Source organism: Rhizobium sp. P1_B8 (assembly GCF_056406515.1).
Genome location: NZ_JBFTZZ010000029.1, coordinates 1 through 56,174, shown reverse-complemented (window position 1 = coordinate 56,174; position 56,174 = coordinate 1). Strand labels below are relative to the sequence as shown.

52 protein-coding genes, 10 pseudogenes and 1 other annotated feature (1 of these 63 running past the window's edge) are annotated in these 56,174 nt (G+C 58.9%); of the genes and pseudogenes, 30 read left to right on the top strand and 32 right to left on the bottom strand.

Annotation, left to right across the window (positions count from 1 at the left end):
• From AC1D2N_RS28140 to AC1D2N_RS28080, 13 genes are all read left to right on the top strand, one after another.
• Nucleotides 1–1,999: the 3' portion of a carbohydrate-binding protein gene (locus tag AC1D2N_RS28140; RefSeq protein ID WP_130729685.1), read on the top strand. Its footprint begins 686 nt before the window's first position; the window shows 1,999 of its 2,685 coding nt (coding positions 687–2,685); its start codon lies off the left edge, out of view; it ends in the stop codon at nt 1,997–1,999.
• A 17-nt stretch (nt 2,000–2,016) separates the two neighbouring features.
• On the top strand, nt 2,017–4,254 hold the full coding sequence (locus AC1D2N_RS28135; protein WP_477982420.1) for an MGH1-like glycoside hydrolase domain-containing protein: 2,238 nt from the start codon (nt 2,017–2,019) through the stop codon (nt 4,252–4,254).
• Between the two features lie 364 nt (nt 4,255–4,618).
• The gene (locus AC1D2N_RS28130; RefSeq protein WP_032981498.1) at nt 4,619–5,695 is read left to right on the top strand and encodes an ABC transporter substrate-binding protein; all 1,077 of its coding nucleotides are present in this window, start codon (nt 4,619–4,621) and stop codon (nt 5,693–5,695) included.
• Nucleotides 5,685–6,599 (top strand): ABC transporter permease, encoded by a 915-nt coding sequence (locus AC1D2N_RS28125; protein WP_018245253.1) that lies wholly within the window; start codon nt 5,685–5,687, stop codon nt 6,597–6,599. The genes AC1D2N_RS28130 and AC1D2N_RS28125 overlap by 11 nt, the downstream gene beginning before the upstream one ends.
• Nucleotides 6,600–6,609: 10 nt before the next feature.
• Entirely contained in the window at nt 6,610–7,389 is a 780-nt protein-coding gene (locus tag AC1D2N_RS28120; RefSeq protein ID WP_007813634.1) for an ABC transporter permease, read from the top strand.
• Nucleotides 7,376–8,425 carry an ABC transporter ATP-binding protein gene (locus AC1D2N_RS28115; RefSeq protein ID WP_018245251.1) on the top strand — a complete coding sequence of 350 codons (1,050 nt, stop codon included), beginning with the start codon at nt 7,376–7,378 and terminating at the stop codon, nt 8,423–8,425. The genes AC1D2N_RS28120 and AC1D2N_RS28115 overlap by 14 nt, the downstream gene beginning before the upstream one ends.
• Nucleotides 8,426–8,427: 2 nt before the next feature.
• The gene (locus AC1D2N_RS28110) at nt 8,428–9,024 is read left to right on the top strand and encodes a cysteine hydrolase family protein (protein WP_047620181.1); all 597 of its coding nucleotides are present in this window, start codon (nt 8,428–8,430) and stop codon (nt 9,022–9,024) included.
• A gap of 53 nt (nt 9,025–9,077) precedes the next feature.
• Nucleotides 9,078–9,557: a MarR family winged helix-turn-helix transcriptional regulator gene (locus AC1D2N_RS28105; protein WP_018444488.1), complete on the top strand. Its 480-nt coding sequence runs from the start codon at nt 9,078–9,080 to the stop codon at nt 9,555–9,557.
• Between the two features lie 32 nt (nt 9,558–9,589).
• Nucleotides 9,590–11,932 carry a beta-glucosidase gene (locus tag AC1D2N_RS28100; RefSeq protein WP_477982417.1) on the top strand — a complete coding sequence of 781 codons (2,343 nt, stop codon included), beginning with the start codon at nt 9,590–9,592 and terminating at the stop codon, nt 11,930–11,932.
• A gap of 13 nt (nt 11,933–11,945) precedes the next feature.
• A complete protein-coding gene (locus tag AC1D2N_RS28095; protein WP_018245247.1) occupies nt 11,946–12,275 on the top strand; it encodes an XdhC family protein in 330 nt (109 codons plus the stop codon).
• Nucleotides 12,275–12,982: an XdhC family protein gene (locus AC1D2N_RS28090; protein ID WP_018245246.1), complete on the top strand. Its 708-nt coding sequence runs from the start codon at nt 12,275–12,277 to the stop codon at nt 12,980–12,982. Before AC1D2N_RS28095 ends, AC1D2N_RS28090 begins: the two co-directional genes overlap by 1 nt.
• A complete protein-coding gene (locus tag AC1D2N_RS28085) occupies nt 12,979–13,176 on the top strand; it encodes a hypothetical protein (RefSeq protein ID WP_018245245.1) in 198 nt (65 codons plus the stop codon). The genes AC1D2N_RS28090 and AC1D2N_RS28085 overlap by 4 nt, the downstream gene beginning before the upstream one ends.
• Before the next feature lie 300 nt (nt 13,177–13,476).
• Nucleotides 13,477–14,094 carry a nucleotidyltransferase family protein gene (locus AC1D2N_RS28080; RefSeq protein ID WP_026242397.1) on the top strand — a complete coding sequence of 206 codons (618 nt, stop codon included), beginning with the start codon at nt 13,477–13,479 and terminating at the stop codon, nt 14,092–14,094.
• Between the two features lie 163 nt (nt 14,095–14,257).
• On the opposite strand, the pseudogene AC1D2N_RS28075 reads toward AC1D2N_RS28080, so the two are convergent.
• Nucleotides 14,258–14,473, bottom strand: a pseudogene (locus AC1D2N_RS28075) (IS6 family transposase); the annotation flags it as partial.
• A 51-nt stretch (nt 14,474–14,524) separates the two neighbouring features.
• Nucleotides 14,525–14,815: pseudogene (locus tag AC1D2N_RS28070) on the bottom strand (class I tRNA ligase family protein); the annotation flags it as partial.
• A gap of 41 nt (nt 14,816–14,856) precedes the next feature.
• Between AC1D2N_RS28070 and AC1D2N_RS28065 the strand changes: the two are divergent.
• Nucleotides 14,857–15,209, top strand: a pseudogene (locus AC1D2N_RS28065) (HipA domain-containing protein); the annotation flags it as partial.
• A gap of 78 nt (nt 15,210–15,287) precedes the next feature.
• On the opposite strand, the gene AC1D2N_RS28060 reads toward AC1D2N_RS28065, so the two are convergent.
• A complete protein-coding gene (locus AC1D2N_RS28060) occupies nt 15,288–15,761 on the bottom strand; it encodes a VOC family protein (RefSeq protein ID WP_018245242.1) in 474 nt (157 codons plus the stop codon).
• A gap of 564 nt (nt 15,762–16,325) precedes the next feature.
• Nucleotides 16,326–16,544 carry a helix-turn-helix domain-containing protein gene (locus AC1D2N_RS28055; protein WP_018245240.1) on the bottom strand — a complete coding sequence of 73 codons (219 nt, stop codon included), beginning with the start codon at nt 16,542–16,544 and terminating at the stop codon, nt 16,326–16,328.
• 330 nt (nt 16,545–16,874) lie between these two features.
• Here AC1D2N_RS28055 and AC1D2N_RS28050 point away from each other — a divergent pair, with 330 nt between their 5' ends.
• Complete coding sequence (locus AC1D2N_RS28050; protein ID WP_018245239.1) at nt 16,875–17,081, top strand: hypothetical protein; 207 nt, start codon at nt 16,875–16,877, stop codon at nt 17,079–17,081.
• Nucleotides 17,082–17,127: 46 nt separating this feature from the next.
• Here AC1D2N_RS28050 and AC1D2N_RS28045 read toward each other — a convergent pair whose 3' ends face one another.
• Nucleotides 17,128–17,418, bottom strand: coding sequence for an AraC family ligand binding domain-containing protein (locus AC1D2N_RS28045; RefSeq protein ID WP_280806753.1), 291 nt, complete (start codon nt 17,416–17,418; stop codon nt 17,128–17,130).
• Nucleotides 17,419–17,568: 150 nt separating this feature from the next.
• Between AC1D2N_RS28045 and AC1D2N_RS28040 the strand changes: the two genes are divergently transcribed.
• Complete coding sequence (locus tag AC1D2N_RS28040) at nt 17,569–17,865, top strand: hypothetical protein (protein ID WP_018245238.1); 297 nt, start codon at nt 17,569–17,571, stop codon at nt 17,863–17,865.
• Nucleotides 17,855–18,122, top strand: a pseudogene (locus tag AC1D2N_RS28035) (hypothetical protein); the annotation flags it as partial. The gene AC1D2N_RS28040 and the pseudogene AC1D2N_RS28035, both read left to right, overlap by 11 nt.
• A gap of 177 nt (nt 18,123–18,299) precedes the next feature.
• Here the strand turns inward: AC1D2N_RS28035 and AC1D2N_RS28030 are convergent.
• Nucleotides 18,300–19,229, bottom strand: a complete 930-nt coding sequence (locus AC1D2N_RS28030; RefSeq protein ID WP_477982413.1) for a sugar ABC transporter substrate-binding protein — start codon at nt 19,227–19,229, stop codon at nt 18,300–18,302.
• A gap of 714 nt (nt 19,230–19,943) precedes the next feature.
• Between AC1D2N_RS28030 and AC1D2N_RS28025 the strand changes: the two are divergent.
• Nucleotides 19,944–20,153, top strand: a pseudogene (locus tag AC1D2N_RS28025) (ISL3 family transposase); the annotation flags it as partial.
• 122 nt (nt 20,154–20,275) lie between these two features.
• Here the strand turns inward: AC1D2N_RS28025 and AC1D2N_RS28020 are convergent.
• From AC1D2N_RS28020 to AC1D2N_RS27970, 11 genes are all read right to left on the bottom strand, one after another.
• Entirely contained in the window at nt 20,276–21,457 is a 1,182-nt protein-coding gene (locus tag AC1D2N_RS28020; RefSeq protein ID WP_131705718.1) for an amino acid aminotransferase, read from the bottom strand.
• A gap of 55 nt (nt 21,458–21,512) precedes the next feature.
• Complete coding sequence (locus AC1D2N_RS28015; protein ID WP_018245235.1) at nt 21,513–22,295, bottom strand: ABC transporter ATP-binding protein; 783 nt, start codon at nt 22,293–22,295, stop codon at nt 21,513–21,515.
• 1 nt (nt 22,296) lies between these two features.
• Nucleotides 22,297–23,157, bottom strand: a complete 861-nt coding sequence (locus AC1D2N_RS28010; RefSeq protein ID WP_477982411.1) for an ABC transporter permease — start codon at nt 23,155–23,157, stop codon at nt 22,297–22,299.
• Between the two features lie 24 nt (nt 23,158–23,181).
• On the bottom strand, nt 23,182–24,198 hold the full coding sequence (locus AC1D2N_RS28005) for an ABC transporter substrate-binding protein (RefSeq protein ID WP_018245233.1): 1,017 nt from the start codon (nt 24,196–24,198) through the stop codon (nt 23,182–23,184).
• 125 nt (nt 24,199–24,323) lie between these two features.
• On the bottom strand, nt 24,324–25,469 hold the full coding sequence (locus tag AC1D2N_RS28000) for an alpha-hydroxy acid oxidase (protein WP_131705717.1): 1,146 nt from the start codon (nt 25,467–25,469) through the stop codon (nt 24,324–24,326).
• 3 nt (nt 25,470–25,472) lie between these two features.
• Nucleotides 25,473–26,762 carry a hypothetical protein gene (locus AC1D2N_RS27995; protein ID WP_018245231.1) on the bottom strand — a complete coding sequence of 430 codons (1,290 nt, stop codon included), beginning with the start codon at nt 26,760–26,762 and terminating at the stop codon, nt 25,473–25,475.
• 32 nt (nt 26,763–26,794) lie between these two features.
• On the bottom strand, nt 26,795–27,526 hold the full coding sequence (hutC, locus tag AC1D2N_RS27990) for a histidine utilization repressor (protein ID WP_018245230.1): 732 nt from the start codon (nt 27,524–27,526) through the stop codon (nt 26,795–26,797).
• Between the two features lie 36 nt (nt 27,527–27,562).
• A complete protein-coding gene (locus tag AC1D2N_RS27985) occupies nt 27,563–28,576 on the bottom strand; it encodes a zinc-dependent alcohol dehydrogenase (RefSeq protein ID WP_018245229.1) in 1,014 nt (337 codons plus the stop codon).
• A 4-nt stretch (nt 28,577–28,580) separates the two neighbouring features.
• A complete protein-coding gene (hisD, locus tag AC1D2N_RS27980) occupies nt 28,581–29,909 on the bottom strand; it encodes a histidinol dehydrogenase (protein ID WP_018245228.1) in 1,329 nt (442 codons plus the stop codon).
• Nucleotides 29,910–30,190: 281 nt separating this feature from the next.
• Entirely contained in the window at nt 30,191–30,961 is a 771-nt protein-coding gene (locus tag AC1D2N_RS27975; RefSeq protein ID WP_018245227.1) for an SDR family NAD(P)-dependent oxidoreductase, read from the bottom strand.
• A gap of 145 nt (nt 30,962–31,106) precedes the next feature.
• The gene (locus AC1D2N_RS27970) at nt 31,107–31,481 is read right to left on the bottom strand and encodes a winged helix-turn-helix transcriptional regulator (protein WP_018517409.1); all 375 of its coding nucleotides are present in this window, start codon (nt 31,479–31,481) and stop codon (nt 31,107–31,109) included.
• 94 nt (nt 31,482–31,575) lie between these two features.
• Between AC1D2N_RS27970 and AC1D2N_RS27965 the strand changes: the two genes are divergently transcribed.
• Nucleotides 31,576–32,322, top strand: a complete 747-nt coding sequence (locus tag AC1D2N_RS27965) for an NADPH-dependent F420 reductase (protein ID WP_018245225.1) — start codon at nt 31,576–31,578, stop codon at nt 32,320–32,322.
• Between the two features lie 74 nt (nt 32,323–32,396).
• Here AC1D2N_RS27965 and AC1D2N_RS27960 read toward each other — a convergent pair.
• A pseudogene (locus AC1D2N_RS27960) lies at nt 32,397–32,665 on the bottom strand (transposase domain-containing protein); the annotation flags it as partial.
• A gap of 56 nt (nt 32,666–32,721) precedes the next feature.
• Nucleotides 32,722–33,309: a TetR/AcrR family transcriptional regulator gene (locus AC1D2N_RS27955; RefSeq protein WP_018245223.1), complete on the bottom strand. Its 588-nt coding sequence runs from the start codon at nt 33,307–33,309 to the stop codon at nt 32,722–32,724.
• A gap of 98 nt (nt 33,310–33,407) precedes the next feature.
• Here AC1D2N_RS27955 and AC1D2N_RS27950 point away from each other — a divergent pair, with 98 nt between their 5' ends.
• The 5 genes from AC1D2N_RS27950 to AC1D2N_RS27930 all read left to right on the top strand — a co-directional run bounded on the left by AC1D2N_RS27950 (nt 33,408) and on the right by AC1D2N_RS27930 (nt 41,275).
• Entirely contained in the window at nt 33,408–34,520 is a 1,113-nt protein-coding gene (locus AC1D2N_RS27950) for an efflux RND transporter periplasmic adaptor subunit (protein WP_018245222.1), read from the top strand.
• A complete protein-coding gene (locus tag AC1D2N_RS27945) occupies nt 34,520–37,630 on the top strand; it encodes an efflux RND transporter permease subunit (RefSeq protein WP_018245221.1) in 3,111 nt (1,036 codons plus the stop codon). Before AC1D2N_RS27950 ends, AC1D2N_RS27945 begins: the two co-directional genes overlap by 1 nt.
• Before the next feature lie 2 nt (nt 37,631–37,632).
• Nucleotides 37,633–38,256: a TetR/AcrR family transcriptional regulator gene (locus AC1D2N_RS27940; protein WP_018245220.1), complete on the top strand. Its 624-nt coding sequence runs from the start codon at nt 37,633–37,635 to the stop codon at nt 38,254–38,256.
• Between the two features lie 83 nt (nt 38,257–38,339).
• Nucleotides 38,340–39,173 carry an SDR family NAD(P)-dependent oxidoreductase gene (locus AC1D2N_RS27935; protein ID WP_018245219.1) on the top strand — a complete coding sequence of 278 codons (834 nt, stop codon included), beginning with the start codon at nt 38,340–38,342 and terminating at the stop codon, nt 39,171–39,173.
• Between the two features lie 395 nt (nt 39,174–39,568).
• Nucleotides 39,569–41,275, top strand: a complete 1,707-nt coding sequence (locus tag AC1D2N_RS27930) for a SulP family inorganic anion transporter (protein WP_018245218.1) — start codon at nt 39,569–39,571, stop codon at nt 41,273–41,275.
• Between the two features lie 290 nt (nt 41,276–41,565).
• Here AC1D2N_RS27930 and AC1D2N_RS27925 read toward each other — a convergent pair.
• Nucleotides 41,566–41,840: pseudogene (locus AC1D2N_RS27925) on the bottom strand (IS5/IS1182 family transposase); the annotation flags it as partial.
• Nucleotides 41,841–42,075: 235 nt separating this feature from the next.
• On the opposite strand from AC1D2N_RS27925, the gene AC1D2N_RS27920 reads away from it, so the two are divergent.
• The 3 genes and pseudogenes from AC1D2N_RS27920 to AC1D2N_RS27910 all read left to right on the top strand — a co-directional run.
• Nucleotides 42,076–42,780, top strand: coding sequence for a carbonic anhydrase (locus AC1D2N_RS27920; protein ID WP_026188655.1), 705 nt, complete (start codon nt 42,076–42,078; stop codon nt 42,778–42,780).
• Between the two features lie 7 nt (nt 42,781–42,787).
• Nucleotides 42,788–44,314 carry a SulP family inorganic anion transporter gene (locus tag AC1D2N_RS27915; RefSeq protein ID WP_018245215.1) on the top strand — a complete coding sequence of 509 codons (1,527 nt, stop codon included), beginning with the start codon at nt 42,788–42,790 and terminating at the stop codon, nt 44,312–44,314.
• A gap of 26 nt (nt 44,315–44,340) precedes the next feature.
• Nucleotides 44,341–44,556, top strand: a pseudogene (locus tag AC1D2N_RS27910) (IS3 family transposase); the annotation flags it as partial.
• Nucleotides 44,440–44,547, top strand: a sequence feature (AL1L pseudoknot). Its footprint overlaps the pseudogene before it by 108 nt.
• A 400-nt stretch (nt 44,557–44,956) precedes the next feature.
• On the opposite strand, the gene AC1D2N_RS27905 reads toward AC1D2N_RS27910, so the two are convergent.
• The 3 genes from AC1D2N_RS27905 to AC1D2N_RS27895 form a co-directional block, all read right to left on the bottom strand.
• Nucleotides 44,957–45,481: a metallophosphoesterase family protein gene (locus AC1D2N_RS27905; protein WP_018245214.1), complete on the bottom strand. Its 525-nt coding sequence runs from the start codon at nt 45,479–45,481 to the stop codon at nt 44,957–44,959.
• 66 nt (nt 45,482–45,547) lie between these two features.
• On the bottom strand, nt 45,548–46,093 hold the full coding sequence (locus AC1D2N_RS27900) for an MOSC domain-containing protein (RefSeq protein ID WP_018245213.1): 546 nt from the start codon (nt 46,091–46,093) through the stop codon (nt 45,548–45,550).
• A 247-nt stretch (nt 46,094–46,340) separates the two neighbouring features.
• Entirely contained in the window at nt 46,341–46,970 is a 630-nt protein-coding gene (locus AC1D2N_RS27895) for a hypothetical protein (protein ID WP_018245212.1), read from the bottom strand.
• Nucleotides 46,971–47,032: 62 nt separating this feature from the next.
• Between AC1D2N_RS27895 and AC1D2N_RS27890 the strand changes: the two are divergent.
• A pseudogene (locus AC1D2N_RS27890) lies at nt 47,033–47,156 on the top strand (VOC family protein); the annotation flags it as partial.
• 71 nt (nt 47,157–47,227) lie between these two features.
• On the opposite strand, the gene AC1D2N_RS27885 reads toward AC1D2N_RS27890, so the two are convergent.
• The 5 genes from AC1D2N_RS27885 to ku (AC1D2N_RS27865) form a co-directional block, all read right to left on the bottom strand.
• Nucleotides 47,228–48,019 carry an SDR family NAD(P)-dependent oxidoreductase gene (locus tag AC1D2N_RS27885; RefSeq protein WP_018245211.1) on the bottom strand — a complete coding sequence of 264 codons (792 nt, stop codon included), beginning with the start codon at nt 48,017–48,019 and terminating at the stop codon, nt 47,228–47,230.
• A gap of 1,523 nt (nt 48,020–49,542) precedes the next feature.
• Entirely contained in the window at nt 49,543–49,767 is a 225-nt protein-coding gene (locus AC1D2N_RS27880; RefSeq protein WP_018245210.1) for a hypothetical protein, read from the bottom strand.
• 91 nt (nt 49,768–49,858) lie between these two features.
• The gene (locus AC1D2N_RS27875; RefSeq protein WP_370091266.1) at nt 49,859–50,107 is read right to left on the bottom strand and encodes a DUF982 domain-containing protein; all 249 of its coding nucleotides are present in this window, start codon (nt 50,105–50,107) and stop codon (nt 49,859–49,861) included.
• 109 nt (nt 50,108–50,216) lie between these two features.
• Nucleotides 50,217–51,026, bottom strand: coding sequence for a non-homologous end joining protein Ku (gene ku, locus AC1D2N_RS27870; protein ID WP_018245209.1), 810 nt, complete (start codon nt 51,024–51,026; stop codon nt 50,217–50,219).
• Between the two features lie 11 nt (nt 51,027–51,037).
• Nucleotides 51,038–51,940, bottom strand: a complete 903-nt coding sequence (gene ku, locus AC1D2N_RS27865; protein WP_018245208.1) for a non-homologous end joining protein Ku — start codon at nt 51,938–51,940, stop codon at nt 51,038–51,040.
• A gap of 183 nt (nt 51,941–52,123) precedes the next feature.
• Here ku (AC1D2N_RS27865) and AC1D2N_RS27860 point away from each other — a divergent pair, with 183 nt between their 5' ends.
• Nucleotides 52,124–52,339, top strand: coding sequence for a DUF3606 domain-containing protein (locus tag AC1D2N_RS27860; protein WP_077988346.1), 216 nt, complete (start codon nt 52,124–52,126; stop codon nt 52,337–52,339).
• Nucleotides 52,340–52,429: 90 nt separating this feature from the next.
• On the opposite strand, the gene AC1D2N_RS27855 is transcribed toward AC1D2N_RS27860, so the two are convergent.
• Nucleotides 52,430–52,885: an NUDIX hydrolase gene (locus AC1D2N_RS27855; protein WP_018245206.1), complete on the bottom strand. Its 456-nt coding sequence runs from the start codon at nt 52,883–52,885 to the stop codon at nt 52,430–52,432.
• 83 nt (nt 52,886–52,968) lie between these two features.
• On the bottom strand, nt 52,969–54,417 hold the full coding sequence (locus AC1D2N_RS27850) for a CYTH and CHAD domain-containing protein (protein ID WP_245268265.1): 1,449 nt from the start codon (nt 54,415–54,417) through the stop codon (nt 52,969–52,971).
• Between the two features lie 140 nt (nt 54,418–54,557).
• On the opposite strand from AC1D2N_RS27850, the gene AC1D2N_RS27845 reads away from it, so the two are divergent.
• Nucleotides 54,558–55,013 carry an NUDIX hydrolase gene (locus AC1D2N_RS27845; protein WP_018245204.1) on the top strand — a complete coding sequence of 152 codons (456 nt, stop codon included), beginning with the start codon at nt 54,558–54,560 and terminating at the stop codon, nt 55,011–55,013.
• 123 nt (nt 55,014–55,136) lie between these two features.
• Here the strand turns inward: AC1D2N_RS27845 and AC1D2N_RS27840 are convergent, their stop codons facing one another.
• On the bottom strand, nt 55,137–55,805 hold the full coding sequence (locus tag AC1D2N_RS27840; protein WP_018245203.1) for a hypothetical protein: 669 nt from the start codon (nt 55,803–55,805) through the stop codon (nt 55,137–55,139).
• Nucleotides 55,806–55,949: 144 nt separating this feature from the next.
• Nucleotides 55,950–56,174, bottom strand: a pseudogene (locus AC1D2N_RS27835) (hypothetical protein); the annotation flags it as partial.

The window sequence follows — 56,174 nt, the reverse complement described above, 5'->3', positions numbered from 1 at the left end:
CCTGCCGGAAGCCGCGGAGCGGTTTATCGACGTCGGGCTCGATCCGCTCGTCGAAGCGCTTGGTGATCTCGTGCCTGATCCCGTCGGTTTGGTCTTCTATGACCAGCCGGCGGCCGGCTTTTACAAATGGGATCAGATTTCGGGCAGTCTTGGCAACAGTCTGCTATTTGCTTCGACGCTGCCGGATGCCGTTTTGCAAAACACGGGCCAGCCGTTCGCCAAGACGCTGCTGGCGCTGCTGCGCAATGTCGGGCCTGACACCTTGCGGCTGCGCGCGCAATTTTATGCCGCTTATTCAGCCCTGATGAACGATGCCTTCTCGGGCACGCTGCGTCGATGGGCCGAACGCAAGGGCATCGCACTCACGGGGCACGAAATCCTGCCGCATATCAGTTCGTGGGCCTTGAACGGGGGCTTCACCAGCATTGACCCCAGGGTCGCGCTTGCCGTGGATTTCTTCGGCATCGATGCCTACAGGCATGAGACGACGGTCGACTCCAACAATTTCGTCGCACAGCTGGCGCCCAAGCTCGGCGATTCCGTTGCCCGCTCGAATGGCCGCAGCCGCTGTGTCGTCGAAACCTATGCCAGTGCCGAGCGAACGCCGGTGCGCGCCGCCGGGCAATGGGAACTGACGCTGGAGACGATGCGGGCGCAGGCAATCCGGCTTTATTGCCTCGGCACTCGCCAGTTTCTATGGCACGGCGTCTACCAGACGGATGGGCGCGACAACGATCCGACGCCCTTTACCAATCCGCGTTTCGATTTCGCGCCGGGCATCAACTTTGAGCCCTGGTGGGGCTATCATGACCTGTTTTCGCAGGAGACCGCGCGTATCTCAGCCTTCATCGAGCCGGCCACACCCCGCACCCCGGTCGCAATCCTCTATCCACTTCATACCGCCTTCGCAGAAGGCCCACGCCACGGCCATGCCACTCACATCGGTGCATGGTGCGAAGGGCTTCTGGCCAGGCGCTGCGACTTCATGTTCGTCAGCGAGGCCGATCTGGCCAAGGCGAGGATCGAGGACGGCCAGATGCTGGTCTCGGGGCTGGTCTTCGATGCCCTGATCCTGCCATCGGTGACCGTGCTGGAGACGAAAAAAACGGTGCAGCCACTGGAGACCTTCCGCGCCGCTGGCGGGGTCGTGTGGTCCTCCGGAGATCGCCTGTCGACCGTTTGCGATGCCACGGATCCTGTGGCTGCGGTGGCGTCGACGCATATCGATCGGATGCCCGGCGGCAGCGATATCGACGCGCTGCTGGCAGGGCTTCCGCCGTCCGGTCCTGTCATCACCGGCCATCCCGCGGACCGGCTCTGGCAATGGGCCGGATACGAGGACAATGGCTGGTGGCGGATCGTTCTCTTCAACGATGGGGCAGCCGCGCTGGAAAGTGAGATTTTCTTCAATGACGGTTTCGACTGCGAAGTCTGGTCCGCCACGACAGGCAAGATCGAGGAGGCCGCTGCCTTCAGTCAATTGACCGTCACGCTCGAAGCGCAGGAAGCGCGCTGCCTCCGCCTGCGTCAGACAACGCATGGGGGCGCAGGCGATGGCCATCTCTTGAACCAGCCAGCGCTTGACCTCGCGCGCGCCGTCTCACTTGTCGATGGTTGGAGTTTTGCGCCGGCGGCCAATGCAGCATTCGTGCCGATTTCGGTCGAGACCGGATGGGAGACGCAGGGATTTGCCGATTTGTCCGGCACCGGGATCTACCGGCTGGCGCTGGAGATCGGCGACGAGGCCGACTGGTTTCTCGAGTTGCCTGACGTCGCGACCGTGGTCGCCGCCAGCCTGGACGGCCGGCAGATCGATCGGCGGGGCTGGCGGCCCTATCGTTTTGCGCTCGGCCGGTTGCGTCCTGGCGTCCATTCGCTCGAGTTGCGCGTCGCCAACACGGCGGCAAACCGATATTACGCCAACACGCCTTATCTCGGCGATACGGCCGACAAGAGCGGCCTGTCCGCAGTACCGAAACTTATTCCGCTGACACACTGACCGGAAGTTACAGAGCCATGCTACAACATTCGACAATCCCCCTGATGCGTGCCTGGAACAGCTGGTCAAGCCGGCCGGCCGAAATGGTCTTCCTGCCGCTCGGCGTGCGGATCACGCCGGTTCTGTATTCAACGCGTAGCAGGACGACCTCCGCGATAGAGCCGCGGCGCGACGCCGTTCGCCTCGGCCGTCACACCATTGACGGCTCGTTGATCGAGCTGGAGACAGACCTCAGCGGTACGACGGTCTCGTTTTCGACGACCAAGACCGACCCCTTCGCCGTACGCGGCAGGTGGACCGGCAAGGTGTCGGCCGAATGGGGGCTGCGATTTTGGGTGACGCTGGCGATCTCCTCCGATGGCGGTGAGGTGGCGGTCCATGATGCGGCACGCAACATTACGCTGCTGAAGGTAGGCACGCGATTCGTGGCGGTCGCGACCGCCGAGGCGCCGGTGCACGTCACCGGCCACGACACGATCGACGCGCTGCGGGCGGACTTCGAGGAGAACGGCTATTTCTACACCGCCACGCGCAAAAACGAAGCGCCGGTGATCGCCCTGCGCTTCAATCTTGAGATGATGCGCCAGGGCGCCTATGCGGCGGGCGTCGCCGACAGCGCCGAGCTCGCGATCGCAAAGGCGAAGGCCTGCCTTGCGGCCGGGGCGCCGGCTGAGCTCGCCGTGGCGCAGACCGGCCTGTTCGAGGGCGCCCTCGACGCAATGCGCGACGTGGTCGCCTGGAACACCATCTGGGACGAGACCAACGCGCGGCCCTATACGGCGGTGACGCGGATTTGGAATCTCGGGAAATTTGCCGTCTGGTTCAACGACCAGATTTTCGCGGCCCTTCTCGCCGGCGTGTTCGACGCCGATCTGGCGCGCGAAAACATGGCGACCGCCATGGCCGGCGCAACGCCGCAGGGCAATATCGCCTGCATCGTCACCTCCAACGATGTCTGGGTCGATCGCACCCAGCTGCCGTTCGGCGCGCTCGTCGTCTGGCAGCTCTACCAGCGGACCGGCGAACGGTCGATGATCCAGGCAAGCTACGACGCGCTGGCGCGCAATAGGCGCTGGTGGCAGGACAATCGCGATCCCGATGGTTTCGGCCTGCTGTCCTGCGGCACCTCTGATGTGGGTGAGGGCCTGTACAAGGGCACTGCCTTCGGCGCGCGCAACGAGACCGGCATGGACAACTCCGCGACGCATGACGAAGCGATCTACGATCCCGTCACCCGGACGCTCTCGACCTTCGACCTCGGCCTCAACTGCGCGGCCGCTCTCGATGCCGAAATGCTCTCAAATATGGCAGTCGTGCTCGGCAAGCATGATGATGCCCGCCAATTCGCCGCATTGGCCGAACGCCACCGGACGCTGATCTCGGAAACGCTCTGGGATGAAAGTCGCGGCATCTTTGCCAATCGACAGCGGCGCGGTGGTTTTGTCCGATCACTGTCTCCGACCAGCTTCTATCCGCTGCTTTGCGGCGCCGCGACGCCGGCTCAGGCGGCGCGTCTGCTTAAACATCTGAGCGACGAGACCACTTTCGGCGGGGACTTCGTGCTGCCGAACGCGACGCGTGACGATCCGGCCTTCGCCGACAACGTCTACTGGCGCGGCCGCATCTGGCCGAATGTCAACTACATGGTCTGGCTCGGCCTGCGTCGCTACGGCTTCACGGCCGAAGCGAGCAAGCTCGCCGGCCAGAGCTACGACCTGTTCATGAAGAACTGGCGCGAGGATCGCATCGCCTCCGAAAACTACAACGCCGTGACGGGCGAGGCACTGGACCAGGGTGACACCGACCCGTTCTACATCTGGGCCGCCATGCTGCCATTGATGGCAACCGGCGAAATCGTCGAATTTGATCCGTGGACGGGCTGGACAGTGCGCAACACCGGCCGCGACCTGGCGCTCGGGCCAATGTTGTCGCCATCGGGGACTTTGCATCTGCAGGTCGAGGCCGCTGTTTTGTCGATGACGCTCAATGGCCGCGTAATATTGCGGACGGACCTGCAAACGACGCTTTCGCGCATCGTCATGAGCGATGGACGACTGGCCTGCACCATTGCGCCTGTTGCCGCAGCTGGCTACATCGATCTGCCTCGGTTGGATATCGGCGATGTCCTTGCTGTTCGTCTTGATGGGCGGGGGATCGGCTATGTTGCAAGCGCCGACGGCATACGCCTCACGATTGCTGAAAGCGCGCAGGACCGCCGACTCGACATCTATTTTTCCGCTGCAGACGCAAGGTAGCGCTTGACACCTGTCAATTCGTCATTAATAGTTTGTATGCAAATAAAAAAACAAAAAGACTGATTTCAAAGATCAGAGGGTTTGAACTAAAGGTCTACCGACAATCGAATGATTTAGGTGGGTCATTATCGAAGTACGGCACCGATATCTCGGTTATGAAGTCATGTTCCGCTCTTTGCGGCGCAGGCTTTTGCTCGCCTGGAAATCATGCGCCTCGAGCCTTCGATCTCCTCTGGTTATAGTTGGTACACAAATTAGTTGATGTGCATTGCATGTCTTCTGTTTTCGGCCTTGCCGATCCGTTGAGGTCGCTGACCGCGGTCACGATCGTCCATAACTGTGTATGTTCAAGAGGGGTGCCACAATGACTGAACTCACCAGACGCAACACGATGAAATTAATGTCCGCGGCGCTTGTCGCTGGCGTCAGCTTCTCTAGCCTCCCGCGCAAGGCTTTTTCGGCGGGCACCATCACGGTCCTGAACTGGCAAGGCTACGGAACGGACGAAAAATGGTCTGTCGAGGCTTTCGCGGCAAAGACCGGCATCACGGTCGTTCACGACTACTATAGCTCGGAATCGGAAATGCTCACCAAGCTGCGCACCAATCCGGGGGCTTATGATCTCGTTATCCTCAACGCTGCGCGTTGCGCTCAGGCGGTTGCCGAAGACCTGCTGCAGCCGATCGATTTCAGCAAGGTTCCAAACGCCTCAACGGTCGATGAGACCCTCCGCGCCAACCCGAACTTCAGCAAGGACGGCAAGGGCTATGCCGTTCCTTGGGTCTGGGGCATGACCTCGCTTGCCATCCGTGAAGGCATGACCGTTCCCGACAGTTATGCGGTCCTCGCAGACCCGGCCTATAAGGGTCGTGTTGCCATGGACGACGACGCCATCATCAATGTCGGTGTCGGCGCGCTGATGAGCGGGCAGGACATCAACGATCCCAAGGATCTGGCTGCTGTCACGGCCGCGCTGAAGTCCATCAAGCCGAACGTCAAGTTGCTGTGGTCGACGGAAGACCAGTGGAACAAGTCGTTCGCCGCCAAGGAATTCGACCTGTCGCTGTTCTGGTCGGGCGGTTCAGTACGCTCCAAGCGCGTTTCCAAACTTCCGGTTCAGTTCGTAGTGCCTAAGGAAGGCGGCGTCGGTTGGGTCGATGGTCTCGGGATTCCGTCATCGGCGCCGAATCCAGAAGGTGCTCTTGCCTTCATCAACTGGATGATCGATCCGACATTTTATGTAGAGTGGGCAACCAAGATAGGGGCGCCCGCCTCGTCGAATTCGGCAGCCCTTTCGGCACTCCCCGCCGACGATCTCACGCGTTTGGTGCACAAGACCGAGTACTTAAAGACGACGTCCTTTGTCTCGGGCATTCCCGACGACCGCCGTGAAGCCTTCAACAATATCTGGCAGGAAGTGAAAGCCTTCTATGCAGAATGATCGAGTGATTTCAGCGTCAGAGCGCGGACCTTCGGGTCCGCGCAGCCGGCGCCCGCTCCCCCCATGGATATCGACGACGGCACTGCTGCTGCCGACCTATGGATGGCTGACACTTGCCGTTTTCCTGCCGCTGCTGACCATGCTCGTGTTCAGCTTCATGTCCGCGACACCGATGGGCAAGGCCCCGATCGTCTTTACGCTGAAGCAGTACCGCGCGTTCATCGACCAACCCTATCTGGTCGGGATCGGCATCACGTCGCTGCTGATCGGCTTCTGGACGACGCTGTTCTGCGCAGTGCTTGGTTTCCTGGCGGCTGTGGCTTTGGTCCGCTCGACCTTCGGCAAGACGCGTGAGATGTTGTTGATCCTCATCCTCCTGCCATTCTGGACCAACGGTCTTGTGCGCGTCTTTTCGTGGACCATGGTACTCCGGGAAAACGGCTTCCTTGACAATCTCCTGCATATGATCGCGCCCGATGCCGGATCGATCGGTTTTCTTTATACGCGCTATGCCATCGTGGTCGGTCTTGTCCACGGCTATCTGCCCTACATGATCCTGACTTGCTACATCGCGCTTGTGGCTATCGACGACGCGATCATTGAGGCTGCATCGAGTCTCGGCGCGCGCTGGTGGACCATTTTGTTCAAGATTTTGGTGCCGCTCGCCGCACCCGGCCTGATTTCTGGCTCCGTCCTGATCTTCATTCCGGTGATCGGCTCTTTCATGGAACCGCGCATCCTGGGCGGACGTGTCGGCGTCACCATGGGAACGGTGATCGAAGACCAGTTCACGCAGGCCTTCAACTGGCCGCTAGGCGCATCTTTGTCCTTTACGCTTCTGGCCGTCGTGCTCGCCATTTTCGCAACCTTCTCCGGCGCTCTGCGCCGTGGCACGGTAGCTTGAGGAGAGGATCATGAAACCGCTTGGCCGTATCTATCTCATTGCGATCCTTATCTTCCTCTACACGCCCATTCTCGTGATGATGGCAATGGGGTTCAACGCATCGCCGCTCTATGAACTGCCCTTCAGCTTCTCGTTGCAATGGTATCAGGCTCTGTCGAGCAACACCGTGCTTCTGACGGCTGGCCTGAACAGCATCGTCATCGCCACGATCACGGCAGTGCTGGCGACGGCGCTTGGGACCATGGCTTCGGTGGCGCTGTCGCGACGGACATTCCGCGGCAAGAGCCTGCTGCAGCTAATGCTACTGCCGCCGATTGCCATTCCGTGGCTGATTACCGGCACGGCGATGCTGATCTTCTTTTACTGGAGCGGCATCGGGCGTGGCATGCATGCCCTGCTGATCGGCCACGTCGCACTCGCAATCCCCTATGTGGTTCTGGTGGTCGGGACCGGCTTCCGTACTATTCGTGCCGATCTGGAAGAAGCAGCCATGAGCCTCGGCTCCACGCCGGTTCACGCCTTTTTCTCGGTGACGTTGCCACTGCTCTATCCGAGCATCCTCGGCGCCGCGCTGTTTGCCTTCGCAGTTTCGCTCGACCAGTTCGTGATTTCCTACTTTCTCGCAACGCCCGGCTACACCACGCTGCCGGTGCAAATCTACTCCTCGATCCGCAAGGGCTTCACCCCCGAAATCAACGCGATCTCGACCGTACTTCTGCTCGGCTCGATGACGATCATCCTGATTTTTGCGCGTTTCGCCAAGCCTGGAGACACTCGTGACAAACGTTAAAGTCAATTCCGTCGCCAAGACCTACGGCACCACGCCCGTCCTGTCGGATATCACCACCGAGTTTCCCGAAGGCTCCTTCACCAGCCTTCTCGGCCCATCCGGTTCCGGCAAGACCACGCTTCTGCGCATCATCGCGGGCTTCATCAAGCCGGACCAGGGTATCGTCAGGATCGGCAACAACGATGTCACCGACATCCCTGTCTGGGGCCGCAACATTGGCATGATGTTCCAGTCCTACGCACTTTTCCCGCACATGACGATCGCCCAGAACGTCGCCTTCGGTCTCGAACGTCGAGGCATCAAGGGCGCCGCCGCGCGCAAGGAAGTTGATCGGGCTCTTGAGATGGTCCGTCTTCCCGGCTTCGGCGACCGCACGCCCAAGCAACTGTCCGGGGGTCAGCAGCAGCGCGTCGCACTGGCCCGCGCCATCGTCATCAAGCCGAGCGTACTTCTTCTCGACGAGCCGCTGTCGGCGCTCGATCGCCGCCTTCGCCAGGAGATGCAGGTCGAACTGCTTCGCATCCAGCGTGAAAGCGGCCTGACGACGATCTTCGTTACCCACGACCAGGAAGAAGCGCTGACGCTGTCCGACAAGGTGGCCATCCTCGACAAGGGCCGCATCGTCCAGATCGGCGAGCCGGAAACCGTCTACGAACGGCCACTGACGCGCTTTGCGGCGGAATTCCTCGGCGATTCCAACTTCCTCACCGGGACGGTGGATAATGGAGCCGTGCGTCTGGCCGATGGGACGGTCGTCCGGACCACCGGGACGTTGCCATCAAGCGGATCCAAAATTACGCTTGCGGTTCGTCCGGAAAAGATGTCGATCGTATCTGGTCCGACGGACGGCAATAGCCTAACGGCACGCATCACCACGGTCATCTATGCAGGTCCCGTGCTTTCCTATCTGCTAGAGACTGCCGATGGCCTGCCGCTGAAGCTGTTTGCGCAGAACCGCGATGGGAAGATTCTGAGCGATGGAGACAGCATCACCCTGAGCTGGGCCCCGGAACACACCGTCTCGGTGGCCGACTGATCATGGCAACCGCGCCGCTCTCCAAGAATACGTTGCATGTCGTCATCGACATGCAACGTCTGTTTGCCGAGGAAACGGCGTGGCATACACCAGCAATCGCCGACATTCTTCCGAACGTGCTGGCGCTCAGCCAAGCGCGCCCGTTCGACACGATCTTTGTCCGATTTGTGGTTCCGCAGAACGCGGAAGATGCAAAAGGCCGCTGGAAGAACTACTATCGCCGCTGGTCATCGGTGACGCTGGATGAGCTCGACGCGACCGTGCTGGATCTGGTCGCGCCGCTGGCGGCGATCGCCGGTCCTGGCTCCATCGTCGACAAAGAAACCTATTCCGTCTTCGGTTCGCCTGGTTTCGCCGGCCGCTTGCAGAACTCGGGAACGGACACTCTGATTTTCTCAGGCGTCGAAACAGACGTCTGCGTCTACGCGAGCGTTCTCGATGCAGTGGACGCCGGCTACCGGGTCATCCTGGCCGAGGATGCGCTGGGAAGCGGTGACATGAAAGCGCACGCCATGGTAACCGAGATCTTGGTGCCGAGGCTTTCGGAGCAGATCGAAATCTTATCGACAGAAGCCATCCTAGATTTATGGCGAGACTGAGTTCGACAATGCGATTGCCAATCACGAACGAACAGGCAGATTTGAGAGATCCGATGGATGTTCCCTTCAAAGACAAAGGCGGCCGCAGGAAGGCGGCAGTGCCTAAGGTTCAAGGCCAGCAGGCCGAGTATGCGCTTGGCGAACAGATCGGCTTCTATCTGCGGCAGGCAAACCAGCGGCACGTGGCGATTTTTGCGAGCCTGATGGCGGAGAAACTGACCACGACCCAATGGGCAGCGCTGGTCAAGCTCAACGAACTGCAGCCCTGTTCGCAGGGCAATCTCGGCCGCGAAACCGCCATGGACATGGCGACAATCAAGGGGGTCGTCGATCGACTGGTGAAGCGCGGGCTGGTTCACACAGCACCCGACGCAACCGACGCACGGCGGCTGGTGCTGACGCTGACGCCGGACGGCGAGGCGACGGTGGCTCGCAACCTGTCGGTCGCACTGCAGATTTCGCAGGAAACACTGAGTAACCTGACGGTTGCCGAGCGCATGATGCTAATGGAACTCCTTCAGAAAATCTGCTGAGCCGACGCCTGCCGTAACCTCGGAGACTACCCATGTTCCAGCTCAGCGAAGACGAAATCCCATCGCTCGTTGGCCAAATGACCGTCGGCGAAAAGGTCGCTCTACTGAGCGGACGCGGGCTGTGGAAAACGGCATCGATCGAAAGGCTCGGCATCCCTTCGGTCGTCATGACTGATGGTGCGTATGGCGTGCGCTATTCGACCACCCAGATCGACGCCGGCGACAACGACGAAGACAGTCTCCAGGCATTCCTCGATCTCGTCGGGCAACTGGGCGATGGGCCAGGCGGCATGTTCGGCGCCACCCGCCCGGCCACATGCTTTCCAAACGGCAATCTGCTCGGCTGTTCCTGGGATATCGATCTTGCCTACCGCATGGGGGCGGCACTTGCGGCCGAGTGCCAGGATTTCGGCGTTCATCTGCTACTCGGCCCCGGCATCAACATCCGGCGCACGCCATTGGCTGGGCGGGCCTACGAATATTATTCCGAGGATCCCGTCATCAGTGGTGAACTCTCTGCTGCTGTCATCTCAGGCCTGCAGGATCATGGCGTCGGCGCCTCGCTGAAGCATTTCGCCTGCAACAATTCGGAAATCGAGCGAACCACGACCAGTTCCGATGTCGACGAGCGGGCCCTGCGCGAAATCTATCTGGCGGGCTTCGAGCGGGCAATCGAAAGGAGCGCGCCATGGACCGTGATGAGCGCCTACAATCCGCTGAACGGCATCCAGGCAGCCGAGCATCATTGGCTGCTCCGCACCGTGCTGCGCGAGGAATGGGGTTATGACGGGCTGGTCGTCTCCGACTGGCATGCGATCAAGGATCGTGGCGCCGCGCTCAATGCCGGCACCGAACTCGACATGCCGGAAAGCCAGCCGCGCAAGGCGCGCCTTCGCGCCGCGATCGAAGCCGGCGACGTGCCGACTGAGTTGATCGATGCCGCCTGCGCCAGGGTTCTGGCGTTCGTGATCAAGTGCAAGATGCACGAGGAGCGCGGCACGGCGGCGGATCTCGACGCGCACCATGCGCTGTCACGCGAAATCGCGGCGGAATCGATCGTGCTGCTGCGCAACGTAGGCAAGGCGCTGCCACTTGATCCCGGCCGCCCGGGCGAGCTTCTCATCGTCGGCGATGGCGCTGTCATTCCGGTCATCCAGGGCTCCGGCTCGGCCACCACCAATCCTTATCGCGTCGACAGTCCCTTGGCGCAGATCGCCAAGCGGGCGGGAGACACCTTGACGGTGCGGCATCAGCCCTTCTCCTGCGCCGCGCAGGGGGACCTGTTGGCCTCGATCGAGGCGACCGTTGAGGCTGCGTCACACGCCGATGTCGTTGTGGTGTTCGCGGAAAACGAGAAGAGCCGCCACGGCGAAGGCAATGACCGCGACACACTGAAGCTCGCCGCCAGCCACGACGCCCTCATCAAGGCACTGGCGTCAGCCGGTCGCAAGATCGTCGTCGTGCTGTCGATGCCGGATACTGTCGAGATGCCGTGGCTCCACGATGTTGATGCCGTGCTTGCCAGCTTCTATGCCGGGCAGGGCGGCGGCGAAGCGATCGCCCGTATTCTGTTCGGCGAGCAGAACCCTTGCGGTAAACTCTCCGCCAGCATGCCCGCGCGCGTGAACGATATCCCAGGATGGCACACCTACCCGGGCGAGCACGGGCGGCATGTCTATAGCGAGGGTATTTTCGTCGGGTATCGGTTCTATGATTTAAAAGAAATCGTCCCCGCTTTCCCGTTCGGGCACGGGCTCAGCTACACCTCGTTCACGTATGAGAATATGGAGCTCGACAAGAGCGAGATCGGCGCGGATACGAGTTGCACGGTGCGTGTCACTGTCCGTAACAGCGGCTCGGTCGCCGGCAAGGAAGTGGTCCAGCTTTATGTGCGCCCGCTTGCGCCCGGCCTGAAGCGGCCAATCCGCGAGCTCAAGTCCTTCACCAAGCTGCATCTGCAGCCTGGCGAGACGAAGACGGTGAGCTTGACGCTGAGGCAGCGCGATTTCCGCTATTTCGATACGGCACGCTCCGCTTGGGTTCTCGATGCGGAGGCTTTCGTGATCGAAGCTGCGGCATCCTCGCGCGATATCCGCTTGTCAGTTACTCTGCCATGTAAGTTGCCCGCTCCTGTGTTGCCACTGATTTCGCCCAATTCTCCAACAGCCCTCGTCTTTGCCCACCCTAGGGCTGAGGCTGTTCTTGTCAGTTTCTTCGTCGCCAGGCTTTCGATCTCAAGTGCAGAAGCTACGGCGCTTCTTGCAAAAACGAAGGGGTCCTTTCTCGGATTCTACGACACTTTGAGCTGGTATGTCGGAGATAGCGTCAAAGAGACGGATATCGCCAAGATCTTTGCAGGACTAAACGACCATTGACCTGAGGGCCGAAATGACAACCGCAATATACGCAACCGACCCCCTTTTTGCTGCCGAAGAATGGATAGCAGCTGGTCGTGATGTTTCGATTGCGACCGTGATCGAAACCTGGGGTTCGGCGCCGTGTTTGGCGGGCAGCCATCTAGTGGTCGACGCTGATGGCAATTTCGAAGGCTCGGTCTCCGGCGGCTGCATCGAAGGTGCGGTGATCACGGCGGCCATCGATGTGATTGCCGACGGCAAGGCGCAGATGCTGGAATTCGGTGTCGCGGACGAAACTGCCTGGCGAGTCGGCTTGTCCTGCGGCGGGCGCATCCGCGTCTATGTCGAAAGGATCGGCTGATGCGCCTCAACAGTCTGCAAAGCCTGAACGCCGCGCGTCGAAAACGTGTTGCCGCAGTGCTTCTGACCGATCATCATGCCGACGAGGAGCATGTCATCCTGGAAGGTGACCCGATCGAGGAACCGTTTGTCGCACTCGTCGAACGTGCCTTTCGGTCCGGCCGCTCTATAGCCTTCGACAGCGCTTCCGCAAGCGGCTTCGTCAACGTTTACATGCCCGCCCCGCGTATTGCCATCATCGGCGCCGTCCATATCAGCCAATGTCTGACGCAGATGGCAAGGCTCGCTGGCTTCGATGTGCGGGTCATAGACCCTCGCACGGCCTTTGCGACGCGGGATCGCTTTCCTGACGTGCTGCTGTCCGCCGATTGGCCTGCCGATGCGCTTACGGCCGATCCGCTCGACCGTTACACCGCCTTGGTCGCGCTCACCCACGATCCGAAGATCGATGATTTTCCCCTGGCCGCGGCATTGCGCACCGGCTGCTTCTACATTGGCGCACTCGGCAGTCAAAAGACCCACGCCGCGCGGACCGAACGCCTTGCCGCGGACGGCTTTGGCGCCGATGCACTTTCAACCATCCACGCTCCGATCGGGCTTGATATAGGTGCGTCCAACCCCGCCGAGATCGCCGTGGCCATATTGGCTCAGGTCATCCAGGCGCTTCACTCGCGCCGCCCTTCGCTCTCCTGGGATGGGCCGCAATGAAACGCCCTCAGTTCTTGCCGACGACGCTGGCTGGTCGCCTCATGCGCTACGACCTACGGAAGAAGCCCGTTCGAAGCGGCATGTACTATGCCAAGGCGACCTTGTGTAGCTGGAGCGGGCAGGCCTTCGTCAAGGTGACGGCAGCCCGCATCGGCGATACCATTCGGAGAGATGCCGCCGCCCATTGCCGATGAAGCCCGCGACTGATCATCGTCGTCGGTGCATGGCGATTTCATTCCCGCAGTCCTGCGCGTCGACATCCCGATGGATCCGGGAAACCTCATGGTTTTTCGGCGAGATCGGTACCTGTTATGCCGTCGGGGATCCGGGGCTACGCCCGCGGCCCAAAACGGAATGGCTTCGATCGACTGCCGGAGCGGATTCTAGCAGGGGAACATCCCAACGGGTACGATATTGGTCGCATGGGCGTGGGTGGACTGCTAATGGAAATCCAGACAGGGTCGATGCCGCGTGAGACCTTGAAGGAGACGTCATTGCAGCCAAAGGTCGCAATCGTCCTGCTGGCGGCAGGAATGGCAACGCGCATGGGCCCGAACGGAGGTCACAAGCTGCTGGCTGCTTTTGACGGCATGCCGCTTGTTCGCCGGTCAGCCCTGATCGCGATGGGCAGCGATGCCGCATCGGTCACGGTTGTCGTCGGCCATCGCCAAGATGACATCCGCAAGGTCCTGGTCGATCTCCCGGTGACGATCATCGCAAATCCGGCCTACCCGGCGGGCATGGCAAGTTCGCTTACGACGGGCTTTGCCGCTGCCGCGGCCGACGACACGGAGGGCGTTCTCGTCATGCTCGCTGACATGCCGGGCGTGACCACAGACGATTTGAACAGAATGATCACCGCGTTTCGCGACGCCAATGGCGCATCTATTGTTCGCGCCGTATCGCAAGGCAAGCGCGGAAATCCGGTCATCCTGCCGCGGGCGCTGAACGATGCCGTTCTCCGCCTGGAGGGAGATGTGGGCGCCCGCCATCTGATCGAAACCTCCGGGCTGGCGGTGACAGACGTCGAGATTGGTGATGCAGCGCAGATCGACGTCGACACGCCGGAGGCGATCATTGCGGCCGGCGGGACACCTGCTGGAACAGTCTGAAGGCTTATAATGTTGACTGAGCCAACCTCGGCGAGCCGTGATCTCGTCGTACGGCTGTCACTGACGGCTATCTGCTCGACAAGCTAGCCAGGGACGGCGCCTGTGTTCGAAGGGCTATGTCACGTTGTTCGCTTAATCGCCGACAAAGCGTTTGCCGATGAATTTACGCAGTTGCGCCGGTCACGACTTTCCAATGCGCTGATGCGATGACTATGGGTGCCGAGGGCTGAGCGTTTCTGGTGAGACGGGACGAAATAGTTCTGGTTGCTGAAAAGACCGAGATGAAACGTTGAAAGCCGCCGGCAGATCGAAATCCATGCATCATCCGTTCTCGTTTTCGAGGTGGCACATGAGAATTCTCAGCGCGATTGTTCAGGCCCATATTGCGAAGCAGGTAATAGTGCAGTGCGTCCTTGGTCTGATAGTACTCCACGAGGCCCATCGATGCCGTTGCCCGCCGATTTTCCGATCTTTCGCCGTCTACCGTTAGGTAGCCATGAACGAAGATCGATGACGGGAGCAGCACTTCGGCAGACAGGAGTATCGCTGGCCATTAAATCGCGTGAAACTTGGAAATTTCCTTGCCGACAAAGTGGGAGGGCTCGCCTTGCTGTGCCCAGTTTCGCCAGAACAGGGTTTCGTCGGAACCGTAATCGAGCCTTCTGAGATAGTTCGCCAGAGCATCGAACCAGACATAGATAACGTCGTTGCTCCCAGGCACGGGCACGCCCCAGCCGCGTGCTCGTTCAGCACTACGCGAAGGCGCGCAAATTCATCGCAAAATTCTCGAGCAGCTCTGACACGTATAGCGTGGTGAAGGGCGAATACATTGCCATGCGCCTGGCCGCGCTTTCAGGTCTGAATGTATCGCCTGTAAAGATCGTCCGAGCGTCGGGGAAGGACGTATTGCTTGTCCAGCGCTTTGACCGCATTCGCGCTGGCAACGCTTGGTATCGCCGGTCGATGGTATCCGCCTTGACCATGCTCGAGCTCGACGAAATGCACGCGCGATATGCAAGCTATCAGGATCTGGCTGAAAGCGTACGCGTTTTACCTCCGTTCCTGAAACATTGAGAGAGCTGTTTTCTCGCCTTTGCTTCAATGTCCTCGTTGGTTGGCAGACGGGTTGCCGACACTGGCTATTGCGCCTTGAAACGTTGGCGGTAGAGTGGGCGGCCAAGTTGCCGACGACGCTATCCTCGAACGGCCGCTTCAATTGCCGCGACGTCGATCTTCTGCATCTTCATCATCGCGTCGAAGGCTCTTTTTGCTTCAATCCCACCAGTTCTCATGGCATCCATCAAAACGCGCGGCGTGATCTGCCACGAGATTCCCCAACGGTCCTTGCACCACCCGCATTCGCTTTCCCGTCCGCCATTTCCAACGATGGCGTTCCAATATCGGTCGGTTTCCTCCTGGTTTTCTGTCGAAATCTGGAATGAGAATGCTTCACTGTGTTTGAAGGTTGAGCCGCCGTTCAATCCGACGCAAGAGACACCGGCAACCGTAAATTCGACAACCAAAACGTTGCCGACTTTTCCATCCGGATAATCGCCGGGTGCTCGAATAATGGCTCCGACAGCGCTATCAGGGAAAGTCTGCGCATAAAAGTTTGCAGCTTCCTCGGCATCTTTCTCGAACCAAAGGCAGATCGTGTTCTTGGCCATTTCAGTCCCTTTCATGATTTGGTGTGAGGGGTCTAGCAGTCGTCATGATTGAAAGACGGACGAGTTATCGAGGAACCGACATCATCCCAAAAAGATTCTTTGGTCGGCAACGGTAGCGATATCGGCGCGGGAGATGACGGCGGAGAAAATCGTCGTCTTCAAGCGATAAGGTTCGTCATCCAAATCTTATTTGCCCAAGGCGACGATGGGGCTCTTGAGACGATATGAACTTCTGACCCGTCAAAGATCAAACCGCTGCCCGCGTCCATCGAACAGGACCAGCGCACTCCCGGTTTAGTGCTCAATGACCCGGTAAACTGCGCTCGGCAAGGTGACGCGCGAGCGTCTCTAAAAAGCAAGGTTGCGACGAATGACTTCAGGCGCTCGGCAAATTGATTTGGGCCAGCCGACTCGTCCCAGCCGGGCTGAGTCAGGCGCTTAATTGTCCCTATAAGCTGTACCAGCATTGGACGGCTTCCCATTGAAGCGCGACCTCTACTCAATGAGCTGCGGCAGGCACTCTCCTTGAAGTAGCTGTGTAACGATGTCAGCGCGTCGCGCGTCTCAAATCTTGTCTAAAACCCCTAGAGCGGCTGCGGTTCTTCGGATCCTCGACGCGTCGAAATCCGCGTCGTTCTCCAGAGCTGTCACCTCCGCAACAGTCAGACCAGTAGTTTCTGCGACGTCGTCCAGCGAATAGCCGCGAGCCTGGCGAGCCTCTGCAAGCAGGGCGCCGATGGACGGGACAACAGGGGATTTCGCAATCTTCGAGGCCATGTTCATGTCGTTGAGGCTCCTTTTGGCGGCCGGAAAACGTGCAAACCGTTTTCTAGTTCCACCGCTGCCGACCGCGTCCGGCAGCGGACGATTTCTCGATTTCCGCGGGCGCTCTTTCTATCAGTTTGTGCGACGGAGTACAGATCTGACGTGATGAAGGAGCGGACGCCCCTTGCATGCGGCCGACGAGAGGTATCGTAGATGCCGCCTCAGGCGAAACAAACAGATCGAACTGCTGTCTTTCGCTACCTCGGGTTCATTCTTAAAACGACTCTTCAGACTACATCGTCCGACAGATCCGCTATAAGGGATCGCTCGTACAGATCAGGAGAAAACATGGAGACCGTGGAGATCAGCAACCGCAGTGACTTGGCGCTCTGGGCAATCCAACGCGCGCAAGCAATCGTTGCGGCCGAAGGTGCGGCCTTCGCGATGGCTGCTCGTGATATGAATGAGGAAGCGCTGGCGGAGACTGCCGCCGCACTTGGCAAGGCCATCAGCGATGCCATGCTCGAGGTCTTCGACGGCCTGCTAGAAGAATAGTCTCAAGCTTGAGTCTCGGGATAGCAGGCGCTTTCTGACCAATATTTTAATATAATTTTTGGTCAGTAATCGAGTGAAAAGCCAACTGAAATCCAAGGGTTGAGATGCGCGGCTGATTGCGCGCGGTATCGGGCTGCGCCAACGCGTGGATCGAAGTGAACAAATCTGAAATCTCGGAGCTGCTTGGTTGTTCCGGTTGCGCCGAGCCGGCGTCGCACGCGAAATTGAAGGCGCCTCCCCGGCATTCGATCCAGTGCTCGACCCATCCGGTACGGCGATGCGGGGCATACCGGTGCCGGGCACCGGGAAAGAGCAGGAAAATAGAGCCTTCGGGTATCGTTGTCGGTCTCCACCCGTCCGGTGCCCGCTCCCCGTCGTCATTCCCATGGTGGATTGCCGCGAACTCCTGGATCGCAACCCCTACTGCTATTGAACTTCGCCTTCCTGTTCAACACAATCTATATTCTGCTCAACACGGGAGATTCTTATGGCTACCCAACCACGAACTGTTGCGGAAAGCGAAGCGGAAGTCGCGTTGACTCGCAATAGGCTCGTACTTGAGCAAGCGAAGGCCGTCGGTCTCCTTGGTACGGCGAAGAATACCCGCTTGTCGGGGCGAGTGCCGTCGGAGTTGATCGAGGCAGCCAAGAAGCGTGCCCATGTTACATCTGACACTGAGTTGCTGGAATTGGCGCTTTCACGGCTGGCTCTCGAAGACGACTTTGGCGCACGTCTGGTGGGCCGCAAGGGCCGCATCCCGACGGATATCGATCTTGGGATTTGAACTCTCTGAAATCCCGCGATCACTAAAGCCCCAGAAGCACGTCGGGACGCTCGAGCGCAGGCCCCGACGAAGATCGTCCTTGGGCTGCCGACGAACCGGCAATCGGAGGGCCTCTGTTCCTGGATACGAGCGTCTACCTGGATGTGCTTCAAGGGCGCTCGCCGGTGGAGGTCGATAGGCTGATCACGTATCGCCTATGTCACCATTCGGCGGTCTGCCTGTCTGAGCTGACCCATGCCTTCGGCCGACTGGACCCTAGCGGAATAGACGGGGGGCGCTGGCAACAGATGTAAACTGCCTGCAGCTCCACGACAACGCCGCGCGGTTTTGTCGGGTCTAGCCGTCTCGGTAGCCGCCGAGAACGTCGGCTGTCGCCTGCACCGCATACTGATGCTGTGAGGTGCGGGCAAAGCCCGCACCTTTTGCTCATCGCCTCAGTTCTTGGTGACGAAGTCCTTGACGTTGGCAGGCGTCACGAGCTGGAAGGGAATGTAGACCTTCTTGTCGATCTTTTCGCCCTTGGCGAGCTTGAGCGCTGCATCGAGCGAGCCCTTGCCCTGGCCGGCGGCATCCTGGAACACCGTGACGTCGAGATCACCCGCCTGCATGGCGGCAAGCGCGTCCTGCGTGGCGTCGACRCCGCCGACGACAACCTTGGTCATATCCTTGCCGGCTGCCTTCAGCGCCTGGATGGCGCCAATCGCCATTTCGTCGTTGTTGGARATCACGGCGTCGAATTCGATGCCGCTGGAGAGCCAGTTGGTCATCAGGTCGGCGCCCTGGGTGCGGTCCCAGTTCGCCGTCTGCTCTTCGACGATCTCCAGGCCCTTGCATTCATCCGTCTTGATGACGTCGTGAACGTCCTGGGTCCGCATGCGCGCAGCCTGGTTGGAGAGCTCKCCCATGATCACGACGGCCTTGCCCTTGCCGCCGAGAATGCGGCAGATTTCCTTGGTTTCCAGCGTGCCGGATTCCTGCTCGTTGGAAGCGACGAAGGCCTGCTTGTCCGGCAGCGTGTCGACGTTGACCGGCTGACGGTTGACGTAAACCAGCGGAATGCCGGCATCGGCCGCGAGCTTCGACATTGCCGTGGTYGCATCGGTATCGACAGGGTTGACGATGATTGCATCGACCTTGGAGGCGATGAAATTCTGGATCTGGCTCTGCTGCTTGGAAACRTCGTTCTGTGCGTCTTCGACCTGCAGCGTCACACCGCTGAGTGTCTTTGCATAATCGGTCATGCCGTTRCGCAGAACCGTCAGGAAATTGTCGTCGAATTTCGCCATCGAGACGCCGACAGTTTCCGCGTGAGCCGYCGTCGACATGACGAGCGCCATCGCAGTGCCCAGGATAAACTTTTTCATTTTACTTCCTCCACAAAGCGGTGCCCGGCTGCACCCTCCTCACGCCGGAACTCCAGGCATTTGCTCTGAAGCCTATTCTATCTCGCGATCGATCTCGTTACTCACCGCTCTGACACACAGTTTCAAAGCGCCGACGCGGCCGCCAACGCCCCATAAGCGCCGGACTCGTGTGGCTCAGCGCTTCAGTTGAGCCTTTTCGGTTTCACCGCGCTGGCCGAATCCTTCAAGTGAGCGCAAAGCGCGTGGATGGCATTCGCTATCTCCTCCTGAGTTCCGTTTTTCCGGTGGAGCGAAATTGACCGCTTCACGAATCTCTACGCGAAATTCCGCAGCAATCCATCATTCTGGCGAGGAGCTCACTTGCATTCTTGAAAGAATGTTGAGGGAAATGAGGGAATCCCATCATCCCTAGATGATTTCCGGGATGAAGATATCGAAGGGTACGAGCTGGCCGATCTCGGTTGAGAAAGTGATCGTTATTTCCAGGTGCCCCCCGACGAAATCCGGAACCCGGCAAGACGCCAGCGCGTCCCGAAGATTGGCGGATTGCAAGCCTCAGAACGCTGGAAATCGCTCGCGCCCTAGCCTCCAGCCAGGTCACCCAGATCTTCTCTAATTTTCGAAATACCTTTGGGGTGACGTTCGTCCTTTTCGCTCAGTGAAACACCCTTGTTGTTGCAAGGTGCAGGGGTGCTCCAAACTGCGCTTCAAGGGTTGCTCCGCGTCGTCCGTCGGCGCACGCGCGCTCCAACGGAAACGCTGAATGTCATTGGCATCTGTGACTGGGCCTGGCGTCGCAGCTGCCGCTACGGCAGCATAGTCTGTGATCTAGAGAGGCGGAGCATCGTGGGGTTGTTGCCCGACCGCGAGATGGCAACGGCGGAAGCGTGGCTTGCCGTTCATCCAGGCATCACGGCCGTGTCGCACCGTTTCAGAACGCGTTCTGCGATAGCGAATGGCGTTGACGCTTCAATGTGCAGATTGACCCGTTCAAGTTAGCAGAAGACGCCCACAGCTTCGCCCACTGAACTGGCAGGTCCTTGGGCTCAGAGCACCGAAACAACAGCCTTGGCGAGGTCGTCGAGCCGGTCTTCCCTGAGGCCCGCGACATTGAAGCGGGAATCACCAACCATATAGATGCCGAACTCATCTCGCAGGCGGTCGACCTGCGCTTCGGTCAGGCCGAGCCGCGAGAACATACCCCGGTGGTCGGCAATAAAGTCGAAGCGCGAGGTGTTGGACTGGCGACGGAGCGCTTCGGCAAAGCCCTTTCGCAGGTTGAGCATACGAAGCCGCATAGCTTCTAGTTCGGACTTCCAGTCGGCGCGCAGTGCATCGTCCTCGAGGATAAGGCGGACGGCGGCGGCGGCATGGTCCGGCGGCATGGAATACAGCACGCGAGTGGTGGCGAGCGCCTGACTGCCAGCGATCTTTACACTTTCTGCGTCCCTGCCCATCAGGATGACGGCGCCGACGCGGTCGCGGTAGACCGAAAAGTTCTTCGAGCAGGAGGTGGCGACAGCCATTTCCGGCACCTTGCTTGCGAGCAGGCGAACGGCGGCGGCATCTGCCTCCAAACCGTCGCCGAAGCCTTGATAGGCAAGATCGATGAAGGGAAAAAGGTCGCCTTCGACGAGAAGATCCGCGACTAGACCCCATTGCTCGATCGTCAGATTGGCGCCGGTCGGGTTGTGGCAGCAGCCATGCACCAGAATGATGTCGCCGGCCTTTGCCTGCTTCAATCCCTTGAGCATGGCCTCGGCCTTCACCGTGCCGCTGGCGGGATCGAAATAGGGATAGGTCGCGATATTGAGGCCTGCAGCCTTCAGGATCGGTACATGATTCACCCAGGTCGGGTCGGAGAGCCAGACGGTGGCGTCCGGCCGGGCCTTTACCAATAGGTCGGCGATCGTGCGGAGTGCGCCCGAGCCGCCCGCTGTCTGGCAGGCGAACATGCGCGAGAGATCGGCCTTCTCGCCAAAGACCAGCTTCAGCATGGCCTTGTTGAAACCCTCATCGCCTGCCATGCCGACATAGGTCTTGCTCGTCTGGCTTTCATAGAGGCGCTTCTCAGCGTCACGCACGGCCCGCATGATGACGGTCGCACCCTGCGAATCCTTGTAGACGCCGACGCCGAGATCCATTTTCGTCGGCCGTGCGTCATTTCTGTACAGAGCCGAGAGGCTGAGGATCTTGTCTGGCGGCGCGGCAGTGAGGGTTTCGAACACGGCTTTTCCTTTGAATTAAGGTCGAATGCGGAGACGCTGCCCCGCGTCGGCTGAATCAATGCTCGAACTCGCTTTGCGACCCGGAGCGTATTGCGGCAAGAACCTGCTTTTGAAGAGCAACGAATTCCGACGTTGCAATCATGTCCTGGTTTCGTGGACGGGAAAGCCCGACGTGGAAAGTCGCGTTGATGCGTCCCGGATTGATGCTCATCGCCACAATTCGGTCGGACAGATAGACGGCTTCTTCGACATCGTGCGTGACGAACAGGACGGTCAGCCGATGCTCTTCCCAGATTTGGGTCAGCAGTTCCTGCATCTGGTGTCGGGTCAGAGCGTCGAGCGCGCCGAACGGCTCATCCATCAATAGCATTTTCGGTCGATAGGACAGGGCACGTGCAATGGCGACGCGCTGCTTCATGCCACCCGACAGTTGCGACGGAAATGCATCGGCGAACTTGGTGAGCTTCACCAGTTCAATGTGGTGGCGGGCGACATCCCGGCACTCGGCAGTCGGCAACCCGGCCGCCTGCAGGGCGAATTCAACATTCTGCTGCGCGGTCAGCCACGGCAACAGCGTGTAGGATTGGAAGACAACGCCGCGATCGAGCCCGGGACCGACGATCGGCGCTCCATCCGTCAGAAGAAGGCCATTGTCGAAGCCCTGAAGTCCGGCGACGATCGACAGCAGCGTACTCTTGCCGCAGCCGGAAGCACCGACCAAGGAGACGAATTCGTTGTCAGCGAGTTCCAGGTCGATACCGCTGAGGGCGTGGACGGGGCTCTTCCTGCCACCATACCATTTGTTCAGACCCTCGATCTTTAGTTTGGGTTCGCTCATCTCAATGCCTTGCAGCGTAACGGAAGAAGATGCGCTCCAGGGCCTTCATGCTTTGGTCTGTGATCAGACCGAGCAAGCCAAGGAGCAGGATGTAACCAATGATCGTCTGCGTCTGGAAATATCGCTGAGAGACGACGATCCGATAGCCGAGGCCGGACGTCGCCGCCACAAGTTCTGCCAGCACAAGCCAGGTCCAGGCCCAGCCGAGGCTGATGCGCAGCGTGTCCCAGATGCCGGGGAGGGCAGACGGCAGGACGATGCGGCGCAGGATCCTGGTTTCTGACATTCCGAGCGTACGGCCCAGTCCGACGAAGTCGGTCGGCACACGCTTGACGCTGTCCATGACCATCAGTACCTGCTGGAAGAAGGTTCCGATAAAGATGATGACGAACTTCTGGATATCGCTTGTTCCTGCCCACAGTATGGTCAGCGGAACGAAGGCGACAACCGGCATGTAACGAACGAAGTCGACAAAGGGCTCAATAGCCGCTTCCCACGTCTTGAAACAGCCGATCATGATCCCGATCGGGATCGCCAGGGCCGATGCAATAAGAAATCCGACGAGCATGCGATAGATGCTGATCCCGGCATCCGTCCACAGCGTGCCATCGACCGCCAGTTCCATCATCTTGGCCCACACCGCTCCGGGCGAGGGCAGAAAAATCGGTTTCACCCAGCCGGTGATGGTAGCAACCCACCACACGGCAAACAGCAGCGCAAAGACGGCAACGGCAATCAGAAAAAACGACCGGCCGCTGATCAGATCCCCGATCCGAAAGGCACCAGGTGGTCTACCGACGCCCGCGCGCGATGGCGCGCGGGACCTTTCTTTCGTTGTGGACGACAATTCTGAGCTAGACATTACGGTCCCGTTGGTGGCCAGAGGTCACTTGTTCGCTGCATCGACAAACGATGTGTCGATCATGCTGTCGGCGGAAACGTCCTGGGTCACGAGGCCGGCTGTTTTGGCCGCCTTCAGAACGTCGGCGAAGGTCTTGGTCTTGAAGTCACCGGCAAAGGCCTTGGCTGCTTCGGCAGAGCTGTAGTATTGGACACCGTCGAAAGCCGTTTTCAGATCATCCGGGGAGGCGCCTACGGCCTTCGAGATGATGGTGCGGTCCTCCTCGGTATTGGCCTTGTAGTCGGCCAGAGCCATGTCCCAGGCCTTGATCATGGCCAGAACCTGCCCAGGCTTCTGCTTCAGCACCTCCTCGCGAACGACGAGAACGTCGGAGACTAGGCCCGGATCCTTGCCGGCTTCAAAAAGCAGCTTGATATTCTTGTCCTGGGCCAGCGCCGTTGAAATGTAGGGCTCGTAGGTGACCGCGACGGGAACACGGCCTGCAATCAGTGCCGTTCCAGCATCAGCTGCCGGCATCGGCACGCGGACGATATCGTCGATCGTCATACCGTTGCTGGCAAGCGCGTAGTTCAGCAGGATGTCGCTTGTCGTGCCTTCCTCGAAGGCGATGTTCTTACCCTTGAGGTCAGCGACGCTCTTGATGTCGCTTCCGGCCAGGATCGCGTCCGCCTTCAGGCTGAAATCAAGAAGCGAGACGATCTTCACCGGCAGGCCGGCGGCAACCATGGCCATGGCCGTATGCGTGGCGATATTGGCAGCGTCGAGCTGACCGCTGGCAAGTGCCGCGTTGATGTCCTTGTCTTCGCTGAAGTTGACAAGTTCGACATCCTCAAGGCCTGCTTTCTTGAACAAGTCCTTGCTGGCGGCGACGTGCCATTGACCGTAACCGAGCCAGGGCTCGATGCCGATCTTGAAGGTACCCGGCTCCGGTTTGGACGGGATTTGATCCTGGGCGTTAGCCTGCGCACTGGCAAGAATGCCGACGATCCCGAGCGCGATCGCTGCGCGGGAAAACTGCTTGCTGATGGATTTGTAGTTCATTGGGAACCCCTCTTTTGATGATTTTAACGGATCACAAAGCTTGCATCTTCTTAGGTTTGACGCCCGACCATCAAGCTCTTGGTGGCGGACATTGCGTACTTGTCTCCTTTCGCCGGCGTTAGCGGTTACTGTTTGAGTATGAGGTGCGAGCCACGTTCCTTTAAGTCGGCGATGGAGCTCACGCCCATCAAAGCCAAGGTAATCGAGATCTCCCGGCGTAATGTCTCGATCGCACGGTCGACGCCGGCCTGGCCTTTAGCTGCGAGACCGTAGGTATAGGCCCGACCCAACATGACACCATCGGCGCCCATTCCAAGTGCCTTGACAATATCGCTTCCCCTTCGCACGCCCCCGTCGAGCATCAGCGTGAAATCCGGTCCGACTGCGGCCCGGATGTCGGGAAGCGCTGCAATCGTGCTCATGGCGCCATCGAGTTGGCGACCGCCATGGTTCGAGATCACAATGCCGTCGACGCCGATCGCCTGTGCCTTTTTGGCATCCTCAGGTGAAAGGATGCCCTTAATAATCAGTTTGCCTTTCCACCGGTCGCGCAATGCCTCGATGTCCTTCCATGCGAGCCTTTTGTCGATGCGCCTGGAAAGATTGGCGGCCTGTTCGAGCGCTCCCCTCCCGAAGTCGGTGCGATGCTCGACCGCCCGAACGGAGGGCATGCCGCCGCGACCGATATCGAACAACCAGCCAGGCTTCCGGCATAGACTGGCGAACAGTCGAGGTGTGACACGCGTAAGAGATCGGAAGCCGTTTCGCACATCACGTTCGCGGATGGCGGTGATGGCCGTATCGACGGTCACGTACAGCGCCTCGACACCGGCCTCTTCCGCAGCGCTTAGAAACTCCTCGCAAAGCGCGCGGTCGTCGAGCACGTAAAGCTGAAAATGTAGCACACCGTCTGTCGCCTGCCGGAGGTCTGCCAGCGACGCGATCGAGAAGGTCGAAAGACAGAAGGGGATGCCGGCAGCGTGAGCGGCACAGGCTGCCTTTTGTTCTCCGTTTCTCGTGTAAAGGCCAAGAAAGCCGACCGGCCCCAGCATGAATGGAAGAGGATTGCGTTGCCCGAGGTATTCGGTCGCCAGATCAGGCTCGGCATAGTTGCAGAGAACGTTCTGACGCAGTTGCAAAAGCGAGAAATCGTCCCTGTTTCGACGATAGGTTTCCTCCGCAAAGGAGCCGCCGTCGATGTAGTCAAAGAAGAGCTTCGGCAATCGCTTGCGAGCGGCCAGCCGGAGGTCATCGATATTGACGATCGTCACGATCTACCCCTCCGGATCTATCGTTGCGAGGAAGCGGGTCATCAGGTCCTCGCCCTCATCAGGCTCCGAGCCGACCATCATGGCCACAGAAAGCCCGATCAGGGAGGATGTCGGATTGTGGCTTGTCGCACCTGCGCGCAGGTTCATGACAAGCGTCGGGCATAGGAAAAGCCCGAGCCGGACAACTTTTCGCCAGTCTTGAGGAAGCATGTCGCGCTGTTTGAGGGCGGCAAGCAATGGCTTCCACATTGCTTCGGCCTTCGTTTCCAAAAGCGCCTTGCGAACCGGGGTCAGCTTCCAATCGAAATCCGCAAAGAGACGGCCGTTCTCGTAGTTGGCTGTGGCCTTGAATTTCTGTTCGGCAAGAGCCGGATCGTAGAGCCAGTAGGGATGGGCGAGGATATTGTGGAAGGTCGTCTTCACCTCCGCCAGAAGCGTCGGGATGTGCTCGCCGGCAAAGGCTGGGTCAAAGAAGGACAGGCTCGCGCGCCCTTCGCGCCGTTCGAACCAGACATTGGCGTTATGAGCGTCGCCGTGTGCCGTCACCCCGCCACTATCGGCCAGACGGACAGGGTTCAGTCTTTCATGCGCGGCGTCGAAAAGTTGGCCGAGAGTTTCGCTATACTCGATGCCATTGATGACAAAGCGGGCTTTCGAGAGCGAATCCCAGGAAAGCGTGACGCCTGGAAAGTCAAATGTCTTGCCGACATAAAAACTCTCCAGCCGCCCTCCAGGGTAGGTCCCTTTCGGGGCTGTCACCAGTCGATCGCGGAACAGGCGATGAACCGGCTCCTTCATGACCGCATCTGGAGTGACAGGATGCAACGTCCTCAGATAGACCGATAGGACGGTCTCATTGAGCCGGCGCTCCGCATCCACGGCCTGGCGTGCCATTTGCTCATCATGAAGCCCGTCGAGGGTACGCAGAGCATCGGAAAAGCGCGGATCGGTCCTGCGCCTGTAGACGAGGATCTGCTCGCCTGGAAGGGTCGACATCATAAGCGGCTGATCTACCGGCAGGCCGGCCTTGGCAAGAATGTCGGCGCGATAGTACTCACCGCTCATCTCCTCCTCGTTTTCCTCCTGATGGAATTTGAAGAAGTAGGGCTTTCCGTCGGCCTCGAAGAAGCCATTCAGTGAATTGAGGCTGTATTGATCGTGGTTGATCGCCAGATCGCGTGCGTCGACCCCAAACAGATCTCGCAACAGGTCGGCAAGAAGAGCTTCGGCACTGCCGTCGCCCCTCTTGGCATTTTCCCGTATGGCTGCCGTCCGACTGTTGGGCTGCCCCATGCTCTCTCACTCCTGCAATGACGCGAAGGTTTTCATTTTTTGGGCGGTAAGTATCTGCTGCCAAGCGAATAGCGGCTGCCGACATAGGTGAAGGTATTGACCGTTGCGATCGCCTGCCCCGTCCACGTTTTTCGGTTGAGGACCAGGCAGCTATCGCGCTCACGAATGTGCAGGAGGCGTGCATGTCTCTCCGTCGCCGGGATGGCGCTGATGAGATGCTCGACTTCGGTTAGGGGTGTGCTGTGCTGAAGGTAATCGTAGGTGCCGATGGACGTAAAATCCTGATCGAGATAGTTCTTTACCAGCTCTGTATTGACATAGCGCTCCTCCAGCTGAACAGGGACGCCATTCTCGTAGTGAACGACCATCGAGTGATCGACGGGGCAAAGCTTTCTGAACTCGAACGCGTCCAATAGCATTTGATCCGGCCGCTCGATCCGCTCGAGCAGGATCACCTCCGCGCGGTGTTGGCTTCCACGCGCCTTGATCTCGCTGATGATGTTGCTGATCTCGATGAGTGTCGACTGTGCTTTGGGAGGCGAGACGAACGTCCCGACCCCCTGGACCCTGCGCAGATAGCCTTCGGCGGTCAGTTCACGAAGCGCGCGATGGACCGTCATGCGAGAAACGCCGAGCGAAGACGTCAACTCGTGCTCGGACGGAAGCTTCTCGTTCTGTGGCCAGTTGCCGTTCCCGATATTGTCGAGCACGAAGTCCTTGACCTTTTCGTAGAGCGGCAGCGCGGTGTTTGAAAGGCCGGGCAATTTCTATCTCCGTCTCACGCCGAGGCGTGTGCTCGATCAATCGGCTATTCGAATGATCGTCTTTATTTTGGTTGAACGACCATCGATCAGTCGGTGGTATGCATCAGGAATTCCGTCGAGTGAGTTCAGGATCTCGCTAAATTGCAGAAGTGCAGGCTGCAGCTTTGGCAACATCGCGATGGCATCGGCGAGTTCGTCTTCAAAGGCATGGCAGCCAATCAGGGAAATCTCACGCTCGACGAGGACATTGGGATCCAGATCCAGTTTCCCATGACTAATACCCACAAGAGCGAAGGCGCCGCCCCCGTCCAGAAGTTCGATGCCTTGCGCGATGGCTTTTGTACTTCCCGTTGCATCCACCGCGTAACGCAGTCGCGCGTCGCCGAGTGCGGTTCTTGCTTGCGACTTATCCAGTGCGACCACCGATCCTCCGCAAATTGCGGCCACCATCTCGGCACGGCTGCCATTCAAATCCGCAAACAACAACTTTCCATCGTGGAGATGTGAAAGCAGCAAACCGCAGAGACCGCCTATCGTCCCGCAGCCGACTAGGAGAATCGCCTCGCCTTGGGGTGGGTTAAGCCGTCGTATCGCATGAAGGGCGACAGCCAAAGGTTCGGCCATGGCCGCCACTGCAGGATCAAGTGACGGCTCGTGTTTGAAAACCAGACGAGCGGGTAGTTGGGCCTGCTCCGCAAATCCTCCGTCGCATACCTCGCCGACGAAACCGAGATGTTCGCAGATATTGGTGCGGCCTGATCTGCATGGTTCGCATTGGCCACAGTAAAAGCGGGAGTCAGCTGCGACGAGGTCACCGATCGCGAGACCTTCGACACCCTCACCAAGCGCGGAAACGCGCCCGCAAAACTCGTGTCCAGCGGTGGATGGGCGCCTGCTGATCCATTGACCGGTTCGGTAGTTGTGAACGTCCGAGCCGCAGATGCCCGCGGCGCGAACGTCGATCGTCACGTAGCCCGCGGGCGGCGACAGAGGTTTGTCGACTTCCTCGACCCTGAGATCAAACGCGTCGTAAAGCCGAACCGCCTTCATCCTGTCAGCCTCGCTTTGGCAGATAGTTGTCGCGGACCGCCGAGACTGCGTGCGCGTGGGATGAGAAGCCTTCATATTCCGCCAGCTTGTGGGCACGCTTCGCAAACTCGGGATAGGCCGACGCTGTCACGTAGCCGATCGAGCTGCGCTTCACAAAATCGGTCACCGACAGCGGGCCGAACGTGCGCGCCCAGCGGCTCGTCGGCAGCACGGCATTTGGACCGAGGCAGAAATTGGCGATGCTGACAGGCGTATGCGGACCCATGAGGATTTCTGCAGCCTCGGTGATCTTTCCGAGATGGGCGAAGGGATCCTGCGAGAGGATTTCGAGATGCTCCGGCGCGTAGGCGTTGACGAAATCGTAGCTTTCCTCGATCGAGGAGGTGAGGATGATCCCACCGCATTTGCCTGAAAGGACAGCGCTCGAAAACTGAACCCGCTGTTCGGTCATACGTGCCCAATGCTCCGGCAGCGCGGCGAGGGCCTCCTCGGCCACGCGGCGGCTATGGGTCACGAGATAGGCGGAAGAGTCGGGACCATGCTCGGCCTCGATCAGGAGATCGAGCGCGGCAAGGCCGCCATGGACAGTGTCGTCCGCGAAAATGATCGCTTCCGAAGGGCCAGCAGGCAGGCCTGTGTCGATGATACCTGACAGGCTCCGCTTGGCTGCGACCACCCAAGGGCTTCCCGGTCCAACGATCTTCAGTGCCGGCTTGATCGTTTCCGTCCCGTAGGCAACAGCTGCGACTGCCTGAGCGCCTCCTACCTTGTAGACAGTTTCCACACCGGCCAGACGCGCTGCCACCAGCGTTGCGGCGTCCACGCTACCGTCCGGGGCAGGCGGAGTGACGATCGCCAGATTGGGAACACCTGCCACGACGGCCGGGACGGAGGTCATCATCGTGACCGACGGAAACGAACCTTTGCCGCGTGGAACGTAAAGCGCGGCGGACTTGATCGGGGTGAAGCGGTCGCCGGCAAAGGCGCCTGGCTTGATCTCCTTCAGCCACATGGCTTCAGGCTTCTGCTCTTCATGAAAATTGCGAATATTCTCAATGCCGAAGGTGATGGCCTCGATCACATCCTCGCTAACGAGCTTGAAAGCCGCATCGAATTCCGCCTCCGTTGCTTTGATCGTTGCTTCTGTAATATTTGCCTTGTCGAGGTCGCGGCCGAAGCGGGCAACGGCGCGGTCACCCTCGGTGCGCACGGCCTCAAGGATTGGTGCCACCTTCTCGATGAAGCCCGAGATGTCTGTTTCGGACCGTCGCAAGAGTGCGGCCTGCTCATCCGGTCCAAGATTGGAATATTCATGAAAGGTGACGTCGGTCATTGCTCATACCCTTATTGGCGCACAGAGGCGCTGACAGCCGCTGTCGTCCGCGCCCTGCCGGCGCGACGATATATCGTCCCTACAGGTCATGCGGAAACGCACCGCAAGTCGGTGGCAACCGGGCAATACCCTGCAAGCTGTTCGTGCGAGGATGCCGGATATGGTTATCCGGCAAATTCCCAGGAAGTCGAAGACTTCGTTCCCGTTTTATTGTCTAGAGTTGTCTATACATCTATAGACAATATTATCATTCCCGTGCTGTCAAGCGTCAATTTCCGTTTCTATATCGATGCCAGAAAGCCGCCGTCGACAGGAATGCATTGGCCGGTAATGTAGGCCGATGCGCCACTTGCAAGGAAGACGACGGCGCCGCCGATGTCGGAACCATCACCGAACCGCTTCTGTGGGATCTTGTCGAGCATTTTCGCAGACCAGCCCTTGTCCTGATAAAACCCTTCGGTCATCGCTGTTCGGAAATAGCCCGGAGCCACCGCATTTACGCGGATCCCTAGCGGCGCCCATTCCGCCGAAAGCGCGCGCGTCATACCCAGCAGTCCCGACTTCGAGGAGCCGTAGGGCACAGCGGTCGGGATACCGACGTAGGACGTGAGGGAGCAGAGATTGATTATGCTTCCACCGTGGGGTCGGCGCGACATCCGGCGTGCTGCGGCCTGCGACCAGAAGAACGCGCCCTTGAGGTTGGTGCCGATGATCTTGTCCCAGATCTGTTCATCGACCTCGAGCGAGGGAGAAGTCTGTTCGTAGCCGGCATTGTTGACAAGGATGTCGACAGCGCCAGTGATGTTTTCGAACTTGCTTAGCGTCTCGTCGATGGACGAGATGTCTGTCACATCCTGGGCGCTCGTGATGCAGGTCCTGTTAAGGGCCTCAATCATCTCTTTGGTTTCGCTCAGCGAATTTTGATCGCGTGCCGTAACGCAGACATCGGCACCCGCTTCGGCAAGCGCCAGCGCAATCCATTGGCCCAGGCCGCGGCTGGCACCGGTTACAACTGCCACTCTTCCTGCCAGATCGAACATCTTATTGGCCATGATGATCCCCTTGCTTCTGCAGGATAGAACCATCGTTCAAGAACGATGTCTATACATGCATTGACAAAGAGGCATTCCCATTCGTGCCAGAAAGACGCATGCCCCGCCTAGTAAGCGTAGGCGGCATCCTAACCCTACAATGTTGTCAGGTCGCTCTTTCCGCCAGTCGCTCCCTGCGCATGTAGGCCCAGTCAACAAGTTCGGCCATCGAGGGTCCCAGGGCTTTGCCCATCTCGGTCAGCTCGTATTCCACCTTCGGCGGCACCTGAGGATACACGGTACGGGTCACGATTCCGTCCTTTTCCAGTTCCTTCAGTTGCTGGATGAGCATCTTCTGGTTCACGCCTGCGCAGCGCCGTTCGAGTTCGGAAAAGCGAAGAGCCTCTTTCGCTCCGAACAGTTGGCAGATGATCACGATCTTCCACTTGCCTTCCAGCACACGCAGGGCGTCCGTAGTCGCTTCCGCCCATTTGAGATGCTGTTGCGGGTCTCCGCACTTCCAGTCACGATCCGCTGCCATACTTACCTTTTGGTGGGTAACCCACTTATCAGTCAGTTCTTGTTGATACTGCAGTATCTACTATCTTGTGGTGCAGAACAACAGGAGCATCAGCATGAAAATCGGCATAATTGGCATTGGCAACATCGGCGGCACCATAGCTCGCAAACTCGCGTCTGCGGGGCATGAGGTCAGGGTGGCCAACTCCAAAGGCGCGGTCGCTGTGCGGCCCTTTGCGGAGGAGATCGGAGCTACGGCGACCGACACGAACGGAGCTATCTCCGGAGCGGATTTGGTCATCATGTCCATCCCGCTTCCCGCTATCGAAAGGCTGCCGAAAAACCTCTTCAAAGACGTCCCCGCGAGCGTGCCGGTCGTTGATACCAGCAACTACTATCCGGGGCTGCGCGATCCGCAGATTGCCGACCTTGATGCAGGCGAGGCCGAAAGCGTGTGGGTCTCCAAACAAATCGGCCGTCCCGTCATCAAGGCGTTCAACAACATCCTTGCGCATTCTCTGGCGGAACTGGGTCAACCTGAAGGGACGGACGGTCGGCTGGCCGTAGCGGTCGCCGGAGATGATGACGCAGCGAAGCAGCTTGTTATGGGGATCGTGAACGAGGTCGGATTCGACCCGGTTGATGGCGGTACGCTTGAAGAGTCCTGGCGCCAGCAACCCTCGACGCCTGGCTATTGCTGCGATTACGATGCAGTCGCCATGCGCAGGGCACTCAATGCGGCGGTAAAGGGTGAAGCACCCAAGAAACGTGAACAGCTCACGAGCAAAATGGCAACTCTCGGCCCGAGCCCCACCCATGATGATGTCGTGGCGATGAATCGCTCCCTCAACCCACTAACCTGAGGTGGCACCATGTCAAAAGTCGTGTCAGAAAACCCGTAGGAGGATCATATCCGCCGGGTCCGCCAAGATGATGGTTACGTTTTGCAATGGAGCGTCGAGTATCTCCACGGAAGAAGGCAATCGATCCGCCTTTGCTCATGGCCTTTAGCGATGGCGGTGAGGGTGCTGGTTAAATACGCAAGCGGATCGACGTCATTTAAGTTGCTCGTCTCGATGAGCGAGGCGATGGTCGCCCAGTTGTCCGCTCCCGCGTCATGCCCGGCAAAAGTGCGTTCTTGTGGTTGAGGGCAATCGGCCGAATGGTCCTGTCGACGCTGTTGTTGTCGATCTCGATGCGACCGTCCAGACCCTTCCCAATATTTGGCGTCCGGACCAGGTCACCGAACCCAGCGATAGTCTTTAGGTGATGCCATCACCGCGCGCAATGCGCCTGACTTCGCCAGCGGCTGCGTCGAGGATGCCTTGCGACAAATTCTCATCCTGCAAGATGCGCGACAGCGTGACGGCGCCCACCATCAGAGACAGTATCGCCATCGCCTTGCCGCTGGGATTTGAGCTCTTGGCGTCGTCCATCAGCTCATCCAGCACCTCAAAGTGAGCGAGGATACCATCCTCAAATGGACGCCTGACCTCTTCACTCTGCCGCGCCGCGTCCGATCCCAACGCCACTAGAGGGCAACCGTCACCCTTTTCTCCAAGATGTCCGGGTGAGAGGTAGAACTCCATGACTGCTTCGAGGGGATCGGAACTTGTCGCAGCCGCCGTCGACCATCTGCGTGTAGCGCTTTCCAGCGCGCGCCTGGACGCCTGGGCTGCAAGATCGTCCTTGGACGAGAACTGCTTATAGAACCCACCTTGTGTAAGGCCCGCCCCCTTCATCAGATCTTTGAGGCCAATACCGTCGAAGCCGTGCTCTCGAAACAGACGGCTTGCGACGTTGATCACCGTTTCCCGGTTCTCCTCGGCCTGTGCCCGGCTCACTCTCATACTGATCTCCGATTAGATTTCATTTGACATCTATAACGCAATTAGATTTAGATCGCAATCTAAATCATCCGGATCGCTGGTCAAGAAGAGAACTTAAGATGAAACGCAAACATGTCCTGACTCTCGTGGGCCTCGCGGCAGCGGCGGGTGCCGGTGCCTATTTCGTGGTTTTCGGAACCCCTAAGTCGGAGGCAGAGGCTGCGGACCCAAGGACTGCCTCGCCACTGGTCAGGGTGGCAGAGGCGACAAGGACTGAAACGGCAGAGCGATCTTTTACCGGCACGGTTGCTTCGCGAGTACAGAGCAATCTGGGCTTTCGGGTTCCGGGCAAGATCGTTCAGCGGATGGTCGATGTGGGCCAGCAGGTCAAGCAAGGCCAGGCTCTGATGCGCATCGATGAAACCGATCTTCAGCTTGCTCTGACGGCGAAGCGCAATACGGTTACCGCAGCGCGTGCTGTCCTGATCCAAGCACAAGCAGACGAGAAACGGTATGCGGCGCTGGTCAAAAATGGATTGGCCGCCACCCCGCAGCGTTATGAACAAGCGAAAGCGGCCCTCGATACGGCCTCGGCACAGCTTGCCGCGGCTGAAGCGGACGCCGAGGTTGCGGAAAACGCCGCCTCCTATAGCGTTCTTCTTGCAGACTCGGATGGAACGGTCGTCGATACGCTCGGAGACCCGGGACAGGTGGTGTCAGCGGGACAAACGGTGGTTCAACTGGCGCAGGCGGGGCCGCGTGAAGCCGTTGTCTGGCTACCGGAAACCCTGCGGCCCGAGACAGGATCCGAAGCGCAAGCCAGTGTCTATGGAGGCGAGGGTCTAAGTGGAAAAGCCCTTTTGCGACAGATTTCCGATTCTGCCGACCTGCAAACCCGGACCTACGAGGCGCGGTATGTTCTCGAAGGCGCCGCTGCCTCTGCCCCGCTTGGTTCGACGGTGACGATCAAAATATTCGACGCGAACCGGCGATCGGAGGTCGCCGTACCAGTCGGTGCCATCCTGGACGACGGCAGCCGGACAGGTGTGTGGGTTGTCAACGGGGCCACATCGACCGTGAACTTCAAGCCTGTCGAGATCAAGCGGATCGGCGAGGAAATGGCATTTGTCACCGGAATAGGGGTTGGTCAGCAGGTTGTCGCTCTGGGCGCGCATCTACTGGAAAATGGCGCGACCGTCAGGACGGCTGCGCAGCAAGAGGTGACAAAGTAATGAGCTTCAATCTTTCCGCCATCGCGGTTCGCGAACGCGCCGTTACATTATTCTTTATTGTCCTGTTGGCCGCCGCCGGGGTCTATGCCTTTGTCAAATTGGGCCGCGCCGAGGATCCCTCCTTCACCATCAAGACCCTGACGGTAACCTCAGTTTGGCCGGGCGCCACCGCGCGTGAAATGCAGGATCTTGTCGCAGAGCCACTCGAGAAGCGTATCCAGGAACTCACCTGGTATGACCGCGTCGAAACAACGACGCGGCCTGGCTACGCATTCCTTACAGTCACACTCAAGGATAATACTCCGGCGTCCGCAGTTGAAGAGGAGTTCTACCAAGCGCGCAAGAAGCTCGGCGACGAGGCTCGAAATCTTCCGCCCGGCGTCATGGGTCCCTTTGTCAATGATGAATATTCCGACGTGAGCTTCGGCCTTTACGCATTGAAGGCGAAGGGGATGCCGATGCGGGACCTCGTTCGGCAGGCGGAGGTCATCCGCCAGGATCTGCTGCATGTTCCGGGCGTCAAGAAAATCAACATCCTCGGGGAGCGCCCCGAAGAGATATTCGTCGAATTTTCCTATGCCAAGCTCGCGACACTTGGAATATCGGCGCAGGATGTTGCCGCAGCCTTGCAGAGGCAGAACACGGTGACGCCCGCAGGCTCGATCGACACGCGCGGGCCACAGGTCTTCATCCGTTTCGACGGAGCCTATAATAGCGTACAGGCAATTGCCGACACGCCGATCGTAGCAGGTGGACGAACGGTGAAACTCTCCGATCTGGCGGATGTACGGCGTGGCTATGAGGATCCGGCCACTTACGTCATCCGTCACAATGGCGAACCGGTTTTGATGTTGGGCGCCGTAATGCAGCAGGGCTGGAATGGCCTTGACCTCGGCAAGGCGCTTGAAGCCCGGTCCGCCGCGATCGCGCAGACACTGCCGTTGGGCATGACCCTTACAAAAGTTAGCGATCAGGCCGTCAATATCGACGAGGCGGTCGGTGAATTCATGCTGAAGTTCGCCATGGCGCTTGGCGTCGTGCTGTTCGTGAGCCTTGTCGCACTCGGCTGGCGCGTTGGCATTGTCGTGGCACTCGCCGTGCCGCTGACGCTCGCCGTCGTCTTCCTCATCATGCTGGAAACCGGTCGGTTCTTCGACCGCATCACACTCGGCGCGCTCATTCTTGCGCTGGGCCTTCTCGTGGATGACGCCATCATCGCCATTGAGGTTATGGTGGTGAAGATGGAGGAGGGCATGGATCGCATTAAGGCGGCCGCTTATGCCTGGAGCCACACGGCGGCACCGATGCTGTCCGGCACACTCGTCACAATCATCGGACTGATGCCCGTTGGTTTCGCCAAGTCGACTGCAGGTGAATATGCCGGCAACATCTTCTGGGTCGTGGGATTTGCCCTGATCGTTTCCTGGATCGTCGCGGTGACTTTTACGCCCTACCTCGGCGTGAAGATGCTGCCTGACATCAAACCGGTGGAAGGTGGACACCACGCCATCTACGATACGCCGAACTATCGCCGCTTGCGCTCATTCATCGCGTTTGCGGTTCGCCATAAGTTCATGACCTGCGCCGTGGTCGGCGTGACGATGGCTGTCTCGGTCGTCGGGATGGGAGGGGTAAAACAACAGTTTTTCCCGACATCAGACCGGCCTGAGGTTCTCGTCGAAGTTCGCATGCCTGAAGGTACGAGCATTCAAACCACGACGGCCGCGGTGGAGAAGGTCGAAGACTGGTTGCAGGCCCAGCCGGAAACAAAAATCGTCACCAGCTATGTAGGGCAGGGCGCTCCCCGCTTCTTCTTTGCCATGGCGCCCGAGTTGCCCGACCCCGCCTTCGCCAAGGTTGTCGTGCTGACGCCCGATGCGCATGCACGAGAAGAGCTAAAGCATCGCCTTCGCGCCGCAATCTCTGACGGCCTTGTTCCAGAGGCATCCGTACGCGTCACGCAGCTCGTATTCGGTCCCTATACGCCGTTCCCGGTCGAGTTTCGGATCATGGGACCGGATCAGGAGGAACTCTATAAGATTTCCGAGCAAGCTCTGGCAATTATGAAAACTGTGCCCGATGTCCGTCAGGCCAATCGCGATTGGGGCAATCGAACGCCTGTGTTGCGCTTTGTCCCTGATCAGGAGCGGCTCAATCTGATCGGTCTTTCACCGTCCGAGGCAGCCCAGCAGATGCAGTTGCTGCTGAGCGGCATCCCTGTCACGCAGGTGCGCGACAACATCCGCAACGTGCCCGTCGTCGCACGCAGTGCTGGCGAGAACCGCCTCGATCCATCACGCCTTGCCGACTTTTCGCTGATGAGCCGGAATGGTCGCCAGGTTCCCCTCGATCAGATCGGGCATTCCGAAATCCGGTTCGAGGAACCGATCCTGAAACGGCGCGATCGGACACCGGTCATTACGATCAGGTCGGATATCAACGAGGCGACGCAGCCGCCGGAGGTCTCCCAGCAGGTGATGAAGGCCCTTCAGCCGCTTATCGCATCGCTTCCAGTGGGATATCGCATTGAGATGGGCGGCAACATCGAAGAATCGCTCAAGGCCAATGTCGCACTTGTTCAAGTCTTCCCGTTGATGATCGCGGCCATGTTGATTGTCATCATCCTCCAGGTACGCAGCCTTTCGACGATGACGATGGTCATGTTGACCGCGCCTCTTGGACTTGCAGGCGTGGTCCCAGCGCTGCTTCTGTTCAATCAACCCTTTGGATTCAACGCCATTCTCGGTTTGATAGGACTGGCCGGCATCCTCATGCGCAACACGCTGATCCTGACGGAGCAGATCAAGGAGAACCAGGCTGCAGGTCTCGACGACTATCACGCTGTCATTGAAGCAACCGTCCAGCGGACTCGTCCTGTCATCTTGACCGCGCTCGCAGCCGTACTGGCCTTTATACCGCTGACGCATTCGGTGTTCTGGGGATCGATGGCCTATACGCTGATTGGCGGAACGGCAGCCGGGACCGTGATGATACTGCTCTTCCTTCCAGCCCTTTACGCGGTGTGGTTCCGGATCAAGCCTGCAAAAGAAGAGAGCCACGAGGAAGCCATTGAGCGTCTCGAACCGCCGATAGCACTGGCTGCGGAGTAGGAATGTTGTGCCCGACCCGACGAGCCCTCCGCACCCGTACAGAAACGCATACCGATCTCTGGCGGGAGCGAATCCTCGATGTGGCGGAAGAACACTTTCGGCGCATCGGGTACAAAAAGACATCGGTAGCCGACATAGCATCCCACCTCGGGATGAGTAGCGCCAATATATATCGCTTTTTTCCTTCAAGGGCGGCGATCAACACGGCGATTTGTGGTCGCATCATCGGACAAACAATGCGGTCTGCAGCTTCGATTGCACAGATGGAGGGGCCGGCTTACGAGAAGCTGGTAGAACTTTTCAATCAGCTTCACAGGGAACGGAAAAACACCTTCCTGCACGAGAAGCCGGTTCATGATCTGGTTGTCGCCGCAACGGCACAGAACTGGGCGATCATCGGTGCGCATAATAAGCATCTCGTGGCGATCATCGAGGCGATTGTAAATGATGGGATCGACACAGGCGCGTTTCGTGTTGATGCGGCGAAGGCCGCCCGATCTCTGATGAACGCCCTCATGCCCTTCTACCACCCTGTTCTCATAGAGCAGGGGGTCCGAGACGGCGTAGATACCGAAGAAGGTCTGCGTGATCAGATCCACTTTATTCTGAAAGCAATCGATGCGTGAAGCGCTCGAATATCTCCATTCGCCATCAACCCCGAGGGAATCAAACATGGGGGGTCAGGTCCAGTTAATTGACAGGAAAACGAATGCAACACAGTGCTGACACGGGAACGCAAATCTCCGTCGTGGAAAAAATTGATGGCGCTCCCGGAAAACGTGCCCTGATCACCGGTGCGTCAAGTGGCCTTGGCCTCGAATTTGCTGAACTGCTCGCGGCGCAAAAAGTCAATCTCGTACTCGCGGCCCGGCGCAGGGAGCCAATGGAGAAGCTCGCTGCCGAACTTCGGCGGAAGCATGATGTCGATATCGTTGTCGAGCCAATCGATCTTGCCGCTCCAGGCGCTGCTGCCCGTTTGAAGACCAGCCTGGATGAGAAGTCGCTACAGATCGACATCCTGGTGAACAATGCCGGATACGGGTTGCACGGCGATTTTCTCGAAACACCGATCGAGCGCACCACCGATATGATCCAGCTCAACATCACGGCGCTCACCGAACTGAGCTATGCTTTCGGACGTGACATGGCCGCCCGGGGATCGGGCCAGATCCTTCTCGTGGCAAGTCTCCTTGCGCTTCAGCCGGTTCCCAGCTTTGCTGCTTACGCTGCGACGAAGTCTTATGTACTGGCGTTTGGAGAAGCCCTGCACGAAGAGCTCCGTCGGCAAGGCGTGGTCGTCACCAGCCTTTGCCCAGGGCACACCGAAACGGGTTTCGATACAGCTGCCGGGGCTCCGGTCTCACCCATACTGCGCCTTTTGACAATGAAGCCCCGTCCAGTCGCCGAAAGCGGCCTTCGAGCACTCTCTCAGGGGAAAGCGTCCGTGATCGCCGGGTTCATGAATAACGTCGTTGCCTTTTCAAATCGCTTGACGCCACGTTCGATGCAGCGAGCCACCATGAAAAGAATTCTGGGGCCATAGAATGATCATTGTTGCCGCCCCATACCGATATCCGGACAGGCCGGTTTCCAATCCCCAGCGTGCAATGCTTCATCGACATGGCATCTACCGCCGCAGCGGTCCCTTCAGTCGATTAATGCATCCAGAATACCCTGGCGATCATCAATGGGTATCGACAAGAGGAAGAAAGGCTCGCAGCATATCGCCGTTCCATATAACGATGCGCGTGCCGCTGATCTTCGATCAGGATGACTATCCCCCGTGGCCGAGTTCTTGAAGTAGGTTACAGTAAGATACGACCGCGGAATTCGATCCGCATTTGATCGCCAAGGAGCGGAGCTAGAGTGGTGTCGCTTCCTTGATCAACGAGTAGTCGTGGCTAGGAACCGATAGACTCCCAAACCTTGCGAGGACCTATGGTACAGCCCAGTGTCAAACCTACCGCCCACTCCGCGCTACCCATCGTCAATTGGGTCCGCGGCTACCAGCATGACTGGCTGTCGCATGATGTATTCGCCGGTGTCGCGCTCTGGGCGGTCATGGTTCCTGAAGGAATGGCTTACGCCGGTATCGTCGGTGTCCCGCCGATCATGGGACTTTACACGATAGTCCCGGCACTCCTTGCCTACGCACTTCTCGGTAGCTCATGCCAGCTTGTTGTCGGACCCGATACGGCGACCGGTTTGCTCTCTGCGTTGACCGTTGGTGCCATCGCGACCCAGGGGACGGCGGATTTCAATTCGCTGACGTCAACACTGGCGGTGCTGATCGGCTTTCTCTTCCTGATCTTTGGTTTCATGCGGATGGGGTGGATCGCCAGCTTTATTCCTGCGCCGGTTATGCGGGGGTTCATAGAAGGTCTCGTCTACGTGACGATCATCGGCCAAGTGCCTCATCTGCTTGGTATCGAAGGCGGATCGGGGAACTTTTTCGACAAGCTCTCCAACATCTTGGCACACCTGCCGGACGTCCATGTTGCGCCTGCCGCAACCGGTCTGCTTTCGCTCGCTACCATGTTATTGCTTCGCCGTCTGGTGCCGCTCGTACCGGCAGCTCTCGTCGTCATGGCCGTTGCCACGATCGCCATCGGCGTGCTTGGCGGAGAGGCTTTCGGCGTGCATGTAGCGGGCCACATCCCCTCAGGCTTGCCAAGTCTGGCCCAGCCAAACCTTGATCCAGCAATATGGTTGCAACTTGCGCCAGGCGCGCTTGCGATCGTGATGGTCGGATACGCGGAAGCTCTTGGGGCGGCCAAGGCGGCCGCACTGGAAAGCGGCGCCGAGATTGACCCGAACCAGGAACTCATCGCACACGGACCCGCGAACATGTTAAGCGGGCTTTTCGGCGGTTTCCTCGTAGTGGGCAGCCTCTCCAAGACATCGGTGGCAATGGCAGCAGGCGCACGAAGCCAAGCAGCTAACCTGGTCGCCGCTGCGCTCTGCTTCCTAACGCTGATTTTCTTGACCCCGCTTTTCCGCACGATGCCGCAACCGGCGCTAGCGGCCGTTGTCATCGCGGCAATGCTGCATCTGTCGAAGCCAAGCTACTTACGGCAGCTGTTCTTGCGCAGCCGCTGGTCTTTCGCGAACGTTCTCATTGTCATTGCGGGTGAGTTGATCCTTGGCGTGCCACAGGGCATCGCGCTTGGAGTCGTGCTATCTCTCCTGACGCTTATCTATCTCGTAAGCCACCCACTCAGCGCCGAACTTGGTCAAGTCCCAGGGGTCGAGGCCTATCGGGATGTGGAACGCCATCCAGACGCAAGGACGTTTGACAGGCTCTTGATATGGAGAGCTGGCGGTGACCTTTTCTTCGCGACCATCGGACGAATGGCCGGCATGTTGAAAGAAGCTCTGAGCGCACGACCCGAGGTCAGATGCGCGCTGCTCGACTTTAGCTCGGTAAACTTTATCGACGTGACTGCAGTGGACGGGCTTTCTGTCCTTATCAAGGACCTTCGGAGCGTGGGCGTCACCGTCGCATTCTCCCACGTTCGGGACCCCGTACGAGATGCCATGCGGCTTGCCGGGATTGAGGAATTGGTGGGACCGGGCAGGTTCTACGAACGGACAACGGACGGAGTGAATGCATGGCTGGAGGAAAGCAATTCCTTGGCTGGCTAAGTTACGGCATGGGATAGAAAGATGCAGATTTGCCACATGCAGCGTTTCTCACGAATGGAACCTATACAAGTCTGGTATGCCAGCACAGACAGCATGACCGTGTGACCAGCAGCCCCGATGGCCATGGCATCTTTCGTCGAAAGCGATTCGATGAGCTTGACGAGGCAGTCGCCGTTTAACCTGGCTCTGTGCGCATATCCGCCGTGATGGGTCTGACTCAGACCCCAACTTTGGCAACCACCTGGCCGAGCGAGGCAGCGGGCGACCAAAGCCGATCCGGCCAGCAGTATCTCAGCCCCTTGGCGGCGCCCCGCTGGTGCACCAGCGTGCTGATGGGCGCCGATGATGATGGGCTCATCGATCACATATTCGAAGTCTGGATCGTGCGAGATAGCGGCGAACGTGCGCCACGAGATACCCTTCCGGCTCCCGCTGCTGAAACGGCGGAAGACATTGTTACACTCGCCGAATCATTCCGGCGGGTCGCGACAGGGCGAGCCGGTACGCACCAAAGCACTGCTTCCACAAACATGCGGTTGTCGCGGCCGGACGAACTGCGTGTGCGGCAGCTTTGAATCTGATTTGCTCATGGCAGACCGTCTTGCAAATAACCTGCGACGTGAGTTGGAATTAGCCAGATCACATCTCGTTCAAAAAATGTTGCGCTGCAATATGGTGTGGAGCTCTTTTTTTCGGAGTTCCTTTCCCTTTATCTACGCTTGCGAAAAGATCGCTTCTGCAACCCGCCGGATGAGCGACAACCTCCCAACCCGATGTCCGGCTAGAAAGAGGATCCGAATATGGGTGATCTCCTGAAAGGTATCTCCAATTTTCGCGGCGCCGTGTTTCCTGGTCACTCGGCGCTTTACCGCAAGTTGGCTCGCGAAGGCCAGCAACCACATGCCTTGATGATATCTTGTGCTGACAGCCGCGTAATGCCGGAAACGATAACGCAGTCCGGTCCCGGCGATCTCTTCGTTTGCCGCAATGCAGGCAATATTGTTCCGCCCTTTTCGACCCTCAATGGTGGCGTCTCGTCGGCTATCGAATACGCTATCCTCGCGTTAGGTGTCAGCGACATTGTCGTTTGCGGTCACTCCGATTGCGGGGCGATGAAAGGGCTGTGCCGGCCGGAAATGCTGGAACCGATGCCGAATGTCGCAGCCTGGCTGCGGCACAGTCACGCCGCCTTTTCGATTGTTTGCCAAGCCTATCCCGACAACCTTTCCGAAGCCGAACGCGTGCGTGCAGTGGGCATGGAAAACGTCGTTGTTCAGCTCGACCACTTAAAGACGCATCCGTCCGTGGCTGCAAAGCTCGCGACCAACGAGATCACCCTGCATGGCTGGTTCTTCGACATCGAGACGGGCGAGGTCCAAGTCTATGACGGGGCTTTGGCAAGTTTTACCGAGGTGCAGGAGGGTGAGGCGCTGCCAGTCGCCTTCACAGGGCGAAATCACCCGCATGTCATGCCGCGGGTTTCTGCAACGCTTGCCGGGGAATAGTGACATCATGAAAAACAGCTCTGCATTTTCGCGCGACCTGGCTTCGTCTCTGGTCGTTTTTCTTGTCGCCATTCCGCTCTGCCTGGGCATCGCCGTCGCCTCCGGGGTACCCGTGGCCATGGGACTTGTCTCCGGTATCATAGGTGGCCTCGTTGTCGGGCTTCTGGCGGGCTCGCCTCTTCAGGTCTCAGGCCCTGCCGCTGGTCTTACCGTCATCGTCTTCGGCTTCGTCGACCAGTATGGAATTGCCCTGCTGGGGCCGGTCCTGCTCGTCGTCGGTCTCCTGCAGATCATAGCGGGTTTCCTCCGGATCGGCTCTTGGTTCAGAGCAATTTCGCCAGCCGTGGTTCATGGTATGTTGGCCGGCATCGGCATTTTGATCATCCTCGGGCAGGTCCATGTTCTGATGGGCTCAAAGCCCGCGGCGGGAGGCATCGAGAATGTCACCGCTTTCGACGAGAGCGTCGGCAGACTATCGGGCGCCAGCGTGACCAACGAGGCCGTCGCACTGCTGGTTGGTCTCATCGCTCTCCTCGCGATGGTCTGCTGGGAGAAATTTCGCCCCAAATCGCTGCCACTCGTTCCTGGGGCGCTTGTCGGGGTTGCAGCCGCCACGGTCCTGACCACCGCGCTCGACCTCCCAATTGCCCACGTATCTGTGCCTACCTCACTCCTTGAGAGTATATCGCTGCCGACCGCTGAGAATTTTGCCAACTTGGTGCAGCCCGGCGTCATCTTGGCGACCCTGATGATTGCCGTCATTGCGAGCGCCGAAACACTTCTTTCGGCAGCGGCAGTCGATCGGATGCATGACGGCGGACGCACGCGCTTCAATAAGGAGCTGTTTGCCCAGGGCGTCGGCAACGGACTGTGCGGCCTGCTCGGTGCATTACCTATCACGGGTGTCATTGTCCGGTCATCGGCCAATATTCAGGCGGGGGCACGCACGCGAATCTCGGCAGTATTGCATGGCCTATGGATCCTGGGCCTGGTGGCGCTTTTGCCGGATCTTCTGGAAATGATACCGTTGACGGCGCTCGCCGCTGTCCTGATTGTCACCGGCTGGCGGCTGATCAGCCTTCATCATGTGCGCCACCTGTTCGAACACCATGGTCTCATGCCGGTCGGAATCTGGGCCGTCACAGTGGCGATGGTCGTCCTGCAGGACTTGCTGGTTGGTGTGGCGCTCGGACTTGCGCTGTCGATCCTCGAAGTTCTTCCCTATCTGCGCCGAAAGCAGGCGATCCGGCATTCCGAAGTCAACGGCGAAATACATGTTCGGCTGCGCGGAGCGGTCACCTGCAAGGACGTGCCAGCGCTACTTAATACGCTCGAAGGGCTGCCTGAAGGTCGTAAAGTCAGTATCATCGGCAGTCACCTGCATTACATTGATCACACGAGCGCGGAGACCATCAGCGAATGGCTCCGGCGCGAGACGAAATCCGGTCGAACGGTTGAGATCCACCCGCCCCAGGCAGCGCGTCATCCCCGCCTCAAGCCGCTATTTGAGCGATTCTCCGCCGAAGCCGCCTGATCGTCTTCGGGCGGGCGATTGCGTTTAAACGAGCAGGCCTGCTGTGTAATGTTGCAGAAAGATGAAGGCTCTTGAGCAGGGAACCGGGACCTTCTTCAGGCCCACGAGATCTTGCGCGAGATGTATGCTCATTTCACGAAGGCGGACCTCGACCGCCCATTGAAGCGATGATCGTTCATCGACGAACAGTGTTCGGGGTCGAGCCGATCTGCAGGCTACTGCCGATCGGCTCGTCAATCTGGTGTGAGACTTCAATGAGGACGGTAGCGGTATTCTTGGTGCCGTTAAAATGCGCTGAGGGTCAGCACGGCCGAGAACACCAGCAGGGTTGCGGATCCGCATCGCCGGGCCAGCAACGGCATTTGTTTTTCACTTCCCAGAACAATTCTGCCTGTCGACAGCCAGATCGAGGATGTAAAAAGGACGACGAAGGCGAGGGTCGCGGTGGCGGCTATCCCAGACACATCCTGCGCGGGGGCATCATCGTGAGCCCGATGATAAGTGCCTTGTGGCTTGGCCGAACGAATGGGAAGGGGTGCCTAGAGTTCGAGTCCACTCAAAAGCATAACGGCTCCAACACCGCACCACCAGGTAGCGGCCGTTGGCGCCTGAGAAACGGCTTGCCCTCGCTGCACGCCTTCTCTATTCGTCCAAAATGCCTCCTCCACCCATGACGAAACGCTTCCTTGTCAAAAGGAGCGCCAGCGTGACGGGGCGAAGTCCCTGCCCATCGACGCCGACGTCGTACTGGCGGGGAAGAGGCTTCAATCTGCCATGCGAGTGGCCATGCAGATTGATCGACTTCTTGCCCATCTGGTTCCAGGTTCGAAAAGCGTAATGGCACAGGATAAGATGACGTTCCTCGTGGCGGAGTTCCGCGTAATGCTGCACGCTTTCCCAGCCCGGCGAATTCGTGGTCGTCGCCGGGTCATTGTTGCCGATGATCAGGTGCTTTCGACCGTTCAACCTGGCAAGCAGCTCGGTACAATCGCCCGCTCTTGCCGACATGAAGTCTCCCAGGTGCCAAACCTCGTCGTCAGGCCCGACCGTTTCGTTCCAAGTGCGGATCAGGGCGTCATCGTGTTCGACCACGTCGGAGAATGGACGTCTGTCGAGACGAAGGACACGCGGGTCGCCGAAATGAGTATCGCCGGTAAAATGGATCATGTGCAATAACTGGCGTCTGGCGTTCGAACGTCGATGCGAGGGTGCTTCATGAACAATACGGGCGCCCTACACGACTTCGAGCGGAAGCAATGGTGGGACGGGAAACTCGATGGCAATAGCGTCGCCGGGAACGACGACTCCGCCCTTGAGCACGATCGTCATGACGCCGGTCTTCCGAATGAGTTCGCCGTTCGGTCCTCTGCCGAGGACGGCTTTGAGAAGTCCCGGCTGGAGGTTGTCGATCTGCGAGCAGGGATTGCGCAGCCCCGTGACCTGAAGCTCGACGTTCGCACCGAGCTTCAGAACCGTTCCGCGCGGGAGCGCCAGAAGGTCGACGCCGCGGGTGGTAATGTTTTCGCCCAGGTCGGCCGGACCAACCTTGAAACCTTGATCGGCAAGCTCGTCCAAAAGCTCCGCCTGGATCAGATGAACCTGTCGCAGGTTCGGCTGACTGGGATCGGCCCGGATCCGGGAGCGGTGCTTGACGGTCACGCCCAGGTGCGCGTCGCCCTCGACGCCGAGACCCGCGAGGATGTGGATCTCATTCATCTGCCTCTTCGAAAACCGATGTTTATCATCCGTCGCGACTGCGATCACCTGTCCGCGGTCCATGCGATCCTCCTCAAATTTCACCGAGACGTTTCCATACCTTCATGTGCATCGCCGGGGAAGCCATGGCAGAATTCCTCCTGAAAATCCGGGGTCACGCTGCGGACCAAAGCCGATTCATCAGCCACGAGTCATCTTCACCAGGGACCGCACATCGATACGTTGAAGGTCAGGGCGAGGAATTTCCAGGAACCTGAATGTGAAACAGGCTTGTGCTCCTGGGCGCCAGGACAGCGAATATGGGGTGGGTTCACCGAAGAAGGCCGTCGACGTTGAATTCTTCCCAGCCGCGCAGCTTCGTCGCTGCATCGTCCGGATGTCGTTCGATCGTCTTAGAAGACTTGCCAGCATTCTTCAGAGATCGCGTCAGCTTCGCCTTGTATGCTGCCCTGCGTCGGTTCTCCGCGGTCGCCGCCAAATCCTCCTCCCGCCATTCATCGACGACGCCCCGATTGAGAAGGTCTTCCACGACGCGCGGGTCGAACACGTGGAAGGTGATCTTTCGTGCTCGACCGCGCAGTTTCACGGTGCGCGTGCCAGCGCTCGGCAGACGGCCGTCCTTGAGCCAGCGATGACGCTCGCTCGTCTTGATCGACAGGATATCCTGGATCTCGCGCGGGATTACAGGCATGCTTTCGATGTCTTCCAGCGCAGTGGCGACAACCGACGCCGCGCCATGGAATTCTGCCTTGGCACTTGCAGGCATCGCCAGCGTGAGTTCTCCTTGCTCGATATCCAGCGACTTTTTCGAAGCGATCGGCAACCGCGCCCGCAGCTCGAGGAGAATTCCCTTGACGCGGACCGAAGATCCCAGGGTCGCTGATGGCGGCAGCACCCACGTCCTGACCAGCTCCACATCGTTCTTTTCGTGTTTCGGCATGAACCCTAGATGGGATAAGCAGTGTTCCACGTCAACGAGTAGTATCACCAGGATAAGCCAACATCGGGATCGTCGTCGAAGCCATTGGGGGTGGCGATAGACTTCTTTCGCGAGCTCGGCCTCGAACTCGAAGGCCGCGCGACGATCGAGGGCGAATGGGCTGGTCGCGTCACTGGTCTGGGCGACCACCCACGATCGGTGGGTCGTAGGTGCGCTGGTAGGCATGCCATACCGCCTGCAGCGGTAGGTCGGTGGAGTCAGAGCGTGTCGATCAGCCCTCCGTCCACACGCATCGAAGCGCCCGTCGTTGCGGACGCCAAAGGGGAGGCCAGGTAGGTGACGAGGTTGGCGACTTCCTCCACGCTTGCAGCTCGTTGGATGATCGAACTGCCGCGGTGCTTCTTGACAAAGTCCGCCGCGACCTCCTCGATCGGTTTCCCGGTCTTCGCCCGCTCATCGGCGAGCATCGCCTCGACGCCTTCGGAAAGTGTGGGGCCGGGGAGGACGGAGTTCACCGTGACGCCCGTGCCAGCCATGCGCTTGGCAAGGCCGCGGGCAACGGCGATGTCTGCCGTCTTGCTGACGCCGTAGTGGATCATCTCGACCGGAATGTTGAAGCCGGATTCCGACGCGATGAAGATGACGCGGCCCCAGTCGATCTTCTGCATGCCGGGTAGATATGCACGTGAAAGCCTGACGGCGGACATGACGTTCACCTGCCAGTGACGGTCCCATACCTCGTCGTCCGCGTCGAAGAAATCGAGCGGCTGAAAGATGCCCGCATTGTTGATGAGGATGTCCACATGAGGAACTTTGGCGAAGAGTGCGTCGCATCCTTTAGCGGTTGCGAGATCGGCTGCGACAGCGGTCACGCTTCCCCTGGCACCTTCGCCTTTCAGGCGTTCGGCGGCATTTGCGGTCTTTTCTTCGGATCGTCCGTTGACCACCACGTCTGCGCCCGCCCTCGCGAGCTGGCGGACGATCGCGTATCCAATGCCTTCGGTCGATCCCGTGACTAGCGCGGTCTTGCCTGTGAGGTCGATCTGCATCTTCTGCTCCTGTGAGGTTGGATCACAGAACGTATGAACTGGCGAGCGGTCTCGCAACCGTCCAGGATGCGGATAATCCTTTCGGGTAGGGGAAGGAGCCGATCGAAACCAATCAGGTTTGTTACCGGGCGGCCCGGTCGGCCGCTTCCTCGTCTTCGCCGCCCGGTCTCCCAAGCCTGAAGGGATTGTCCCCGTTTATCGAGATCAAACGCGAAGATGGACAGTGAGGTAAACGAGCCTAGCATCGGCCCTCGCTCCAATTTGCCGTGAGGCTTCGCGAAGTATTCGTCGATTTCCGTCTTCACCTTTGCTCGCGTAAGATACTGAAGCTTCTGACGAAGCTTTTCGACGTCTTCGTCGGTAGCCGGGCCTGGACTGCGCGATCGCGGAACCTTTCGCGCGATCGTTCTGTGCTCGATTTGACCACAAGGCTGTTTGCGCTCGTCTTTAATTCTCTACCTTTATTCAAATAAACTGAAAAAACAACTTTGGATACACTTCCGGCGGAGCGTTATATAGTGGGAACTTTTGAATGCCTTTGGTGGTTATTTATACGGTCGCTCGGCGATTGTTGCTTACCCCAAGCAGACAACACTCCTGTGCGCCGGGCGGCCACTTCGCCCGAGCGTTTACTTGTTTGACTGAAAGCTCTCGAATGACTAGCGGACGTAATAATCGTGGGCAGGGAGACGTTCCCCCAGAGGCAGGCTTCGCAAATCGCCTGCTAGTCCGTATTACCCGCCTGCCTAGACCGTTTCGTCGGGCGATTGGATGGACTGTTTACCTGGCCCTCGTGCTGGTAATGTTCGCGGTGACCTTGTTGCCGGTTTGGTGGTCGCAATAAGTTCCCGACAGGCCATCGGCCGTTGTGCAGGCGAGACGGCGGTCCGTCTGATTCGCGGAGCTTCTTGCCGGGCGACTTGAATTAAACACAATCCGACGCTATTTAACGGTCATCGGCGTTGCTGGTGAGTGCTCCACGCGAGTGTTCGCGACTGCCGAAGTCGCTTATCTGCTTTTGACCACGGATGTACTGGCACTGGTGTGAAGAGCGATGTTGGAAAGGTCGGTGCGATTTCGCCCCGGCCTTTTTTATTTGCCCGTTGGGCGGGCAGGCAGGCGTTCCATCTAACGACATCAGTATCGTTGCCAACAACGCTGGCCGCGTCACCAGGGTTCAAACTGGGTCGACCCGGTCGAAAGTCGACGTTCCTACAGCGAGCGGGGTGGATCCGGTTGGACGACACGCTCGATCCATATTCCCTGAGCAGATCACGCAAGAGCGCGACGGGTACCGGTATCGGCGCGCTCTCGGTGGGTACAGGGACGTTGGACGTGTCTGGCGTTCGGAGGGATGGTGAGGTCGAAATCGGTTGGAGGGAGCAGGGCAGCCCCGTCGTCGAACCTCCCGCAAGTTCCGATGGGTTATGGCAAATTTCTCCATCGGGCAGTTTGGCGGTGTGAACGCCCGACAAAAAGGGTGCCCCGTCGAGAGCCTTCGGTCGCTTGCCCGATAAACGGTCTCACTCGGCGGCTTGCCGGACAGGGTATTCTTCTGGGAGCTCCGCCGGAGCGATGATCTCGAAGTCCGCGGGCATGGCGTGCTGATCGGTTCCCAGGAGCGCCAGCGTCCAATAGTCAGGATCCTCCCCGAAGACCGTAGAGACCCGAACGATCGTTGGTTGTCCGTCGAAATACTTCGAGGACTTCGCCCAGTAAAATGCATGCGGAACCAAACTCACTGCCATGACGCCTACTCCCGTGACCTGTGGACGATAGCAGAAAACCCAGAAATGAGAATGCCTGAGCTCGTCCAGGTCGTCATCTGGTGGAGAATGATCACCCGTCGACCGATCCGGCTTCCAATTCACGTCTTCGCACGACGACTTTCCGGCGCGGAGACGCGGCACGGCTCCGAAGCCGCTGTTCGTCGTCGGGCAATACCTTCAAATGGGCGGCTCGAGCTGCAGACACGAAAACTTGTCTCGCCCTCGTGGGCTGCAATTCGCCTTGAGGCGACCGCATACATGAGGCAAGCGCGTGCTGCCATGTCGGACCATTTAGATGCCTGGGCCATCTCTCCGACATCAAGATGCCCATCAGGCCCGATATCGTGGATGCCGTTGCGAAGTGTTCTCGATCGGGCGAAGACACGGCAATTTCCATGATTGGTATCGCGCTCACGTCGTGCATGATGTCACCGGGCCTTGCCCGATTTCAGCTCTGCGGCCACGGACTTTTTCAACGCGTCCATGATGTTCACGACATTCGAGCCCTGAGTGGCGTCCGGCTTGCCCTTCGCGGCCTTCTTGGCGGGCTTGAGAGCCCTCTTCTTCTCCGCAATGATCTTCAGCAGGCTTTCTTGGATCGGGTCGCTGACCATGTCCGAGGACCACCGGGAGGTCTTCTGCTTGATTAACTGCTGGACTAGCGGAATCAGTTCGGGGTCAGCCTCTTCATCGATTCCTTCGAAGTAGGATTCCTCGGGACGCACTTCGTCGCCGAACCGCAGCGTCCAGAGAACGATGCCTTCGCCGCGAGGTTCGAGAACGACCGCACGCTCCCGACGACCGATTACGAGCTTCGAGACGCCGACGACTTTGTCCGATGCCATCGCATCTCGAATGACGGCAAACGCTTCATGTCCGACCGGGTCGTCGGGCATAAGGTAATGGGGCTTCTCGAGATAGACCCATTCGATGCTCTCGGCCGGCACGAACTTGTCGATGTCGATGGTCTTCACCGTATCAAGAGCCACGGAGTCGAGGTCGTCGTCCGTCAGAATGACGTAGTCGTTCTCGCCGCGGGCGTAGCCCTTGGCTTCGTTTTCGTCCTTCACCGGCTTGCCCGTCACCGAGTCGACGTACTGTGAGACGACACGATTTCCTGTTTCCCTGTTGAGCGTGTGGAAGCGAACCTTTTCGCTGTCGCTTGTCGCCGGACTCATTGCCACGGGACATGTAACCAGCGACAGCTTGAGATAGCCTTTCCAGTAGGGGCGCGGCATGGCTGGTCTCCTCAGCTCGCTTTACGCTGCGCGGCCGGCGCCGCCGCGGATTTGCCCGAGGCGCGACGGGCCTTGTCGCGGCTGGAACCGGCGTTGGCATTGGCGGCCGTCCGCTTCGGCTTGCTCTCCGCGGCCTTCACCATCCTGGCACTCTCTCGAAGCGCGGCAAGAAGGTCGTTCGGTTTCGAGACCTTGACTTCCTTGCGCTTCGGAAGCGCCTTACCTTCGATCTTCGCCTTCACCAGTTCCGCCACGGCGGCTTCATAGCGGTCATCGAAGGTCGCAGGATCGAACTCGCCCTTCTTCGTCGAGATGATGTGCTTTGCGAGATCAAGCATCTCGCCCACGATTTTCATCTTCGGCATTTCTTCGAAAGCCTTCGCAGACGAGCGGACCTCGTAGTCGTAGTTCAGCGTCGTTGCGATCAGACCCTTGCCGTGCGGTCTGATCAGGACCGTGCGCATCCGTCGGAAGAGGACCGTGCGGGCGATGGCCACGACCTTCGACTTCTTCATTCCGTCCCGCAACGCGGCGAAGGCGTCGCCGCCCATCTTGTCGGGCGTCAGATAGTAGGGCTTGTCGAAGTAGACGTCGTCGACATCGGCGCAAGGAATGAATGCCTCGATCTCGAGCGTCTTGTTGCTCTCGGGGATCGCTGCGGCCACTTCTTCGGGGTCGATGATGATGTACCGGCCGTTCTCGATCTCGAAGCCCTTCGTCTGAGCTTCTTTCGGAACAGGATCTTCGGTCTCGCTGTCGATGAAGACGCGATTGACGCGATTGCCAGTCAACCTGTTGATCGTGTGGAACGTGATGCGTTCCGAGGTGCTAGCGGCGGTGTAGAGCGCGACGCCGCACGACACCTCGCTAAATTTGAGGAAGCCCTTCCACTGAGCACGATGACCACCCGCCATGACCCTTCACTCCCGAATCACTGAGTCGCGACTCAAGACTCGACGAGCTGATTCGTTCCGACTTGAAACGAATCATTTTTCAATGGCTTACGCCTGTTGCTTAGGAAACTGATTCCGGTCGCGGATCACCATTTCGATAAAGCCTGGTCGGCAGTGTTAGCCGTTGCCGGAACTTCCTGATTCATCAGTCGTTTAGGAAGAGAACTCAACAGGAGGCACTTCCCAACGGCAAACACCAGCCGAGGCCGCGCGCAAGATCGAGCCCGTGTGGCGGGAGGACAGGATCACGAGGTCCAGTATGAGGCGGAAAAAGAACGGGTCTCGAAGTCGAAGGTCAGGGAGACTGTCAAAAAAGTCGGCAACAGCCGCAAGAAGGTCGAAGCTAACCTGGAGAAGTAGAGGCGAGTTCACATTCCAAGAGGAACTCGTCGCTGACGAAAGGCGGAACGGGAATTCCCCACATCGATAATATGTCCGCGACCGATCGAGCTAGAGGAGTCGTCCCGCACGCTTGAACATCCGTCCAAACTTGAGCAGTAGGCGCTCAAGCTCCGGTTCGTCTACGCGGCGGGCGGCCTCCATTGGCGTCAGCCACACGGAGTCTCGCTCGGCCATCTCTGGAAAGCGCTTTCGGTTACGGCGGACCTCCAGTAGGAAGACGGCAACGACTGGTCGCGCTCCACTTCCGTCCTGCATAAGTTTGTCATAGAAGAACTCGCCGAAGGGCTTCTTCTTCGCCCTTCCGATCACGCCAGCTTCCTCCCAGGCTTCACGTTCCGCCACCTTGCGCGGCTTAAGACCTGATATCGGCCAGCCCTTCGGGATCATCCAACGTCTCGTCTCCCGCGTCGTGATAAGAAGCACCATTGGCCCCTTGGGTGTGTTTCGGAAACACAATGCACCATATTGCTGGATCGGCTTCGGATAGACGTCAATGTCATTCATCGTGTCTGCTCATGTTCATCGACGTTCTCGACCGTGCCGGATAGGCTGAGGTTCCTTCGCTTGAGGTTCATGGCGTCCTCATGTCAGCGCCAGAAGCGCTTCGTGTCGATGACCTCATCTACTGAGGACTGCGCCATGCGGATCAACGCATTCTTGTCATCGTGAGAAACGACAGAATCTCGAGCAGGGTGGTTGGCCAGTCCATGCTGCGCGAGCACCTTCGGTCCGGTTGCCAGATCGTTCAGTGCTCCAAGATAGTCCTGCAGCTCCTCCATCGCTGCGATGAATTTCCGGTGCCGGCGCGTGCCGCGCTTGTCGTCGAACAGCGATCCGAAGAACTCGGCCGCGTAGCGAAGCTTTTTAGCGTCCTTGCGAACCTGGTGACGATGCTCGTCGTCGGTCTCAGCCAACGCACTGCCATGCTTTTTCAGCTTCTTACGCATCTTCTCGATGGCCCTCGCGGCAAACTCCGAGGCCGATGTGTCCTCGGAAGTTGCGCTGCCGCCAGTGCGATCGAGGTCACATTGAAGCCACTCGTTGAAATCGATAATGAGCGCGCGCGCTCGCGCCGACCCCAGAGCCTCGACAGCGTCGCCGTATGCCTTGTTGCGGGCATCCTTGAGCTTGGCCCGAAGATCGGAGTCCTTCGCTTTCATAAGCAGGACGTCGAGATTACGTGCTTCGCCGAGGACGCCGGCGAGCCAGCGAAGCTCCTCTTGGATCCTTTTCGGCTCGTCGCCCATCAGGAGCGGCCTGAACAGAGAGAACGCAGAGCGGAGACGCCGCAGAGCTACCCGCGCTTGATGAAGGGCTTCCGAATTTCGTCGCTGGAGAAGGATTTCTTCGTTGAGACGGAACTGCCGAAAGCAGGACGCGGCGATCTCTCGAAAGGCGCTAGACGCCTTGATGTTTCGTTCGAGATCGAGGCGCTCTGCCTTGAACATGAATTGCTGCCTGTCCAGAAGCGCGAGGCCCCGATCTGACTTGGACTGAATGCCGAATCGGAACGGCGCGATCGCGTCGATCTTGCGAATGAAGATGAATAGGTCCTTCGGATCGCCGTCCTTCAGTTCAACCTCGATTTCCTGAACAGGCGAGCGCCTGTTGCCAGACACTACGTCTCCCCGATCAACGACCACCTCCAGCCGAGAGCCGTTCAACTCGATGTTCCAGACGCGACGCTCAATGAACACGGTGAAAGCGGCTTCCACCTCAAGTTCCGGTCCGAACTCGCTTATGAGAGGGCTCGTATGGTCGAGGACGGGTTCATTGCCTTCAATGGACGTCTCCCATTCTGAACGAACAAACAGTGATTTCGCCGGCCCGGATGCCTTCACAGTCTGGACGTGGGACGCGCCGGTAGAGCGGACACGCAGAGAGAACCCCTTCTCCGACAGCCGACGATCGTCCGTCTCGAAGTAGGTCGAAGACTGCTGCAGCGCCTCGTCGGGCTGTCCGAGAAGATCGGAACCCAAAAGGCTCTCAAGGGCTTCGCTAGAGAGGTCGAGCTTGATTTCGATTTCTGATGGCAAGGCAGGCTCCATTCTGATTGGATGCTCATCAACGCTGGAGGCCCTGTCATAGTTCGGTCGCGTCACGACGTGATGAAGCAAACTGGACTCTTCAACTTTGTCCAGCTAGCTTGCGCGGGCTTCGAAACCGGAGGCGGACGATGCTCAACGAAAGCGCCCAGACAGAACTTACGAAAACGGTGTCTGGTCGCGATATCGCGCAGGCTGGTGCTCTCTGCTACCGTCGGAACGAAAACGGTGGAGTTGAAATCCTTTTTGTAGGCAGCCGACGGAACGGTCGATGGGGCATTCCGAAGGGGCACGTCGAAGGTGGTGAGGTCAGCAGCGCCGCGGCGCTGAGAGAGGCGTTCGAGGAGGCCGGGGTCTCAGGCGTCGTCGACAAAACCGTGTTCGGTACGTTTTCTTATCGGAAGGACACGAGTCCCAACCAATACCACGTGGCCGTCCATCTTCTTAAGGTCTCGATGATCGCGGACAAGTTTCCGGAGAAGGGTGTCCGAAAGACACGGTGGTTCCCCTTGGAGACCGCGTTGCGGGAAGCGGCGCAGCCGGGCTTGCGGCTGCTACTCTCAAGCATCAGGTCCATTAACCTCTGACTACCGAGTGTCGATGATCCGAACGACACCGTCAAGCCGCCAGATCGGGAGAGATGCGACATAGGACTTCGTGATGGTCAACGGTCCCGTCGTCCGCTGGGCGCCTTGCGCCCGGACGGGACGCTACTCGCCCTCTTCACCTGTCTTCGGGAAGAGATGAGTGACATTGGAACCAGGGGTCGGAACCCTCGCTGCCGTCTTCTTGATGCCGTTGCTGCGTTCGCCAGCAGCTTGTACGACCGAGGCAAATCCATCGCGTTGCCTGTAGTAGTCAGGTTTTTCCGGAAGACTGAGATCAAAATCGGCAAGCAGTCGCTCGATGAGGTCCATCGCCTTCGCCGCGATCACCGCATAGCCCTCCTGGCGCCGCTCGAAAAAGCTGTCGAAGCCTGGGCCGGAGAGATCAAGGTTATCCAACGCGTTCCCAAGGTTCGTCACCCGGTTCGATAACCATAAAGCTTCGTGGAAGAGCTCGTCGCCGAGGAGGCTCAAGTCTTCAGCCCGTGGGAGGACAAGAACCGGATCCGCTGTGTGGAAGACGAACTCGCCTTCGTTGACTGGGTTGAATTCAGGCGTATCGTGAACGGCAGCGTATGCGGCGCCGACAAAATCGTCTAATGCCAGAGCTGTCAGCATTGCCGCGCTGCGCGCTTTGGCTTTTGGGTTCCGACCGCGTTCGGCAGCCGTCCACCGCAGCACGCTCGGTATGATCGTGCCGGCGGCGAAACAGCCAGCCCCAATCATCGCTCCGACTAGCATGATGCCTTGAGTTGTTTCGAAGAACTGCGTCAACACTTACCTCGTAGAGTTCGAGAAGCGATTTGCATCGGTCGCACGCAGAACGGAATCAGTACCGGCTGTTGCAGTGTGCCTCGCTTGAAAGCGATTAGGAATGCTCTCCCGAAAGATGAGATCTCGACAGAGTATATTCAAGGTTTAGTCCGTATGCCCCCTTTGCGAGGGAACCACACCGATAGTTGGGACAGGTGGTTCCTGTTGCCGCATTTTGTTGTCTTGCTCGTCACCGGGGCTAAGTGCGTCGCGCACTTCATCGTCTTCCCAACCCGCCTCGATGGCGGAAGCCACAAGCGTCTCGATTTTCTCGGTTTCCGACGCATGCGAAGTCTCATCCAGGCGGCGTCTGGCGGTCTCGAGGCACTG

Excerpts from the sequence above, each read along its gene's own strand:
- AC1D2N_RS28105 (WP_018444488.1), top strand. The coding sequence starts at position 9,078 with ATGGATGTTCCCTTCAAAGACAAAGGCGGCCGCAGGAAGGCGGCAGTG.
- AC1D2N_RS28120 (WP_007813634.1), top strand. The coding sequence starts at position 6,610 with ATGAAACCGCTTGGCCGTATCTATCTCATTGCGATCCTTATCTTCCTC.
- AC1D2N_RS27955 (WP_018245223.1), bottom strand. The coding sequence starts at position 33,309 with ATGAGAGTGAGCCGGGCACAGGCCGAGGAGAACCGGGAAACGGTGATC.
- AC1D2N_RS28050 (WP_018245239.1), top strand. The coding sequence starts at position 16,875 with ATGGAGACCGTGGAGATCAGCAACCGCAGTGACTTGGCGCTCTGGGCA.
- AC1D2N_RS27940 (WP_018245220.1), top strand. The coding sequence starts at position 37,633 with ATGTTGTGCCCGACCCGACGAGCCCTCCGCACCCGTACAGAAACGCAT.
- AC1D2N_RS28130 (WP_032981498.1), top strand. The coding sequence starts at position 4,619 with ATGACTGAACTCACCAGACGCAACACGATGAAATTAATGTCCGCGGCG.
- AC1D2N_RS27915 (WP_018245215.1), top strand. The coding sequence starts at position 42,788 with ATGAAAAACAGCTCTGCATTTTCGCGCGACCTGGCTTCGTCTCTGGTC.
- AC1D2N_RS27880 (WP_018245210.1), bottom strand. The coding sequence starts at position 49,767 with ATGGCAGTGAGTTTGGTTCCGCATGCATTTTACTGGGCGAAGTCCTCG.
- ku (WP_018245209.1), bottom strand. The coding sequence starts at position 51,026 with ATGCCGCGCCCCTACTGGAAAGGCTATCTCAAGCTGTCGCTGGTTACA.
- AC1D2N_RS28135 (WP_477982420.1), top strand. The coding sequence starts at position 2,017 with ATGCTACAACATTCGACAATCCCCCTGATGCGTGCCTGGAACAGCTGG.
- AC1D2N_RS28005 (WP_018245233.1), bottom strand. The coding sequence starts at position 24,198 with ATGAACTACAAATCCATCAGCAAGCAGTTTTCCCGCGCAGCGATCGCG.
- AC1D2N_RS27900 (WP_018245213.1), bottom strand. The coding sequence starts at position 46,093 with ATGGACCGCGGACAGGTGATCGCAGTCGCGACGGATGATAAACATCGG.
- AC1D2N_RS27935 (WP_018245219.1), top strand. The coding sequence starts at position 38,340 with ATGCAACACAGTGCTGACACGGGAACGCAAATCTCCGTCGTGGAAAAA.
- AC1D2N_RS28060 (WP_018245242.1), bottom strand. The coding sequence starts at position 15,761 with ATGGCCAAGAACACGATCTGCCTTTGGTTCGAGAAAGATGCCGAGGAA.
- AC1D2N_RS27895 (WP_018245212.1), bottom strand. The coding sequence starts at position 46,970 with ATGCCGAAACACGAAAAGAACGATGTGGAGCTGGTCAGGACGTGGGTG.
- AC1D2N_RS28095 (WP_018245247.1), top strand. The coding sequence starts at position 11,946 with ATGACAACCGCAATATACGCAACCGACCCCCTTTTTGCTGCCGAAGAA.
- AC1D2N_RS28010 (WP_477982411.1), bottom strand. The coding sequence starts at position 23,157 with ATGTCTAGCTCAGAATTGTCGTCCACAACGAAAGAAAGGTCCCGCGCG.
- ku (WP_018245208.1), bottom strand. The coding sequence starts at position 51,940 with ATGGCGGGTGGTCATCGTGCTCAGTGGAAGGGCTTCCTCAAATTTAGC.
- AC1D2N_RS28090 (WP_018245246.1), top strand. The coding sequence starts at position 12,275 with ATGCGCCTCAACAGTCTGCAAAGCCTGAACGCCGCGCGTCGAAAACGT.
- AC1D2N_RS28085 (WP_018245245.1), top strand. The coding sequence starts at position 12,979 with ATGAAACGCCCTCAGTTCTTGCCGACGACGCTGGCTGGTCGCCTCATG.
- AC1D2N_RS28110 (WP_047620181.1), top strand. The coding sequence starts at position 8,428 with ATGGCAACCGCGCCGCTCTCCAAGAATACGTTGCATGTCGTCATCGAC.
- AC1D2N_RS27995 (WP_018245231.1), bottom strand. The coding sequence starts at position 26,762 with ATGGGGCAGCCCAACAGTCGGACGGCAGCCATACGGGAAAATGCCAAG.
- AC1D2N_RS28040 (WP_018245238.1), top strand. The coding sequence starts at position 17,569 with ATGGCTACCCAACCACGAACTGTTGCGGAAAGCGAAGCGGAAGTCGCG.
- AC1D2N_RS28015 (WP_018245235.1), bottom strand. The coding sequence starts at position 22,295 with ATGAGCGAACCCAAACTAAAGATCGAGGGTCTGAACAAATGGTATGGT.
- AC1D2N_RS27975 (WP_018245227.1), bottom strand. The coding sequence starts at position 30,961 with ATGGCCAATAAGATGTTCGATCTGGCAGGAAGAGTGGCAGTTGTAACC.
- AC1D2N_RS27920 (WP_026188655.1), top strand. The coding sequence starts at position 42,076 with ATGGGTGATCTCCTGAAAGGTATCTCCAATTTTCGCGGCGCCGTGTTT.
- AC1D2N_RS27965 (WP_018245225.1), top strand. The coding sequence starts at position 31,576 with ATGAAAATCGGCATAATTGGCATTGGCAACATCGGCGGCACCATAGCT.
- AC1D2N_RS27845 (WP_018245204.1), top strand. The coding sequence starts at position 54,558 with ATGCTCAACGAAAGCGCCCAGACAGAACTTACGAAAACGGTGTCTGGT.
- AC1D2N_RS27930 (WP_018245218.1), top strand. The coding sequence starts at position 39,569 with ATGGTACAGCCCAGTGTCAAACCTACCGCCCACTCCGCGCTACCCATC.
- AC1D2N_RS27905 (WP_018245214.1), bottom strand. The coding sequence starts at position 45,481 with ATGATCCATTTTACCGGCGATACTCATTTCGGCGACCCGCGTGTCCTT.
- AC1D2N_RS27855 (WP_018245206.1), bottom strand. The coding sequence starts at position 52,885 with ATGAATGACATTGACGTCTATCCGAAGCCGATCCAGCAATATGGTGCA.
- AC1D2N_RS27885 (WP_018245211.1), bottom strand. The coding sequence starts at position 48,019 with ATGCAGATCGACCTCACAGGCAAGACCGCGCTAGTCACGGGATCGACC.
- AC1D2N_RS28125 (WP_018245253.1), top strand. The coding sequence starts at position 5,685 with ATGCAGAATGATCGAGTGATTTCAGCGTCAGAGCGCGGACCTTCGGGT.
- AC1D2N_RS27945 (WP_018245221.1), top strand. The coding sequence starts at position 34,520 with ATGAGCTTCAATCTTTCCGCCATCGCGGTTCGCGAACGCGCCGTTACA.
- AC1D2N_RS27970 (WP_018517409.1), bottom strand. The coding sequence starts at position 31,481 with ATGGCAGCGGATCGTGACTGGAAGTGCGGAGACCCGCAACAGCATCTC.
- AC1D2N_RS28055 (WP_018245240.1), bottom strand. The coding sequence starts at position 16,544 with ATGAACATGGCCTCGAAGATTGCGAAATCCCCTGTTGTCCCGTCCATC.
- AC1D2N_RS27985 (WP_018245229.1), bottom strand. The coding sequence starts at position 28,576 with ATGAAGGCGGTTCGGCTTTACGACGCGTTTGATCTCAGGGTCGAGGAA.
- AC1D2N_RS28100 (WP_477982417.1), top strand. The coding sequence starts at position 9,590 with ATGTTCCAGCTCAGCGAAGACGAAATCCCATCGCTCGTTGGCCAAATG.
- AC1D2N_RS27875 (WP_370091266.1), bottom strand. The coding sequence starts at position 50,107 with ATGTCGGAGAGATGGCCCAGGCATCTAAATGGTCCGACATGGCAGCAC.
- hisD (WP_018245228.1), bottom strand. The coding sequence starts at position 29,909 with ATGACCGACGTCACCTTTCATGAATATTCCAATCTTGGACCGGATGAG.
- AC1D2N_RS27950 (WP_018245222.1), top strand. The coding sequence starts at position 33,408 with ATGAAACGCAAACATGTCCTGACTCTCGTGGGCCTCGCGGCAGCGGCG.